Source organism: Rhodococcus sp. NPDC080181, from assembly GCF_040702225.1.
Taxonomy (GTDB): Bacteria; Actinomycetota; Actinomycetes; order Mycobacteriales; family Mycobacteriaceae; genus Rhodococcoides; species Rhodococcoides fascians.
Genome location: NZ_JBFBKN010000017.1, coordinates 1 through 56,086, shown reverse-complemented (window position 1 = coordinate 56,086; position 56,086 = coordinate 1). Strand labels below are relative to the sequence as shown.

The following is a 56,086-nucleotide window of genomic DNA, read 5'->3' as shown; positions in this document are numbered from 1 at the left end:
TCGTCGACGTACCGGGCTACTTGCCAGGCGTCAGCATGGAATGGGAAGGCGTCGTTCGCCGCGGAGCGAAGTTGCTGCACGCGTTCGCCGAGGCCACCGTTCCCCGCGTCACGCTGGTCACTCGCAAGATCTATGGCGGCGCGTACATCGCCATGAACGCCCGCGCGCTTGGTGCCACCGCGGTCTACGCCTGGCCCGGCTCCGAGGTCGCCGTGATGGGCGCGAAGGCGGCCGTCGGCATCCTGCACAAGAAGGCGCTCGCCGCCGCACCGGAAGAAGAGCGAGAGGCACTGCACGACCGCCTCACCGTCGAGCACGAAAGCATCGCAGGCGGTGTCGATCGCGCCGTGGCCATCGGCGTGGTCGACGAGGTCATCGAGCCCAGCAAGACCCGAAGCACGGTTGCCAAGGCTCTCGCCGCAGCACCTGCGGCTCGCGGAAATCACAAGAACATCCCGCTCTGACCGACCCGACCACTACCTACTGCGGTCCGTCAGCCCTGCCCCGAGACCCCACCCCGGTTGGGAAACCCACCCCGGTTGGGATCAATGCGCCTTTCAGGCACTCCATGTGCAAGAAAGCCACATTGATTCACACCGGGGACGGGCGAACGAGGTCGATCGAGGTCGGTCAGCCCTGGATCCATCGGTGATCGTGGGCCAGTCGAACTACGGCCGATCGCACGTCGAGTATCTGCGCAGCCGTGAGCGTGCCGTTCGACGTCAGTAGTTGTTCGGTCAGCTCTGTGGTGAAGTCCGCCTCGGACAGGACGTCCGCGCCTGCGTCGTCGTGGCGCTGGTGACCACTGACGGGTGCGGTGTTGTGAAATGGGACGTCGGGTTTGTGACGGGTAACCAGAGCGGTCGACGTCGGCCCGTCGATGATCTGGACCTCGGTGGCCTTCAGACCACGGTCACCGTCTACGGCAACGTATTCGACGCGTACTCCCGGTGCCAACAGTCGTTTGTCGAAGTCCAGATCGTTGACGTGGATGAACACGTCCTCGCCGCCCTCGTCCGGCGCTACGAATCCGTACCCCTTGAACTCGTCGAATCGAATCACTTTTCCGGTCGACAACATCGAACTCACCACTCCACGGTCGTTCCCACATGCCTACCCCAGGCACGAACGCGAAACTACCGCCGCGACGAATCCCCGGCAACCGCTGCTAGCCGACGTTGCGGCTGAGCCAGGTCACTTCTGCTCCTGCGCCTCCGGTGCGGAACGGCTCGAGTGCGGCATCCCAATCCGAGCCGAGCGCGTGCTCCACTGCGGCGGCGAGGTTGCCTTGGTTGTTCTCCATCAGGGCGCGCAGTCGCATCTCGCCGAGCACCACGTCCCCGTTGGCACTCGTCGATCCGCGCCAGAGACCCAATCCGGGTACGTGCGAGAACCGTTCGCCGTCGACGCCTTCGCTGGCGTCTTCGGTCACCTCGTAGCGCAGCATCTGCCAGGAGCGCAGGATGCCGGCGAGCTTCGCTCCGGTGCCTACGGGCCCGATCCAGTCCGTGGTGGCGCGCAGCTGTCCGTCGGATGCCGGCTGCGCGGACCACTTCAAATTGGCACGGCAATCGAGGGCGTCGGATAACGCCCATTCGACATGCGGGCACAGCGCAGCGGGCGACGAGTGGATGTACACAACACCCGACGTCGCATCTGCGAATTGGTTCGATCCACGCATTGCACTACCTCCAGCTTCGACGAGGGACGTCTTCCCCAACGACCTCGACATGCTCGAACTGGTTGCAGCGATTCAACGCGTGTGTGTACTAGTGTGCCCCGAGTTGCCCCTGTTGCGCCAGTGCAATCTGTGAACGGTGGTGTTTCACCCGGCCAGGACGGCGTCGGAGAGCTCGGGCCAGAGCGGTTTGGCCCAATCTCCGAAGTTTCGATCGGTCAGCACCACGCACGCGATCCTCACCGACGGGTCCACCCACAGGAACGTCCCGGCCTGTCCGAAGTGGCCGAACGTTGCCCTCGAGTTGTTACTCCCAGTCCAGTGCGGGGTCTTGTCATCGCGCAGCTCGAACCCCAGACCCCAGTCGCAGGGCTTGTGCGATCCGTACCCGGGCACGATTCCGTTCAGTCCGGGAAATTGCACGTCGACGGCCGAAGAGAATGTCTGCGGCGCGAGGAGACTCGGCTGCAACAGTTCCGCGGCAAACTTGGTCAGGTCTGCAACGGACGAACGGGCACCGTGACCGGCCGACCCGGGCAACGACGTGTCGACCATCCCGAGCGGTCCGCAGACTGCCTCATCCAGGTAGTCGGGAAAGGTGATTCCCGACTCTGCTTCGATGAGTTCGGCCAAGACCTCGAATCCCGCGCTCGAGTAGATCCTCTTGGTGCCGGCCGGAGCCTGCACCTTCCGCTCGCCGAACGCCAGTCCCGAGGCATGCGCCAGCAGATGCCGCACAGTCGACCCCTCCGGCCCTGCGGGCTGGTCGAGCTCGACGGCACCTTCCTCCACGGCAACAAGCACCGCGTAGGCGGTGAGCAATTTGGTGACCGACGCCAGCTCGAAGACGCGCGCGGTGTCCCCCACCTCCTCCCGCACTCCGGCGTCGGTGACGACGGCGGCACTGACATGGTCGACGGGCCACGAGGCAGTGAGATCGAGGGTAGTCACGACTCCAGAGCCTAATTGTCTGCCGATGCCCGTGGATCGGTCCCCTGCCGGGCTAGTCTCGGACGACGGGAATGGGAGAAATGCGATGTCGGTTGTGTATGGATCGTGCAATCTGTGCGAGGCGATCTGTGGTCTCGAATTCACGGTGGAGAACAAGACGGTGGTCTCGATCCGCGGCGACGAGAAGGACCCACTCTCCCGGGGCCACATCTGCCCCAAGGCTCTGTCGTTGATCGACCTTCATGCCGACACCGATCGGCTCACCACACCGGTCAAGCGGGTGGGTGAGAAGTGGGAGAAGATCGGCTGGGCGGAAGCGTACGACCTCGTCGTCGATGGCCTTGTCTCGACGCGGAAGAATTACGGATCCAATGCTGTCGGGCTGTATCAGGGCAATCCCAACGTGCACTCGATGGGTGCGATGACCCACGGCATTCCGTTCACGTCGCTGCTGCGCACCCGCAATCGGTACTCGGCGACGTCCTTGGATCAGTTGCCGCACCAGCTCGTCGACCATCTGCTCTACGGCCACCAGCTCCTGCTGCCCATTCCGGATATCGATCGAACCGATTTCTTCCTCGTCCTCGGCGGCAATCCGATGGCCTCCAACGGCAGCATGATGACGGTGCCCGACTTCGCCAAAAGAGCACGCGCACTCCGTAAGCGGGGTGGCCGACTGGTAGTGGTCGATCCACGTAAGACCGAAACGGCGGATATTGCCGACACCCACTTCTTCGTTCGTCCCGGTAGCGACGCGCTGCTGTTGCTGGCGATGATTCACACGATCGTCGCCGACGGCTCCGTCCGTGTCGCCGACTACGTCGATGGTGCCGATCGACTTGCCGATCTCGTCGCCGAATTCACGCCGACGGCGGTGGCACCGATCGTCGGCATGTCGGCAGACGACATCTCTTCTCTCGCACGGGACTTCGCTGCGGCGAAGTCTGCTGTGGCGTACGGCAGGATGGGAGTGTCGACGCAGCAGTTCGGCACGGTGTGCCAGTGGGCGATCCAGGTACTCAACATCATCACCGGCAACCTCGACCGCCCGGGCGGTGCGATGGTGACCGATCCGGCGATCGATCTGATCTCGCAGGGCATCGTCGGTCGTGGACATTTCGACAAGTGGCGCAGCCGCGTTCGCGATCTACCCGAGTTCGCCGGCGAGTATCCCTGTTCGACGCTCGTCGACGAGATCACCACCGAGGGCAAGGACCAGATTCGTGCCATGGCCGTCCTGTCCGGCAATCCGGTGCTGTCGATGCCCGGCGGTACTACCCTGAACGACGCGTTCGCGGGACTCGATTTCATGGTGTCGTTCGACTTCTACATCAACGAGACCTCGCGTCACGCTCACGTGATTCTGCCTCCGACGATGTCCCTCGAACGCGATCACTACGATCTGATCTTCAATTCTTTCGCGGTACACAACACTGCCAAGTACATGCCCGCAGTCCTACCCAAGCAGGCTGAGGCCAAGCATGATTGGGAGATCTTCCGAGACTTGTCACTGCGCTACAAGAACCGCATGGCAGGTTCCACCGTCGATCGACTTAAGGCACGATTGACGCCGAAGAGCGTCATCGGCGAGGCCCGTCTGCGCCTGTCTCCTGCTCGTACTCTGGATATCCTGCTCCGTAGCCGACGAAAAGGGTTGTCGCTGAGGAGGCTTCGAGCCAACCCGCACGGCATAGATCTGGGACCGCTGCGTCCGGGCTTTCCCCAGAAGCTGAAGACCAAGGACAAGCGCATTCAATTGATCCAGGACGTCGTGGTCGGTGAACTGCCTACCCTGGTGGACCTGATGCACTCGAGCGCGGCCCCCAAGGGCGACGAGCTCCTGCTGATCGGTCGACGGCATCTGCGCAGCAACAACTCGTGGATGCACAACACCGCTCGGCTCACCAAAGGCAAAGCGCGACATCAGCTTCTGGCCCACCCGAACGATCTCCTCCAGCGCGGGATCGAGGACGGTTCGATGGTGTCGGTCACTTCCGCGGCCGGTACCGTCGACATCGAGGTTGCGGCGTCCGAAAAGATGATGCCCGGGGTGGTGAGCATGCCGCACGGATTCGGTCATCAGCGCCCGGGCGTGCAGCTCTCGGTCGCCACCACTGTCACCGGACCGAGCGTCAACGACATCACCGACCCCGCCCGAGTCGACGCGGTCTCGGCGAACGCGATTCTCAACGGCGTTCCGGTGCAGGTGAGGGCCAAGTAGCGCCCCCGATGGAACCATGAGACGGCGTGATTCTGTACGATTCTGCTGGCTCGTACCTGGTACGGGATTGGGGCGGTAGCTCAGTCGGTTAGAGCCGTGGACTCATAATCCATTGGTCGCGGGTTCGAGCCCCGCCCGCCCCACCAAGACTTCTGACATTGTCTAGATGCCGGGTCGTCAGACGGCCCCTGGAGCTCAACTAGCGGCCGTCGCCAGGGCGAAGCCGGGTTTACTCAGCCGATCACCGACTCTGCAAACTTCTTTCCACCGCTTGCGCAATCTTAGATCTAGTGCCGCTCTCGGCAGCCGCTGCCAACTGCGCGGCGGTCAGGAGCAGCGCTAAACGCCGTGTTGACATTTGGGCTGCTGTCCCCTCACCCGAGGGACATCCGTCGACAACTGCTGTCACGGTTGCAAGCTCACTCGGCTCTATGAAGTCGCGATTATCGAAAGCAAACGACCGTAGAGCAGCGACCAGCGCCAGTACCGGCGCGAAGAATGGCAAGACCAGGACCAAAAGTGGCCCGTATACGAAGACTCGGAGAACGATATTCGGCAAGTACGAATATGTCGCGTTGTCGCGTTCACCGAAGCGCTGGTCGATTCCGCTTCTGATCAAAGCCATAAGCGTTAAAAATGCAGAAGTTAAGACAAAGCCCGCAAACGTGCTTTTCACCCCAAACCATTGACAAGATGCCACGAGCAGAACCAGTGCTGACAACCGATATCCTGGTGCGACTGAAGTACGGGCCCGAAGAGAACACGCGATAGCGACTCCCAAGACCGCAGCTTGTGGCCACCACATTCCCTCGGGGCTCCGCCAGTCCGAGAGGGATACGATCCAGGTCGGCATTTGCCAACCCATCGATTCTACAGGTCCTCGATACCAATCGATGGGCCTTGGGAACCCCGACTCGTTGAGGATCGCTGACACACCAGCACACCACACCCACGTGGAAACGAGAAGCAAGAACGACATATCGATGAGGCGTGCCCATGTAGTTTCGAAGAAGTCCTGGACCAACCCTTTGAGACTGGTTTGCGCGGATTCGACGTTCATCATTCTATTACTCCCCCGGGGCCGAGTTCACTTTCGTGGAGGCTAGCGCGAGTGTCCGACAAGAAGGAATCCGTCATTGCGGACGGTGCCAACACAGGGGCGGGTACAGCGTCGCAGAAAGGGTGTTCACTTCACGTTTCAACTTCCTGAGCAAATCGAGCGATCCTTCACTACGCAACCAAGGAACTATGAAGCGCGGTGGCATACTACCTTTATCGTCACAGCGGTTGCTCTCCGATACAAAGCCGACCAATACACCAGCAGTGCAGCAGCATTGGCCCCGAACCACAGCCACGTCAGGAATGCCGCCACCACGCCGGTGACGAAGAATCCCAGCACGAGTGCCACCACCCAGCCGAGTAGGTAGGCGAGGATCGTGATGACCGCCGCTGCGGTACAGCGCCACGGGGATTGCTTCACGGTGTGTAGTGCAGCGCGCAGAGGGTTTCGGCAACCGTCCACTGCCGCTGGAAGTATCAGCAGCGCAATGACTATGACAATAGCCGGGAGCAGGGGGAAGAGAATTGCGAACGCAACGGCCGCCACGGTCAGCACCACGCACCACGCCAGTACCCGCGGTCGTCGCCACGTCCGGCTCAGTGCACCCGACGCGTTGCCGTCCACCACATCGAGTGCCGTCGAGGCGGTGAACCACAGCGCACACATCACCGTTGCGGCGGAAACGACGACCAGCGCAGCGAATCCGAGGGAGGACGTCGGAGCCGGATCCCCCACCACGGTCAGCGCCTGAATCAGAGCCGAGACAGTCGCCACCGATGCGAGCAGCAGCACCCCTTTCACGGCGCACCGACCGTCGAATTGCGATCGAGCACGTCCTGCACCGAACCCGAGTAGAGAACGGTCAGGCCGACCTTCACTTCGACGGTACTGGCATCGTCGGACGTGGCCGTACCGGTGATCGTCTCGTTACCGGTTGTCGTCCCGGCACATTCGATGTCCGCCCCGGTGCCCGAGCACACGGGCGCAACGAGGATCTCGATTCCTTGCTCGAACAGCACGTCGTTCACCGCGTAGCGGAGGCTACCGAGTTCCGCTCCCCCGACCGTGGCGAGCGCAGCGGTCTGCGAGCACCCCGCGCAGGCCAGCACCATCACCACCGTGAAGAGCTGCCTACGAACACCGTTCATCGCCCCTGCCTCGTCTCGTACGCAATCAGTCTGGCGTGCTCGTCGAGATGTTGCTGTTCCAGAGCGGCGTCGGTGATGGCGCTCAGGTCGAACGGCGCGGGCAGCAGGAGTTCGGTGTTGCGGTCGAGGCGCGAACCTCGTCGCATCAGCGGATTCTCGGCCCAGTCGTTCGCAGCCAACTCACGACTACGCGAGGCGAGGTCCAGGTAGCTGCCACTGTTTCCGGGCGTGATCGGCGACGCGTGATCGAGCACCGTGGTGAACAGCGACAATGTCTCGTCTCTGTTGTCGACGATCTCCACCACCTGCTGTTGCTGCGGAAAGTCGATTTACGACGCGGTGGTGATCTCCCAGAACCCTCGTCCGTCTCGCGAATGCGCCACGATTTGATTCTGGTGGGTGTGACCATTGAGCCAACCGATCACCACAGGATATTTCAGAAGCAGATCGATGAATTCGTCTGCGCCGTACAGCTTCACCGACTGTCCCGGCCGCTGTGCACGGTTCTCCAGGGTCAGGCTGTTGTGGTGGGTGTAGATCAGGACGAGCTTGCGTTCGGCCTGTGCCTTCTCCAATTGCTGAGTGAGCCAGTCGAACTGGTCCTCGGGCACCGCCCCGTCGGGGCCGGCGACGGCGTTGCACGTGTCGAGTCCGAACGTGCGAACGTTCGGAGTCGGGTCCGCCGCCCACCAGGTTTCACCCGAGTCGAGGTTGTGCTGGGTGAAACCGTGCCCGATCGGCCCTGGGGTGGGAGTCGTCTCGAAGTGCTCTTGCATGAACTCACGCTGCTCGAAGAGATACCGAGCCGGATCCGCCGACACTGCCCGAAACCCGGGCCGGGCGCCGGATCCGACCCCGAGCGCATCGACCATCCTCTGCAGCGGACTACCCGTCGATGCGTACCCGGCCAATGCCGACGTGGCCGTCGCTTCGAGTGTGTACGCCTTCTGTCCCCCGACCGCGAGGGCATGCAGCTGAGAGGAGAGATCGAACGTGCCGAGCAACAACGTGTCGTGATTGCCGTAGACGGAATACCACGGGACGGGTAGCCCCACCGATTCGACGGTCCCCGACATCGCCTGCGTCAACAGATCGGGAAGCGTCGGAAATCCGTAGTCCCCGAACGACCCTCCCGACGGATCGCCCGGCCGATACGCCCACTGCGCCTCGGGCCACGCTTGCACGCCCTCGAAGACGTCGGATGCGCCACTCGTAGGCCGGACCGCGACGCCGTCGAGAACGTCTATGTACCAACGAAGTTCGAGATGAGAATGCATGTCGGCGCTGTCACCGGTGACAACCGCGGCTCCCATGGGAGCGCCGGTGACCGAACTGATTCGCGCATCCGCAAATGCCTTCACCATCGCGGCGGTGACGTGCACGGTCAGCGGGTCCTGCGGGTGGAAGGCCGAGCCCCATGCGGCATGGTCGGAGACGATCATGGGCTCGATCCGGCCGGGCGATTGCGCATCGATGACATGCATGTCCGACAGGTGCCCCAAGTAGAGCAACGAGCGTCTGGCCTGCACCCGAGACGCGCTGGGTGCCCGCCCGAGGATGTCGAGGCGAGGGACGTAGGGCTCCCCCGGCCCCGCAGCGAGCACCCGGTACCGACCGGGGCCGGTCGACGATCTCAGGATGGTCTGCGCCAGCGTTCCGCCGACATCGGTCTCTCCTGACGCCGGCTGCGCCCGAGCGACAAGGACGTGGCCCAGAACCTGCGGTGCGATTCCCCATGCCGCGGCGAGAGTGCCCACCCGAGTGACGAATTGACGACGCGACAGACCAGCCATGGAACTCCCCGAATCCGAGAACCGCACCACATGCGCCTCGCATCCGACGAGGTGACTGCCTATTTTTACAGGGAAAACCGCGGACTGGTTGGAATTCGAGCCTTCATGGCACCACTGTGACCGGCCAGCGGCCCGCCTTGACCAGTCGCACTGCCACAGATCCCGCCAATCGGTGCCCGGCGCGTTCGGAGGCCCCCACCACGACGGCGTCGGTGCGGAGTCCATCGGCAACCGCGACGAGTCCGTTGTAAGGATCACCCTGCGCAGTGCGGAATTCCCAGCGAACCTGCTCTCGCTCCCCGAAGCGGGCCACCGAGGTTCTGATGTAGTCGAGGAGTTCGTCGGCGATCTGTCGGCCCGTTTCCACCATCGAGATCCCCGCCTGGCCCCACGACGCGGTGGCGATGGGCTGCACGTAGACCAGCACCAGAAGCGATTGTTGCCTACGGGCCAGTCCTCCGGCGTATGCGGCGGCCCGCCAGGACGAATCCGAGCCGTCGACGCCCACCACGATGGACTTCGGGCCGTCGTGGCCGTACTCGAATCCCGTAGATTCCTGCGCATTGCTCACGACATGAGGCTACTGCCAGCCCGTTGGTGCAGGGACCCCGGCGCAGGGCGGTACGGTTGATGTGCTGCGCAACCGGTTTGCCCGGCATGCGCCACACGACGGGAGAAGCAATGACCGACGACGAACAGTTCGACGCTCCGTCGACCGACCCGGCAACTGTATTCGCCGCTCTGGCCGACATCGTGTATCGCGGCAGTAGCGCAGAAGAGGTCTACACCGCTATCTGCAACGCCGCGACGATGGTTGTCCCTCACTGCGATCACGCGAGTCTCATGTTGTTGCGCCACGGAAAGGCCGTCACCGTCGCGGCCTCGGATGACGTGGCACGCGTCGTCGACGACATCGAACGCGCCACAGGTCAGGGACCGTGCTTGGATGCGCTGACCACCGAGGCCGTCCAACTCGAGCCGGATTTCAGCAGCCCCACCCAGTGGCCCGCAATGGCTCGGGGTGTCCTGAACCGCACGCCGGTCCGGGGAGCGATGGGGTTCCGCCTCAAGGTCGACGAGCAGAAGGTGGGTGCTCTCAACCTGTTCACCGACACCGCGGGTGCCTTCGATGCCGACACCGCCGACAAAGCCGTCATCCTGACTGCGTTCACTTCTGTGACGGTCGGGGCGATGCTGAACGGCCAAGAGGCATCGACCTTGCGCGACGGCCTCGAGAGCAACCGTGAGATCGGCAAGGCGATCGGCCTCATCATGGCGTTGCACAAAGTATCCGACGAAGAAGCGTTCGCACTGCTCCGCAAATCGTCGCAGGATCTCAACGTCAAGATCGCCGATCTCGCATCGACGGTCGTCCAGCGGCACGGCAAGGGCCTGTCGAGCTGAACGAGCCGAGATCAGTGACCGCTCTGCACCTTCTTCGGTAGAGCGAACACCAACGCCAACGCAACGACGCTGAACGCGGCACTGACGGCCATGGCCATTGCGGCACCGTGCAGGAAGCCGGATCCCACGGTATCGGGGCCGGTGATGGTGAGTGAGCCGAACAGCACACTACCGATGACTGCGATACCGATTGCGGAGCCGACGCGCTGCATCGTCGAGATGACGCCGCTCGCGGCCCCTGCGTCGTCGCGGTCGACGGTTGCGACGATGAACTGCGCGTTGGGAGCGATGAACGCGCCGTTGCCCAAGCCCGCGATGAACAGCGGGACCAGCAGAGTCCAATGGGAGATGGTGTCGGCGGAACTGGTCGCCAAGATGATCCACAGCCAGATCAAGCCGATCGACACCAGCGATGCGCCGAGGATCAGTACGGTGCGGCCGAGTCGGATCGTGAGCTTGTTGCTCTGCGAGGACGCGATGATGCTGCCGATCGCGAACGGTATCGAGACCAACCCGGACGAGAGGGCCGTATTGCCGAGCCCGGTCTGCCACAACAACGAGATGGTGAAGAAGATGCTGGTGAACGCTGCGAAGTACACCAGCGCGAGAATCACACCGCCGGTGAATGCCGGTCGGGTGAACAGTCGCGGCGGCACGAGCGGATTGTGTCCACGACCGCTGTGGATCACCTCCCACCAGCCGAACGCTGCAATCAGGCCCACGCCTGCAGCAATGGTCACGTAGGTCCACAACGGCCACCCGAGCTCCTGGCCTTCGATCAGCGGTACGAGCAGCGCGATGAGGCCGGCGGAGATCAGCACCAACCCGAGCCAGTCGATGCCCGGCCTTGCAGTCGGCTCGGATTCATCCTTCTTCGGCAGCAGAACCGCCGCCGCGATCAGACCGACGATGCCGATCGGCAGGTTGACCCAGAAGACCAACCGCCAGCCGTTCTCCTCACCGAAAGCCTGGATGATCAACCCGCCGACGATCGGCCCCAACGCAGTCGACACTCCGATGACCGCACCCATGATCGCAAATGCCTTGCCGCGCACAGGGCCTGGAAACAGCAGTTGAATGAACGCTGTGACAGCGGGCACGAACATTCCGCCTGCCAGACCCTGAACCACTCGGGCAACCACCAACTGCAGATCGTCCTGAGCGAGTCCGCAGGCAAAGCTGGCCACCGTGAACAGAGCGAGACCGGTGAAGAACACCCACTTGTGCCCGATCCGATCCCCGACCTTGCCCGCTGGAATCAGGGCGAGACCGAACGCGAGCGCGTAGCCCGAGATGATCCACGACAGAACGGATTCCGATGCCTCCAGCGTCGTGCTGATCGTCGGCAATGCGACGTTGACGATGGTGGTGTCGAGCAGGGCCATGAACATGCCGAGCAACAGAACCACCAGGGCTTGCCAGGCGCGCTTGGGTACCTCGATCGCCGGTGGGGTCGCTGACGCAATACCGTCGGTCACTGCACTGCCCTTCGTAGTAGTCGCTGAGCAGTATCGACCGAACGGTCTGGTATTGCTAGCCGATCATTGCGGACGCGGCGAACATCCAGGACAGGCCGGTGGCCAGAGCCACGAACCCCGAGGCCACGATTCGACCTGCCCACTGACCTTCCAGCAGAGCCGTTTCCACGCGAGCCGTGTCGGCGTCGGTCGTCTCCATCGGTGTCATGTTCCACTTCCCACCCTGCATCCGCGGCCGTCGTTTCCGGCCGCCGGATACCCCCGGATTCGACGCCGAAACTAGCGCAACTCCACAAAGGCCTCCACCGCGTCGAGAAATGGGTGCTGCGCGGCCAGTAGCTTTGTCCTCGCCAGCGGCACCGAAAACCATTCGATGCGGTCTACCTCGGGAAACGATTGCATCTTTCCGGATTTCGGCGGCCATTCGATCTCGAATGTGTTGCTCATCGCAGTGGAGACATCGAGGTCGGACTCGATCCCGAACGCGGTGACGATCTTCCCGCCGCGCTGTGTGGCGGTGCCGAGCTCGATGGGGTTGCCCGCAGGCACCTCGATGCCGACTTCCTCTCGGAACTCGCGCTGAGCCGCGGTCCACGGGTCTTCGGCCTCGGTGAACTCCCCCTTCACTATCGACCACGCACCGTCGTCCTTCCGCGCCCAGAACGGGCCGCCGGGATGGGCGATCAGAACCTCCACCACGTCGGCGTTCACCCGAAACAGCAGAATGCCCGCGCTCTTGTTGACCATGTGATGAGCGTGCCATCAATTTGCACGCTCACCGTCATCCCCCATCACCATTCGAGCAGGCGCGCACGGTTCGCCCCTTGGGCATCGACACCGATTTTCGGTGAATTGCCGTCTTTTGACTGGGAGAGTGCCGCGAAAGCGGGTACCAGCTATTGTCTACCGATGCAAGAGCGCGCAGAATCGACCAGGCAGGCCGTACTCGTGGGAGCCGCATCGAGCTTCGACAAGTTCGGCTACGGCACAGCCAGTCTGAGCACCATCATCGCCAACGCCGGCGTCAGCAAGGGTGCGATGTACTTCCACTTCTCGTCGAAGGAAGATCTGGCGCAGGCCGTGATCGAGGCACAGATGGCTCTTGCCACCGCTGCCACCGTCACCATCATCGAAAGCACACCGAAGGCCATCGATGCCCTGATCCTGATCACCAAGGAGTTGGCGCGTCAGCTGCAGACCGACCCCATCGCACGTGGCGGCATGCGGTTGACGTTGGAATCGACGACGGCTCAGAATCCGAATGCGCAATCGTTCGACGACTGGATCGGAATGATCGCGAAGTTGACCGAGCGCGCCCGGACCGAAGGCGACATCGTCGACGACGTGGACACGGCCGCACTCGCCAGGATGATCGTTGCATCGTTCACGGGAGTTCAGACCGTCTCGGAGATGCTCACCGGACGCGCCGACCTCCAGCTTCGGATGACCGAGATGTGGCACCTGTTGCTACCGTCGATCGCCCCTCGCCGGCGACTGGCCCGGATACGAGCGGTAGCCGATGCACCGCTCATCGACTGGAACGATCGCTGAGCGGTAGCCACGGTTCGGGTGTCGCCGTGACGGACATCGCCGAGAGCACGACCCCGTCGTGCTCGAACTGAATGCGGTGAATGCCGTCGGTCGTGTCGCTGTCGACGATGACCGTGCACGGGTTGGCCCATTCGGCGAACCCCAAGAACCTGACCTCGAGGGACGTGAAGTCCAGTCCCACGCAACCGGTGGCCGAACGCAACGCCTGACGGGCGGCTTCGAGCATGGTGACGCCCGGTAGGTATTCCACCGAATGATCGAACATCGCCAGGTTCCGCGGATCCGGAGCCACCACGAGCGTCCCGTCCGAGGTATGACGAGCCAGTACGACATCTGAGGGGTCGAGACGGCCGACTCCGGCCGGTTCCACCACCTCGGTTCCGGCGGGAAGGTACCGAAAGTGTGGGTCGGCCATGGTCGGCTTGCGGACCTTGGAGTAGACGTCCGGTCCGATGGGACGCACGGACGCCGTTCCGGAGGCGACGACCTGACCGCGGTTGAGCAATCGAGCCGACAGCTTCAGGTTGTCCAGCGACTCGTCCTCGAATGTGCGGTCGGTCGTGATCGACTCGGCGACAAGCGAATCGTCGATGTTGTCGACCGACAGCAGGTCGAGAATGTCGAACCGGAAGTGCTCGATGTAGACCACGTGGTCGAGCGGGACGTCGTGTTCGACGTGACAGAACAGGCTCACTGCCTGCCGTAGCGCCTCGGCGATCATCAACGAATCGTGGGTGCGACGTACCGGCACGAACATGCGATGCGACGTCGGCAGCTGTACCGCCGCACGATGCGTACCGTCGACCGTCTCGTAGTCGGTCAACAGCACGTCCGCCGGAGAGCGCCGATGCACGAGCTGGCGTGGAACGGTGGATGCGTAACTCAAACTCACTTCAAAGCCCCTTAGAACCCGACCGATCCGTCTTTTTCCAGCACTTCCGAGCGTCCCGGATCGCACGAACAGTATGTCGCGAGACACCGACAAAACTGGCATCCGTCGACCTGATTCATTCGATCGATATACAGAAGATTCGGTCACGATCTGATAGCTGTCCGGGACTCTCGGTACCACATGTGCGGTACGTTCTCGCCGACCGACCCGGTCACGGGCGAGCGACCCCGGACAGCAAAAATCCCCGCCCGGACAAGCCGGACGGGGACTGCGCTCCCCCACCTGGACTCGAACCAGGAACCCTTCGATTAACAGTCGAATGCTCTGCCAATTGAGCTATGGGGGATTACCTTGCGGCGTCACACTCTCGTGCGAGCCGTTGGAAACAATAGCGCACACCCCCTTGTGAGTACCAAATCGGGCCCACGAGAGCGCCGGAACAGCTTCCGCTGTGTACCGAATCGCCCTGCTCGAGGTTCGTCGGGCAAGATGGAAGAACGGCCGCACGCTCTACGGAAGGACCCACTGATGATTCGTTTGGTACTGGCGGCTGGAGCTGCATATGTACTGGGAGCCAAGGCCGGACGGGGCCGCTACGAGCAGATTCGCAAGACGGCCAGCGCCGTCGCGTCGAGCCCGGCCACCAAGAAGGCCATCGAGGTCGGCCGTCAGAAGTTGTCCGACTCTCTGAACACGCAGCCGAGACTCGAGCCGATGAAGCCGGTCGACGACGAAGACCAGGTTTTCGTCCCGCGCGATCAGCTGCGGCGCTAACCGACCTCGGCGACGCTTCCCACGGCGAGTTCGAGCAGGCTGCGGCGGTACTGCTCGAGGGCGATGAGATCACCGAACAGGGCGTTGTAGTCGTCCGGCTTCTCCGCAGGCGACATGCGCTGCAGCTTGGACTTCAGTTCGGCGACCTGTTGGCCCACCCACACCTCTTGAAGCCGGGCGAGCACACCGGAGATGTAGCGCGTGAGAGCGTCGTCGGCCACGCGCATCGGATCGACGGCCAACTCCGTCACCAACGACACCACCACGGCGTCCTTGGCCTGCTTGGCCACCGCGTCGACCCACTCCCCACCGCCCAGGCCCGCGGCAGTGCCGCCGGCCGCGGCCACGGCATCACGCACCGCGGCGTACGCCGGATGGTGAAAGCTCTCGGGTGGCAACGAATCGAAGACGGTGCCGGCGACCGCGGGCATCTGCAGCACCGCCTTGAGGGCCTCTCGTTGCGGCCACAGCGTCGGATCGGTGGGGTTGGGACGAGGCGGCCCGGCCGGGGCTTCCGTCGGCGCTGCCTGACGCTTCTCGAAGGGCACGCGTTTACCGCTCGTGTCGCCTCGCGCACCCTTCTTCGCCTCGTCGCGCACGCGGGCGAGCACCATCGCAGTGTCGTCCCAGCCGGTCCACCCGGCGAGCTGCCTGGCGTACTCGTCCCGCAGTGAGGCGTCCTTGATTCGCGCGACCACCGGAACAGTGCGCTTGAGCGCTTCGACGCGCCCCTCGGGCGTGTCCAGATCATGCTCTCGGAGCAGCGATTTGACGACGAAGGCAAACATCGGAGTTCGCCGGGCCACGAGATCGCGAACAGCGTTGTCACCGGACTTCAGGCGCAGGTCGCACGGGTCCATTCCGTCGGGTGCGACGGCGACGAAGGTCTGCCCGGCGATCTTCTGATCCCCCTCGAACGCCTTCATGGCCGCGGCCTGGCCGGCGTCGTCACCGTCGAAGGTGTAGATCACCTCACCGCGAAAGTAGCTGTCGTCCATCATCAGTCGGCGCAGCATCGCAAGGTGGTCTTCGCCGAACGCGGTGCCACAGGACGCCACCGCGGTCTTGACGCCGGCGAGGTGCATCGCCATGACGTCGGTGTAGCCCTCGACGATGACGGCCTGATGCGACTTCGCGATCTCCTTGCGTGCCAGGTCGAGCCCGAACAACACTTGAGACTTCTTGTACAGCATCGTTTCCGGAGTGTTGATGTACTTTCCGGGCATCGTGTCGTCGTCGAACAGCTTGCGTGCGCCGAAGCCGATGACGTCGCCGCTCTGACTGCGAATCGGCCACACCAACCGGCGCCGGAATCGGTCGATGGGTGTGCCGCGCTTGCCCGGGGTCGCCAGGCCGGCGTCGACGATCTCCTTGGCTTCGAAGCCCTTGCCCAGCAAGTGTTTGGTGAGGGTGTCCCAGCCGTCGGGTGCGTATCCGCAGCCGTAGGCCAGTGCGGCGTGGCCGTCGAAGTTGCGTTCGGTCAGGTAGTCCCGGGCGGCCTGGGCATCGGGCCCGCTGAGCCGACCTGCGTAGAACTCCTGAGCCGCCGCGTTCGCGGCGATCAGGCGCGCTCGGGTCCCGCGGTCACGTTGGACCGATGGCCCTCCGCCCTCGTAGGAGATCGAGTAGTTCAGCCGATCGGCGAGTTGCTCGACGGCCTCGACGAACGAAATGTGCTCGATCTTCTGGAGGAACGAGTAGGCATCACCACCTTCGCCGCAGCCGAAGCAGTGGTAATGGCCGTGATTGGGCCGAACATGGAACGACGGAGACTTCTCGTCGTGGAAGGGACACAACCCCTTCATGGAGTCGCCGCCCGCGCGCTTGAGCGAGACGTAGTCGCCGACTATGTCTTCGATCCGTGTGCGTTCGCGAATGGCGGCAATGTCACGTTCAGGAATTCGGCCGGCCACGACTGGAGTCTAGCGTCGAACAAGACGCCCGACACCCGTCGATCAACCCCAGCTGGCCTGAGCCCCGAGCGACCGCTTGTCCACCAGTTCGAGTCGACTCTCGGTGTACGACGCGATCTGATCCACGACGACGCGAGTCCGTTCGGCGTCGCTGTTCGCGCGTTGCCACGCGGGCACCAGGATGGGATCGAGTTCGCCCGGCGCCGAGCGCATCAACCACTCGGCGACGCGATGGATCCGGTCACGTTGACGTTCCTGCCGAATCTTGTGCCCAGCGTCGGACATGACGTACCGCAGTGCCATGGTCTTGAGCAGAGCCACTTCGGACGCGACGATCGACGGCACTACGAGGTCGGCGTCGTACCTCGTCAACGCTGCCGTGCCGTACTTCTGGCGGGTTCCGTCGATGGCAGCCGTGGCGAATCGCCCGACCAGCTCGCTGGTCATGTGCTTGAGCGCCACGGATGCGGTGAGGGTGCCGTCGTATCTGCCGACCGCGACGACGACGTCCATCTTGGACAACCGGCTCGCCGCTTCGATCAACTCGTCGACGTCGAGTCCGCGGAACTCCGAGACACCGAGTTCGGCCAGTGCCCGCTGCTCGATCGGATCGGATAGTGCACGCAGGTCGATTCTGGCGTCGATGACGCCGTCCTCGACGTCGTGCACCGAGTAGGCGACGTCGTCGGACCAATCCATGGTCTGCGCTTCGAGGCACTTGTGCTTGTCCGGTGCACCGTCGCGTACCCAGCCGAGAATGGCCGAGTCGTCGTCGTAGGCACCGAATTTCGCGCCCGGCGCGGGCCTGGTCCACGGATACTTCATCGCGGCGTCGAGGGCGGCGCGGGTGAGGTTGAGCCCCGCGCTGTTGCCGTCGGAGTCGAGGATCTTGGGCTCGAGGCCGGTCAGGATGCGCAGGTTCTGCGCGTTGCCCTCGAATCCGCCGCAGTCCTGGGCCACCTCGTCGAGGGCTCGCTCGCCGTTGTGTCCGTAGGGAGGATGACCGATGTCGTGTGCCAAGCCCGCCAAATCGACCAGATCGGGGTCGCTGCCGAGCCCCTCCGCGATGCTGCGCCCGATCTGCGCAACCTCGAGCGAATGCGTCAACCGGGTGCGCGGGGTGTCGCCGTCGCGGGGCCCGGTCACCTGGGTCTTGTCCGCAAGACGACGCAGGGCAGCACAGTGCAAGACCCGCGCCCGATCTCGCGCGAACGCACTCCTATGCGAGGCGTTGTCCGCCCCGGATCGAAGCCCAGCGGTCTTGGGCGGTTCGGGGACGAATCGTTCGACGTCGTGCTCGGAGTATGTGCCGGTCATCTACTGGCCTGCCGTGTAGGAGAAATCAGCGGTGAAGTGCGTCAACTGGTACCACAGCAGAGCGCCTGTCTCCCTGGCTATTCCGTGCGCCTGCGACTCGCGGGTGTAGACGGCAGGGCCGGTGCGGGTGGGCGAGGTCCACGCATCGAGATCGGCGTCGCGCGCCATGGTTCGGGTGCGCAGCGAGTGCCACGGATCGCTGACCAGCACCACCGATGTCTTGCCCTGATCTCGTAGCGTGGCGCTGACGGCTTCGATGCTTTCGAGGGTGTCCGATCCGGTTTCGACGGCCACGATCGCGTCGGCAGGCACGCCCTGATCTATCAGGTAATTGCGACCCGACGCCGCCTCGGTGAACAGGTCACCTTCTTGCTTGCCGCCGACGGTGACGATCTCGGGAGCGATGCCCTGCTCGTACAACGAGGCCGCCTGCGCCAAGCGTGCCTCGAACACCGTCGAGGGCGTACCGCTGTACTGCGCAGCACCGAGTACGACGATGGCGTCCGCCGCAGTATGGTCGTCGATTCGAGCCACCTGCCACACGCGCACCGCGGTGCCTGCCACCAGAACGAGGGCCATCAGTATCACTCCCGCGACCAACCGACCCGTCCAGCGTCCGAGCGTTCCGAAGAAGCCCAGCCGCTCGGGACCGGGGTCCGGGGCATACCGGTCGTCGTACGGGTCGCCGTACGAATCTCGGTCGAGAGTTGGATTCACCCCTCGAGTTTGCCAGGCCCGCGCATCTTCGGCGGTCACGGCGCGCCTCGGAAGGTCAGAGCCACCCGCGGTCCTCGGCGACTCGGACCGCTTCGGCCCGGGTGCTGGTGCCAGTTTTTCCGATCGCCGAAGAGAGATGGTTGCGCACTGTCCCTTCCGACAGGTGCACCTGCGCCGCGATGGCACCGGCCGTTCCACCCTTCGACGCTGCGCGAAGAACTTCCTGCTCACGGGCGGTCAGCGGGGAGACGCCCTCGGTGAGCGTCTCGGTGGCGAGGGCGGGATCGACGACGCGCAGTCCCATGTGGACCCGTCGTACGGCGTCGGCCAACTGTTTGGCTGGAGTGTCCTTGACGACGAATCCGGAGGCTCCGGCATCGATCGCACGGCGTAGATATCCGGGCCGGCCGAACGTCGTGACGATCAGCACTCTCGACTCCGGTACCACCTGAGCCAGCTCGGCGGTGACGTCGATGCCGTTCTTGCCCGGCATTTCCACGTCGAGCAGCACGACGTCGGGTCGGTGTTCGAGAACCGCCGCCACCACTTCGTCGCCTCGTCCCACCTCGGCGACGATGTCGAGGTCGTGTTCGAGCCCCAACAATGCCGCGAGAGCACCACGCACCAGCGCTTGGTCGTCGGCCAGCAACAGTCTGATACTCATGGTGCCGAGACCTCCACCTTGAATCCGCCGGTCGGAACCCGGGCGACCGTCAGTGAACCACCGGCAGCGCTCACGCGTTCACCCAACCCGCGGAGCCCGTTTCCTCCACAGTGTTCCTCGACCGGCCCGCATCCGTCGTCGACGATGGAAATGCTCGACGACGACAGCGTCACTCGGCAGTGCCGTGCGTGGGAGTGTCGCACCACGTTGGTCACCGCTTCACGCAGGACCCAGCCGAACAGTTCGCGGTGTCTCAGTGGAACGACGTCGGCATCCGCAGGCAGCTCGACGTCGATGGCGGCGGCCACCAGAGCTGTTCGTGCGCTTGCCAGTTCGGTGCCGATGTCGATTTGCCGCATGCCGCCGACGGTGCTGCGAACGTCGGCCAGTGCTTGCCTTGCAAGGGTTTCCACCTCGGCGATCTCGACAGCTGCTCGGGCAGCATCGATCTCGAGCAATCTGCCGGCCAGTTCACTCTTGACAGTGATGACGGTCAGGGAATGCCCGAGAATGTCGTGCACGTCTCGGCTCATCCGCTCACGTTCGGCGACGATGGCCAGATCCGCCAATTGCTGCCGCGCCACGGCCAATTCGTGGTTGCGCTGGAAGACCTGGGTGATACCCCACGCGGCGGCCGAGCTGATCAGCAACTGAAACGCGAAAAAGTTGTCGGGCTCCCAGGACGGGATGACCCGCGGTGCCACTTCGATGGCCACTACCATCACCGCGACCAACGTCCACGCCTGCCGAACCGGCAGCGTCATCATCGCCAAGACCGCGATGTAGATCGTTGCGCCGAATCCGGTGGTTCCGATCTGCGCGCTCATCGCCGCGGTCAGGGCCAGCATTGCCGCGAGCGCGATCCAGGCCTGCCGTACCGGCAGCGGGTGTCCGCGGCGGTGACCGTTGCGAAAGCGCCAGAAGGTGGCTGTGAACACGACTCCGAACCCGACGATCGCGGCAATACCGAGGACCCGTGCCGCCACAGATTCCAAGGACAGAATCTCGTTCAACGGATAGATCAGGTAGATCAGCCAGATGGCTCCGAACATCCAGCCGTACCGCCAGACCCTGCCCTCGGGGAGGTCGGCGGTGAACGTGGTCATGTCGCCCACGGTATCTCCGTGGGCGACACGATCGGTGGTTTCCGCGTCAGGCACGCTTGGTGTCTTTCCGGAACAGCAGCGCCGCTCCTGTGATGAGCACCACCGCCCACACCACCAGGTTGACCATTGCGACGGCGAGGATGCCTGCGTCGGCCGAGGTGAACGGAGCCCGGGCCACAGTCGCCAGACCGTACAGCGGGGTGAATTTCGCCAGCATCGGGAACCAGCCGCTGTCACCGAGCGGGACGAACAATCCACCGGCCAGGGCGAGGAAGGCCAGTACCGGTCCGAGGATCTGCATGACGTTCTCCGAGGGCAGCAGGTACCCCATGAACAACCCGAATGCGGCGAACACCGCAGATCCGAGCCACGCGATCACTCCGCAGGCGAGCCACACCCAGATCGGCATGTCGGCTCCGAAGAATGCCGCGACGACGAACACCACGACGATCGCTGCAGCACCCATCGTCATGGCGACGAGCATCTTGGTGACGATGTAAGCGACAGGTTTGAGCGGAGTCAGTCGCAGCTGTCTGCTCCAGCCCTGAGCGCGTTCGACGGAGACCATCGCTCCCCCACTCGTGGTGGCCAGCATCGCTCCGTAGACGGCCATGCTGATGGCGATGTAGCCCGTGACGTTGCCGTGCGCGAAAGGGTAGTTGGTCCGGTAGTCCGACTGCGTCCCGAAAATGACGAAGAACACCGGCGGCATGACCAACGTGAAGACCAACGTGCGCTTGTTCCGGAACAGGCGACGGATTTCGAGTCCGAGGAACGTGGGCGAAAATCCGCCGTACGCAACGGCTCTGGCAGCGGTGGGGCGGGGCGAGGTCGTGGTCATCGGATACTCCCGGCGAGTTCGGTGTCGGCATCGGTGGTCAAGGCGAGAAAGGCGTCCTCGAGGTTGCGCGAGACGATTTCGAGATCGGTCGCATGCGCGTCGTTGAGCAGGTAGCGGGCAACGCAGTCGGAGTCGCGTCCGTGCACGATCACCCGGTCGCCGCGCGTCTCGACCCGGTCGACTCCGGGAAGAGCGAGCAACGTGGACCGGTCGACACCGGGCAGAGTGGCGGTGACCGTGCGTCCCGCCGCGAGGTTCTTGACCTCGGCGGCGCTGCCGTCGGCGACGATCTTGCCGTGCCGCACCAACACGATTCGGTCGGCGTAGGCATCGGCCTCGTCGAGGTAGTGCGTTGCGAACAGCACTGTTCGGCCGGTACTCGCGTCCTGGCGAATGGCGTTCCAGAAGTCACGACGACCCTCGACGTCCATGCCGGTGGTCGGCTCGTCCAGCACCAGCAGATCCGGGTCGGGCAACAGTGCAAGTGCGAATCGCAGTCGCTGTTGCTGGCCGCCGGAGCACTTGGCCACTCGCCTGTCGCCGATGTCGGCGATGCCGGCCCGAGTCAGCACTTCCTTCACCGACCGAGTTCGGGCGAACAGGGCCGCGGTCAGTTCGACGGTTTCGCGGACGGTCAGGTCGCGAAGAAGTCCGCCGGTCTGCATCACCGCCGAGATGCGCCCCTGGGCGATGGCGTCGGCCGGAGTTCCGCCGAACACCGATACCGTCCCGGTGGTGGGTGTGGCCAGGCCGAGCATCATGTCGATGGTCGTGGTCTTGCCGGCACCGTTCGGTCCGAGAAAAGCGACTACCTCGCCCGGCTCGATGGACAGGTCGATCCCGTCCACCGCACGGACCGATCCGTATGTCTTCGTGACGCCTCGCAGTTCGACTGCCTTCGTTGTGGTCATGACAGCTACTCTGCTGCGATCCGAGCCCGACCACCTCGACCGAGCGTCACGATTGCACGATGACAACTGTCATGGATCGACCTGCTCGTTTCGGACACCCTGGAGCCGGTAGATTTCAGCGCATGGCAGTCCAGCACCGGCGGCATTCCAGCCCCACAGTCCGTAGGTCGGTCCATCGATTCCGTCGCCTCGCCGCAACAGGTGCTCTGACCTTGTTCGCTGCGGTTCTCCTCGCCCCCGGCGTCGCCTCCGCCGAGGCACCCTCGCGCCTCGCCACCCAGATCACCGACAACGTGCAGGCACTCGATCCGGACTCGCTGGCCGAGGTACAGACGTCCATCGACGACCTGTACGGCGGCAGTCAGCTCAGGCTGTGGGTCACCTACGTTGCGGATTTCGACAACATGTCGGCGGCCGACTGGGCACGGCAGACGTACGAACGGAGCGATCTCGGTCAGCGAGACGTCCTGCTCGCAGTGGCGACCGTCGATCGGTCGTACTACCTCGGCGTCAACACCGGGCTCTCACAGATCACCACGGCGGAGCAGGACGACATTCGTGTCAACGACGTCGAACCTGCGCTGGGCGAAGAGGATTGGTCGGGAGCGGCCATAGCGGCGGCCGGCGCTCTCGGCGAGGCCTATGCGTCGAGCGGTGGAGGTGGGTCGTCGGCACCGCTGCTGATCGGTGTCGGGGTGTTGGCCGTCGCAGGCGGCGGAGCTGTTGTCTACTCCTCACGGCGCAAGAAGGCTCGAGTGGCCGCCGAGGTGGAAGCGGTGGCGAAGATCGACCCGAGCGACCCGGCAGCATTGGCCCAATTCCCGATCGACGTTCTCGACACCCGCGCCAAGGAAATTCTGATCGAGACCGACAACGCCGTGCGAGCCAGCGAGGAGGAATTGACCTTGGCCCGAGGCGAATTCGGCGATTCGGCAGCCGCTCCCTTCATCACGGCGTACGACAACGCAAAGAAAGCTCTGGCCTCTGCCTTCGAGATCCGTCAGCGGCTCGACGACGCCATTCCTGAAACCCCCGATCAGCGACGGGCGATGCTCGTCGAAATCATCTCCTCGTGCGGCCAGGCAGATCGCGAACTCGACTCTCGGGTCGAGGAATTCGACGGATTCCGCGACCTCGTCATGAACGCCGGTTCGCATCTCGACGAGCTCACCCAAGCCATCATCGGCTTGACGGTGCGCATTCCGCAGTCCGAAGCCGTACTCGCTCAACTGCATTCGGAATTCTCCGAGACCGCATTGAAATCGATTGCCGACAACGTCACGATGGCCAAGGATCGAGTTGCGCTGGCCGAGGAGAACATCGAAGCCGGCCGCAAGGCCGCAGCACTGCCGCCCGGTAAGCAGGGCCCGGCCGTCACAGCGATTCGGACCGCGGAACGAGCCGTCGATCAGGCGAAGTCACTGCTCGACGGAGTCGACCACGCCCGCGACGACATACGGCACGCAATAGCCACCCTGCCCGACGCCATCGCGGACGTCCGCCGGGACATCGAGCAGGCTCGCGGACTGGCCGAACACGGCGGCACCGAACTGCAGGCGGCGATGACTGCGGCACAGACGGCATTGAAGAAGGCCGAGGCGGCACAGTCGAGCGATCCGCTCGGTAGTTACACCGCCCTTGCCGCAGCAGATTCCGAACTCGAGAAGATCGTCGACGAAGCATCGGCCGAGAAGGCCGCCGAGGATCAGCTGCGTGCGCGTCTGGAACGCGATATCGCGGCTGCTCAGGCGCAGATCACTGCTGCTGCGGACTACATCTCGACGCGCCGCGGCGGCGTGGGTGCCGATGCTCGAACGCGTTTGTCCGAAGCCGAACGGCATCTCGGTGCAGCTCGTCAGCTCGAGCCGGACAATCCCGACGAGGCTCTCAAGCACGCGCATGCCGCCAGCCAATTGGCTTCGCGCGCATCGCAGATCGCCCAGTCCGACGTGCAGAACTGGGAAAATCGGCACGGCCCACGCGGCGGCAGTAGCGGCGGCAACGTAGCAGGCGCCGTGCTCGGCGGAATCCTGATCAACAGCGTGCTGCGCGGCGGCGGCGGATTCGGTGGTGGATTCGGCGGCGGGGGCTTCGGCGGCGGTGGAGGCGGAGGCGGCGGCTTCGGTGGCGGCGGCGGCCGCTTCTGATTCGACCCAGACATGCGACAGGGCCCGATCTCTCACCGAGAGATCGGGCCCTGTGTATTGCCTACAGCCCTACGCGCCGATCAGACGGGCGGCGATGTAGCCCTCGACCTGATCGAGAGCCACGCGCTCCTGTGCCATCGTGTCGCGCTCACGAATGGTGACGGCGTGGTCGTCGAGGGTGTCGAAGTCGACGGTGATGCAGAACGGGGTACCGATCTCGTCCTGGCGACGGTAGCGACGGCCGATGGCTCCGGCATCGTCGAATTCCACGTTCCAGTACTGACGCAGTTGCTGCGCAAGATCTTTCGCCTTCGGCGTCAGGTCGGCGTTACGCGAGAGCGGGAGCACCGCGACCTTCACCGGGGCAAGACGACGATCGAGCTTGAGCACGACACGCTTGTCGACGCCGCCCTTGGCGTTGGGGGCCTCGTCCTCTGTGTACGCGTCGACGAGGAACGCCATCAGCGACCGAGTCAAGCCGGCGGCCGGCTCGATGACGTACGGGGTGTACCGGGTGTCGGTGGCCTGCTCGTAGTAGCTCAGGTCCTGGCCCGACGCCTTCGAGTGCACCGTCAGGTCGTAATCGGTGCGGTTTGCGACGCCCTCGAGCTCACCCCAGGCGCTGCCCTGGAAGCCGAAGCGGTACTCGATGTCGACGGTGCGCTTGGAGTAGTGCGACAGCTTTTCCTTGGCGTGCTCGTACAGCCGCAGGTTCTCCGGATCGATGCCGAGATCGGTGTACCACTTCATGCGGTAGTCGATCCAGTACTGATGCCACTCGTCGTCCTCGCCGGGCTTGACGAAGAACTCCATCTCCATTTGCTCGAACTCGCGAGTGCGGAAGATGAAGTTTCCCGGTGTGATCTCGTTGCGGAAGCTCTTGCCGATCTGGCCGATGCCGAACGGCGGCTTCTTGCGTGAGGTCGTCAGCACGTTGGCGAAGTTGACGAAGATGCCCTGGGCGGTCTCGGGGCGAAGGTAATGCAGCCCCTCTTCGTTGTCGACCGGGCCGAGGAAGGTCTTGAGCAGGCCGGAGAATGCGCGCGGCTCGGTCCACGAACCGGGCTCACCGGTCTCCGGGTCGCGGATATCGGCGAGTCCGTTCTCGGGCGGGTGGCCGTGCTTCTCCTCGTAGGCCTCGATGAGGTGATCGGCACGGTAGCGCTTGTGGGTGTGCAGCGACTCGACGAGCGGATCGGAGAACGTCTCGACGTGGCCGGAGGCCTCCCACACCTGGCGCGGCAGAATCACCGACGAGTCGAGCCCGACGGTGTCGTCGCGGCTGGTGACCATGTTGCGCCACCACTGCTTCTTGATGTTCTCCTTGAGCTCGACGCCGAGCGGACCGTAGTCCCAGGCCGACTTCGTACCGCCGTAGATTTCGCCGCACGGGTAGACGAGACCTCTGCGCTTGGCGAGGTTGGCGACGGTTTCGACCTTGGACTTGGGTGCCACTGGCGGAGCTCTCCATCTTCGGTTACATCGTGTACGAGGTGACGTGGGCGGTTTTCGCCCTGATCAGACTATCTGGCTCGGTCGTCGATTCCGAACAGCGGTCGGGCACCGAAATTGACATGCGCACCTGTGCATATCACAATGAATATGATTTGCAATAACGATGACTGCACTAGCCTGAGTTCATGACGTCGACCGTGCAGGGAGAATTCGACAACCGACCGGTGACCGAAGGAGCCGCAGCCATGTCCACGGTGCACACCCACAGAACCGACTCGTCCATGGAGAGGGCGGCGCATCTGCAGGATCCGGAACGCCCGGTGCACGACGACCCGTTCGCCGCCACTCCCCCGGCGTTACTTCCGCCGAAGGAGACCTTGGCCGCGGCCGGCGACATCCTGCGTGCACTGGCCGCACCGGTTCGGATTGCGATCGTCCTGCAGCTCCGAGAATCCGAGCGCTGCGTTCACGAACTCGTCGTCGCCCTCGGTGTGACACAGCCGTTGATCAGCCAGCATCTGCGGGTTCTCAAGGCGGCCGGTGTGGTCCGCGGAGAACGTAACGGCCGCGAGGTCCTGTACCGACTGGTCGACGACCATCTCTCCCACATCGTCGTCGACGCCGTGGCTCACGCCGAGGAAGGCCGAAACCTGTGACCGAGAAGACGACCGATACCGCCACTCCGAGACGACCCGTCGTGGTCGGAGTGCGCGCCACCAAACAACGAAGTGCGATCTCGGACCTGCTCGACACCATCGAGGAGTTCAAGTCCGCGCAGGATCTGCACGACGAGCTGCGCAAGCGCGGCGAGGGTATCGGCCTGACCACCGTGTACCGCACACTGCAGACTCTCGCCGACGCAGGAACGGTCGACGTCCTGCGTACCGACAACGGCGAGTCGGTCTACCGGCGTTGCTCCTCGGGCCATCATCACCACCTGGTGTGCCGAGCATGCGGATTCACCGTCGAGGTCGAGGGTCCCACCGTCGAGAAGTGGTCGCAGAGTGTCGCCGAGTCCAACGGCTTCAGCGACGTGAGCCACACGATCGAGATATTCGGCACCTGCAGTCAGTGCAGCACGGCCGATCACTGACCAGCTCTCACCCCACCGCACCCGCCAGGCGAGGCACCACCGAATCGATGGCGAACGGAATGGACAGCACCGAGTTGTACGTGATCGCCCCACGCTGATCGGTGGACAACGGAACGATGGCGTCGTTGCGGGCGGCTGTCAGTGTTCCGAAGATTGGATTCTCCGCCACGACGTCGTTGTCGTCGCCGGTGCCGAGATAGAGCACCACATCGGCGTCGAGCTTCGAGATGTTCTCAGCCGAGACCGGAACGAAGAAGTTGGTTCCGTTGTCCTCGGCCAGGATCGGGTCCGGAATCCCGAAGCCCAATGACGTGACGAACGTCCCCCGCGCGTCCCCCGGCAGATATGCGCCGAACTGACCGTCGTACGGAAGTACCACGGCGGCAGTCTTACCCGCGAACTCCGGATGTGCGGCTCGAACCTGTTCGAGTGCAGCCGTGGTCTGGGCGTTCAGCTTCTTGCCACGATCGGATTCGCCCATCGCGCGGGCGATGGTGTCGGTTGCCACCTCGCGATCGACGGCGTATGCCGCCGATCCGGCCGGTCGAGCGACGGTCGGGGCGATGTCACTGAGTTGCGCGTAGGTGGCCTCGTCGAAGCCGGCGTTCAGCCCGGTGATCAGATCCGGTTGCAGAGAAGCGATCAGCTCGAAGTTCGGTTCGGACTCCGAGCCCAGCAGCGTCAGTGGTGCGTCGCCCACCAACTCGTCGGTCCACGGACCGAGTCCGGTCTCGTAGAAGGTGTATCCGGTGTTTCCGACCGGGACGGTTCCGAGCGCGATGACGGCATCGGCGTCGGACACCCCGAGCGTGACTATGCGGGTGGGCTTCTCCGGAACGGTCGTGCTGCCGTAGATGTGGTCGATGACCACCGGGAAAACACCGTCCGCAGACTGGGCCGCGCTGTCGTCGGGTTCTGCTGTGGAGCAGGCAGTTGCGGACGCGCCGATGGCCATCACCGCCACCACTGCCGTCAGCATTCTGGATACTCGAACCGCCATTGCAACCGCCTTCACGTGAGTAAGTAAAGGCTTACCTTAGACGACCGTTCAGGGCAGCAAACCCTCGCGGGCCTTCTCGACCCCGGCGAGCACCAGAATCAACATCGTCAACATCGCTTCGTCGTCCAACCCGTTGGCCGGAAAGGTGTAGCGCAACAACACATCTGCCAGCTTGTCGTGGGTGTTGACCGAAATCGCGCCGAACTGCGAATCGGCATTGCGGTCGGCTACCTTCTTGTGTAGTGCGGGCTTGAGCGGTCGATCCCACGCCAGCACCGCGGTGAGCGAAAGCACCTCGAGCTCCGGCGAGAGCTGCACCGCGCGTAGCGAGCACAGCGCACCTGCATAGTCGAACCCCAGAGAGCCTTCCTCCCCCACAGTGACAGTGGCGAACTGCGCCAACGCCAACTGAGCCCGCGTCTGCAAGGTGAGGCCAGATACATCGTCACTCATATTTCACTCCACCGAATCGTCGGTCCCGCGACGCGAATTCGATGCAGGCCTCCCACAGATCTCGACGATCGAAATCGGGGAACAGTTTCTTCTGGAACACGAACTCCGCGTAGGCCGACTGCCACAGCAGGAAATTGGAGGTTCTCTGCTCCCCCGAGGGACGCAGGAACAGGTCGACGTCGGGCATGTCCGCCTCGTCGAGGTACTTCGCGACGGTCGCCTCGGTGATCTTTTCCGGGTTGATCTTTCCGGCGGCAACCTGACGCGCGATTTCCCTTGTGGCGTCGGCAATTTCGGCTCGCCCGCCGTAATTGACACACATGGTCAGCGTCATCACCGTGTTGTGCTTCGTCAGCTCCTCGGCCACTTCGAGTTCTTTGATGACGCTGCCCCACAGTCGCGGTCGCCGACCTGCCCAGCGCACCCGCACACCCATCTCGTTCATCTCGTCTCGTCGACGCCGGATCACGTCGCGATTGAAACCCATCAAGAACTTGACCTCGTCGGGACTGCGCTTCCAGTTCTCCGTCGAGAAAGCGTACGCAGACAACCACTGCACACCGATTTCGATGCAGCCACAGACGGCATCCATCAGTACTGCTTCGCCCTGCTCGTGCCCTGCGGTTCGCGGCAATCCACGATCCTGAGCCCACCGGCCGTTACCGTCCATGACCAGAGCGACGTGACGAGGAATCAGCTCCGGCTGCAAGATCGGCGGCCGCGCACCCGAGGGGTGCGGGTCCGGCGGGCGAACCGCCGGCCGTTCGTCAGGCCGGTGTTGCGGCTCGCGTCGTCGAATCACGGTCCCCATCCTGCCCGACGGTGTCGGCGAACACGGAGTCAGGTTGGGCCAGCGGCACCTGGTGTGGATGCGAGCGCTCGATGAGCGGAAGTGTGCGGAGCTGGCGTTCGAGGTGCCACTGCAGATGAGCCGCCACCAGGCCACTGGCCTGCTTTCGGACCGCATCGGAGGTGGTGACGGTGTAGTCCCACTCCCCTCGTTCGAGGGCCACCATCAAATCCAGAACACCGGTCGATGGCGTCGCAGATCCCGGCGGTCGGCAATGCACGCACACAGCGCCACCCGCGGCGACGTGGAACGCACGATGCGGCCCCACCGCAGCGCATCGAGCGCAGTCCGTCAGTGCGGGAGCCCATCCGGCGAAACCCATCGCACGCAGCAGATACGCGTCGAGTACCAACTCGGGCGGCCGCATGTGCTGCGCAAGGGCACGCAGCGCGCCGACGGTCAGCTGATGCAGGCGCTGCGCGGGGGCGTGTTCTTCGCCGGCCAGACGCTCGGCGGTTTCGAGGACTGCGCAGCCGGTGGTGTACCGGCCGTAATCGGCAACGATGTCCCCGCCGAACGCGTCCACCGTGTGCACCTGAGTGACGATGTCGAGGTTGCGTCCGGGATAGAGCAGGACGTCGATGTGCGCAAACGGCTCCAGCCGTGCGCCGAACTTGGACTTGGTGCGGCGCACCCCCTTGGCCACCGCACGGACGATGCCGTTCTCCCTGGTCAGCAACGTGACGATGCGATCGGCCTCACCCAGCTTGTGCTGGCGCAGGACGACTGCGTTGTCACGGTATGGCCTCACGCTCTCCAGTGTCCCACGTGGGCGTCGACGAAGATCGTTCCCGCGCTGACGGTGAGTCGATACTGTGCACACGTGGATTTCCATCGGTCGACACTCGTTGCTCAGGCTGCCGAACTCGCGTCGAGACGCGTCACCTCGGTCGAGGTGGTCACCGCTGCACTGGATCGCATAGAACGCAGTCAACCCACCCTCAACGCGTTCCGGATCGTGCGACGCGATGCCGCCCTCACCGAAGCCGCCGAGGCCGATCGGCTGATTGCTGCGGGCTCGTCCGCTCCCCTGCTCGGCGTTCCGATCGCAGTCAAGGACGACGTCGACATCGTCGGCGAACCGACCGCATTCGGCTGCGCAGGCCGGTTTCCGCTGGCCACCGAGGACTCCGAGGTGGTCCGCCGACTGCGTGCTGCAGGGGCGATCATCGTGGGAAAGACCAACAGTCCCGAACTCGGGCAATGGCCGTTCACGGGCGGATCGTTCGGCCACACGAGGAATCCGTGGCACCGAGACCGGACTCCGGGCGGTTCCTCCGGTGGCAGTTCTGCCGCGGTCGCAGCCGAATTGGTTTCCGCCGCTCTGGGTTCCGACGGTGCCGGCTCGGTGCGCATCCCGGCGTCGTGGACCAACCTCGTCGGCATCAAGCCGCAGCGCGGCCGAATTTCCACCTGGCCCGATGCCGAGGCGTTCAACGGCATCACCGTCATCGGTCCGCTCGCCCGAACGGTGGCCGACGCAGCCCTGCTTCTCGACGTGGTCTCCGGTGGGCACGACGGCGATCTGCACCGGCCGACTCCGCTGACCGTCTCTGACGCCGTCGGCCGCGACCCCGGTTCGCTGCGCATCGCGTTGAGTCTGCGCAAGCCGTTCATTCCGACACCCGCGGCACTGGATCCCGAGATCACGGCTGCGGCGTACGAGATGGCTGCCGTGCTGCGGTTGCTCGGTCACCGTGTGGTCGTCGACGATCCTGCGTACGGAATGTTGTTGGGGCTCAACTTCTTACCGCGGTCGTTGGCCGGAGTCGCGGCCTGGCTCGACCGCCTGCCCGACCCGTCTCTGGCCGACCCCCGCACCCGAGCCAACGCCCGGAGCGGACGCGCCCTCGCCGGCGCACCGCTGCGGGCAGCCCGCGCGGCGGAGCCACGGATAGCCCGCCGCATCGGCCAGTTCTTCGACGACTACGACATCGTGCTCGCCCCGACGACGGCCACGCCGCCTCCGCGGGTCGACGCCATCGACGGCATCTCCAACGCCGACACCGACCGTGTGATCACCGAACACTGCCCGTACACGTGGCCGTGGAACGTCCTCGGTTGGCCCAGCGTCAACGTCCCCGCGGGACTGACGAAAGCCGGTCTACCGATCGGTCTGCAGCTGATGGGCCACGAATCCACAGAGCCTCTGCTGGTCTCGGTGGCCGCTCAACTCGAGAACGTACTGCAGTGGCATCGCCGACGCCCCGAGCCGTGGTGGAACCGGGTGAGCGACACCTCGTAGCCTGCTCGTCAGGGCACGTCAGAAGCCGAGCTTGCCCATCTGCTTGGGGTCGGTCTGCCAGTCCTTGGCGATCTTGACGTGCAGATCCAGGTAGATGCGGGTACCGAGCAATTTCTCGATCTGCAGTCGCGACGCGGTGCCGACCTCTTTGAGTCGCGAACCGCCCTTGCCGATGATGATGGCCTTCTGGCTGGACCGTTCGACGTACAGGATCGCGTGCACATCGAGCATGTTGTCGTGGCCCTCGCGCGGCACGACCTCCTCGATGACCACTGCCAGCGAGTGCGGGAGCTCGTCGCGGACACCTTCGAGCGCTGCCTCGCGGATCAGCTCGGCCATGAGGATTTCCTCCGGCTCGTCCGTCAGTTCCCCGTCGGGATAGAAGGCGGGACCCGGCGGCAATTCGGAGGCCAGGAGGTCGACGAGCTTCTCGATCTGCTCACCGGATTCGGCCGATACCGGGATCACGTGCGAATTCTCGCCCAGCAACTTCGACAACGACATCAACTGCTGTACGACGCGTTCCTTCTTGACCTTGTCGATCTTGGTCACGATGCCGATCAGGGTGGTCTTCGGCGCGATGTGCCGCACTTGTTCGAGGATCCATCGGTCGCCCGGTCCGATCTTCTCGTCGGCGGGGATGCACAGTCCGATGACGTCGACCTCGGAGTAGGTGTCCTGCACCAGGTCGTTGAGGCGTTGGCCCAGAAGCGTTCTCGGTCGGTGCAGCCCCGGGGTGTCGACAAGGATCAGTTGCGCGTGGTCGCGGTGCACGATGCCGCGGATCGTGTGGCGCGTGGTCTGGGGCCGCGAGGACGTGATGGCGATCTTCGACCCCACCAGTGCATTGGTCAGGGTCGACTTGCCGGTGTTGGGCCGGCCTACGAAACAGACGAATCCGGATCGGAACTCTTCGGTGTGTTGCTCGGACATCGAGCACCTCCAGATTTCAGTGTTGGTGAGTGACGTCCGACGAGTCGTCGTCCTCGGTGGATTCTTCGTCGGGTTCGAGCTTTTCGACCAGCACGGTGGTGATGCGGACGCGGCCCTTGGGGTCGGCTCCGCCCTCGCCGCGCAGCAACAATCCGTGAGTGGTCACTTCGGAACCGGGCAGCGGCACTCGGCCGAGCTCGTAGCCGAGGAGTCCGCCGACGGTATCGACCTCCTCGGATTCGATGTCGATACCGAAGATTTCGCCCAGATCCTCGAGCGGTACCCGCGAGGACACCCGGAACCGTCCGTCTTCGAGTTGCTCGATGGGTGCTACCTCGTCCGAGTCGTATTCGTCGGCGATTTCGCCGACGATCTCCTCGATGACGTCCTCGATGGTCACCAGGCCCGCGATGCCGCCGTACTCGTCGACCAACAACGCCATATGGTTTCGGTCTCGCTGCATCTCGGCGAGAAGACTGTCGAGCGGCTTGGAGTCCGGCACGAACACCGCCGGACGCATCAGTTCGGAGACCTGTACGCCTCGCCCACCGTCGGTGGAGTAATACGTCTGCTGCACAAGGTCTTTGAGGTACACCACGCCGACGATATCGTCCACGTTCTCGCCGATCACCGGGATGCGAGAGTGCCCACTGCGCACGGCCAGCGACGTCGCCTGCCCCGCCGACTTGTCGGATTCGATCCACACCATCTCGGGCCGCGGCACCATGACCTCGCGGGCCGAGGTATCGCCCAGCTCGAACACCGATTGAATCATTCGGCGTTCGTCGTCGGCCACGACTCCGCGCTCGCGAGCCATGTCGACGAGCTCACGTAGCTCGATCTCGGATGCGAACGGGCCGTTGCGAAATCCCTTGCCCGGGGTGATCGCGTTACCGATGAGGATGAGCAGCCTGCTGATCGGCCCGAGGAGCCAGCCGAGGGCGCGCAACGGCAACGCTGCGGCGAGCGCGATCGAGTACGCGTTCTGCCTACCCAGCGTTCTCGGACCGACGCCGATCACGACGTAACTGACCAAAACCATTGCCACAGCGGTGATCACGAGCGCGGTGGTCGAGTCGATCAATTGGGTCAGGCCGCCTGCGAGCAGCACCGTGCCGCCGATTTCGCACAGAATACGAAGCAGCACCATGAGATTGACGTACCGCGGGCGGTCGGCAACCACGACGACGAGGCCGGTGGCACCCGGTCGCTCGTCCTTGACCATGTCTTCGATTCGCGCCCGCGAGACGGTGTTCAGGGCCGAATCGACGGCGGCGAACAAGCCGCCGAGAGGAACCAGCAGAACGGCGAAGACGATGAGTGCGGCAGCACTGCTCACGCGCTAGGACCCCGCACTCCCGCTGGTCCGAACACGCACATCATCGGTCGAGACCGTCGACGAAGCCGGCCTTGCCGAGCAGCCGAGCGTCTCGAACGGCCTGTTCGGCTGCCTGCTCCGCCCGCCTGGCGTCTTCGTACCATTCGGCCAGCAGACGGTTCTGCAGCTCGAACATTTCCTTCTCTTCGTCCGGCTCGGCGTGGTCGTAGCCGAGCAGGTGCAGCACGCCGTGCACGGTGAGCAGCGCGAGCTCGTGTTCGAGCGAATGTCCTGCTGCCGCGGCCTGATCCGCCGCGAAGGACGGGCACAGCACGATGTCTCCGAGCATCGCCGGTCCGGGCTCGGGAGCATCGGGCCGACCGCCCGGTTCGAGCTCGTCCATCGGAAACGACATCACGTCGGTGGGGCCGGGCAGATCCATCCAGCGCATGTGCAGATCTGCCATGGTTGCCGAATCCACCAGCACCATGGACAGTTCCGCAGCGGGGTGCACGTCCATGCCTGCGATCGCGAACCGTGCGACCGAGACCAGTTCGGGCTCGGAGATGTCCATCCCCGACTCGTTGGACACTTCGATACTCATCTAGCCACTACCCACGCTCTCGTTGCCTGCATTGCCGTTTCCGTACGCCTGAATCATCTTCTCGCCGAACGCGGCCCACCGGCACGGCGTTGCGCGCGGTTCGCGATGACGCCTTCCGATGCGGACTCGAAGCGCTCGTAGGCGTCGACGATTTCCGAGACGAGCCGGTGACGCACCACGTCACTACTGGTCAGTTGCGCGAAGTGGATGTCGTCCACGTCGGTGAGAATCTCCGACGCCGCACGAAGGCCCGACCGGGCACCGCCGGGTAGGTCGACCTGCGTCACGTCTCCGGTGACGACGATCTTCGATCCGAAACCGAGACGCGTGAGGAACATCTTCATCTGTTCGGCCGTGGTGTTCTGCGCCTCGTCGAGAATGATGAACGCGTCGTTGAGCGTACGGCCACGCATGTAGGCGAGCGGCGCGACCTCGATGACTCCGGCCTGCATCAGCTTGGGGATGGCCTCGTCGTCCATCATGTCGTGCAAGGCGTCGTGCAGTGGACGCAGATACGGGTCGATCTTCTCGTGCAAGGTTCCGGGCAGAAAGCCCAGACGCTCACCTGCCTCCACCGCAGGCCGCGTCAGGATGATGCGGCTGACCTGCTTGGTCTGCAATGCCTGCACTGCCTTGGCCATGGCCAGGTAGGTCTTGCCCGTTCCGGCAGGACCGATTCCGAACACGATCGTGTTGGCATCGATCGCGTCGACGTAGCGCTTCTGGTTCAACGTCTTGGGCCGAATGGTCTTGCCTCGACGCGACAGAATGTCCAGGCTCAGCACCTCGGCGGGAGAATCCGACACCCCCTCGGTGAGCATGGCGATCGACCGGCGCACTGCGTCGGGAGTCAGTGGCTGAGCACGTTTGGCCAATGACGCCAATTCGGTGATCACCCGCTCGGCCAACGCCACATCGGGCACCTTCCCGGTGAGCGTCACGGCGTTTCCTCGTACGTGGATGTCGGCCGTCAGCATCTGCTCGAGCGCCCGGAGGTTCTCGTCGGACTGTCCCAGCAGCGGCATCACTGCTTCGGGGGCGAGCTCCAAGGTGGACCGAACGTCGCGCTCGGCGGGAAATTCGCTGTGTTCACTCACGTGGTGGCTATGGCCTGCTCTCTTGTTTCGACCGGTGACGCTGATGTTTCGAACGCGTCCGTCAGGTCGCGCTCGGACCAAGTTTAACGCCGCAGGATCGATGCGCATTCCTATTACCCACGGCGCTCGCCCAGGACGGCCTCGAGCGAGAGCGCCCAGCACCGCGAATCCGGGTTCAGGAAGGCGAAGTGGTCCTCGCCCGGCACGATCGCCGGCTCCGCGTCGTCGCCCGCGGCTCGTGCGGCCTCGACGTACCTCGAGCTCTGCGAAGCCGGGACCTGAAGGTCATCGGATCCGTGCAGACAGATCGTCGGGATGCCGATGGGTAGTCGGGCCAGAGGTGAGGCCGACCGGTACAGCTGGGGCTCGTCGTCGTAGCGGGCCTGCAGCAGGGCCTCGACCGCCGGATTGGTACGTCCCGACGCACCGCGCGGCTCCAGATCGAGGACACCCGCCTGCGAGACGATGCGCGACGGCCGGACCGTCGTGTCGGTTTCGCCGCCGAGCCACACTGCCAGGTGGCCGCCCGCCGAGTGCCCGATGACGCGGACATCGTCGACACCGACCGGGGCGTGGTGCTGTACCACCCCGACCACGGCGTCGAGTGCGGCGCGCACGTCGGCTTGCATCTCCGGCCAGTGCCCGCCCGCACCGACGCGTCTGTACTCGATGTTCCAGGCCACCGCACCGGCTCCGGCGACAGCTCGGGCGAACTGGGTGCCCAGATTCGACGCGTACTGCCCACTCCAGAATCCACCGTGCACGATCACGACCACCGGTGTCGCGGGCGTGACCGGCGCGGACGGCAGATAGAGGTGACCGAACTGTTCCGGATGCTCGCCGTACGCGATCTTGATGCGAACGCTCATGCGTTCGGGAAATCGGGCGGAAGTTGCGCCCACCGTGTCGTCAGAACGCCGAGAGCTCCCAACGCAACAGCTCCGGCCGTCGAGGTTCGCAGCACCGTCGGCCCCAGCACCACCGGGGTCGCGCCTGCCTCGGTCAGAGCCGCGATCTCTCTGTCGTCGAGGCCACCCTCGGGTCCGACGACGATCGCGACCTCGGGCACCGAATCGAACGGCAGGTCGCGGAATGCCGAGGTGGCCGCTTCGTGCAGGACGGCGACGATGCCGCCGCCCGCCACGATCCGGTTCACGAAGGCGTACACCGAGCGTGAATCGTGCAACTCGGAGACCTCGGGGATGTATGCGCGACGCGATTGCTTGGCCGCCTCGGCGGCGGTACTGCGCCAGCGCGCGACCCCCTTGGTCGCCTTGGGCCCTTCCCAGCGAGCGACGCATCGCGCCGACTGCCACGGCACCACGGCGTCGATCCCGGCCTCGGTGGCCAGCTCGATCGCCAGTTCGGAGCGGTCCGCCTTCGGCAACGCCTGAACCAGCGTCACCGTGGGCGTGGCTCGCGGCATGTCCGTGCGCGACTGCACCGTCAGTTCGAGTCGGTTCTTCTCGGCACCGACGACGACCGTGTCGGCCAGACCGCCGGCACCGTCACTGAGCAGCAGCCGCTCGCCGACTCGGATCCGCCGCACGGTCGCGGCGTGATGACCTTCTTTGCCGTCGAGCACGGCGAGCTCTCCCACGGCCGGCAGCGGCGTGAGATAGAAGACCGTGGGGGCCATGAATCAGCGCCCGCTGAAGGCTTCCCGCAACCGCGAGAACAGGCCGCCGCTGTGCGCCGAACCGGTGGTGACGACCTCCGCCGAATCGCGGTCGCGCATGGTCTTGAGCTGTTCGAGCAGGTGGGTCTGCTTGCTGTCCAGCTTGGTCGGCACGATGACCTCGAGGTGGGCGTGCAGGTCACCGCGGATACCGGAACGGAGCTTGGGCATCCCGTGCCCGCGCAGCACCGTCGTCGAGTTCGGTTGTGTCCCTTGCTCGATCGAGATCTCGGTCGGGCCGTCGATGATGGCGTCGACCGTCACCGACGTACCGAGTGCCGCGTCGACCATCGGGACGCGAACGGTGCAGTGCAGATCGTCGCCGTCACGGACGAACACCTCGTGCTGCTGCTCCACGATTTCCACGTAGAGATCGCCTGCGGGGCCGCCACCCGGCCCGACCTCGCCCTGCGAGGCCAACCTGATGCGCATGCCGTTGCTGACGCCGACCGGGACCTTCACCGAGATGTCCCGACGCGAACGCACCCGGCCGTCGCCGCCGCACTTTCGGCAGGGGTCCGGGATGGTCTCGCCTGCACCGCGGCAGGTGGGGCACGGACGGCTGGTCATGACCTGGCCGAGGAACGAGCGCTGCACCGACTGCACTTCGCCGGCACCGCCACAGGTCTCGCACCGAACGGGCTTGGAATCGCCGTTGGTGCCCGAGCCGGTGCACAGGTCGCACAGGATCGCCGTGTCGACGGTGATGTGCTTGGTGACGCCGGTGGCGCATTCGTCGAGGGTGAGTTTGGTTCGCAGCAGCGAATCGGCTCCGGGTTGTACGCGTCCCTTGGGTCCGCGCTGTCCACCGCCTGCGCCGCCGCCGAAGAACGCTTCGAAGACGTCGCCGAGGCCGCCCCCGAATCCGGCACCGCCGAATCCGCCGCCACCACCGCCGCCGCCCTGCTGCAGAGGATCGCCGCCGAGGTCGACGATTCGACGCTTCTCCGGATCGGAGAGCACCTCGTATGCGGTGGAAATGTCCTTGAACCGGGCCTGTGCGGCCTCGTCCGGGTTCACGTCCGGGTGCAACTCTCGCGCCAATTTGCGGTACGCGCGTTTGATCTCCTGGTCCGTAGCCTGCTGGCCGACGCCCAAAGTCCCGTAATAATCCCGTGCCACGTCGTCTCTTTCGTCCTAGAAGATGAATCTCGTTCGTTGATGCTGTGTCGCGGCCGCTGTGCCCCCGCGGCCGACGATGGATCGTCGGCTCGCGTCAGCGCTCGGCCAGGACCTCGCCGATGTACCTGGCAACCGCCGCGACCGACGCGATTGTTCCTGGATAGTCCATTCGGGTGGGGCCGAGAACGCCCATCCCTCCCAGGACCATGCCAGCAGAGCCGTATCCGGTGGAAATCACCGATGTTCCGCGCATCTCCTCGACCTGCGTCTCCTCGCCGATACGCACGGTGACGGTGCGGGTGTCCTGCGTCACGGCGAGCAGCTTGAGTACCACCACTTGCTCTTCCAGCGCTTCGAGTACCGCTCGGAGCGATCCCGGAAACCCTGCGTCTCCCGCGAAGTCCGCCGCATTGCGCGTCAGATTGGCCGTTCCGCCGAGAACCAGCCGCTCCTCGGGATGTTCGACGAGCGATTCCACCAGCACCGTGGCCGAACGAATCATCGCGTCACGCAGGGCGGGAGGTGCATTCTCGGCCAGCTCGGCCACGGCTGCGGACGCCGCCGCCAGCCGCTTGCCTTCCAGTGCGCCGCCGAGCAACCGCCGCAACTGGGCCAAGTTCTCGTCGTCGATGACGTCGCCGAGTTCGACGATGCGTTGATCGACCCGGCCGGAGTCGGTGATGAGCACCAACAGCAGCCGAGCCGGTGTGAGAGCGACGACCTCCAGATGTCGAACCGAGGACGCCGACAGCGTCGGGTACTGAACCACGGCTACCTGCCGGGTCAGCTGAGCGAGCAGTCGAACCCCACGGCGCAGCACATCGTCCAGGTCGACGCCGTTCTCGAGAAACTCCAGAATGGCGCGACGCTCGGCCGCTGACAACGGTTTGACGTCGGCGATCCGGTCCACGAACTGGCGGTAGCCCTTGTCGGTCGGCACCCGCCCGGAGCTGGTGTGCGGTTGGGCGATGTAGCCCTCTGCCTCGAGGACCGCCATGTCGTTGCGCACGGTCGCACTCGACACACCCAAGTTGTGACGCTCGACAAGAGCACGCGATCCCACGGGCTCCTGAGTGGACACGTAGTCCGCCACGATCGCTCGCAGAACCTCGAACCGCCTGTCGTCGGTGCTCGACATCGGTGCCCACCTCCGTTCTCGTTGTCAATCGTCGCTCGAGTCTAGTAGCCGAGGAACGCATGCTCGTGCAAGGCCTTACTGTGGTCCGAGTGGAAACTGTCTTTCGATTCGGTCCAGCGGTTCGAGGCTCGCGATGATCTTCAAGGGTGTACGAGACGGAAAGCCCTACCCGGAGCACGGCCTGTCCATCAGGGACTGGTCGAGAATTCCTCCACGCCAACTGCGTTTGGACGAGATCGTCACCACCACCAAGGTGCTCGAACTCGACCGGTTGTTGTCCGAGGACTCCACCTTCTACGGCGACCTGTTCCCCCATGCTGTGCAGTTCCGAGGCGTCATCTACCTCGAGGACGGCCTGCACCGCGCTGTCCGGGCGGCGCTGCGCAGTCGAACGGTGTTGCACGCCAGAGTGTTCGACTACGACGCCCTGGGAGCCTGAGGGTTCGAGGGCCTGAGAACACTGCAGCCTGAAACAGATCGTTCAGGCCGCGGCGATGGTGCGCACCACGGCGTCGGCGAGCAACCGGCCGCGGTCGGTCAGCACGAGGTGATCACCTCGCTGCACCATCAACCCGTCCGCCACGGTCTGCTCGGCGGCTGCGAGCTCGGTCGGCCCCAGCAGACTCATCGGCACCCCTGAGCGCAGACGCACGGTCAGCATCAGTTCTTCGAGATGACGGTCCTGCGCGGTGAGCAGCTCACTGCCCTGCACCGGCAGCTCGCCCGCGGCGAGCCGATCGGCGTAGGTGGCCGGGTGTTTGACGTTCCAGAATCGCGTGCCGCCGATGTGGCTGTGCGCTCCCGGCCCGGCACCCCACCAATCGCCGCCGTCCCAGTAGCCGATGTTGTGCCGGCAACGCGCATCGGCATCGGCGGCCCAGTTCGATACCTCGTACCAGGACAGGCCCGCCGCGTTCATGGCCGTGTCGATGCGCTCGTATCGGCTCGCCAACACGTCGTCGTCGGGTGCGGGCAACTCACCTCGACGCACCTTTCGCGCCATGGCGGTGCCGTCCTCGACGATCAGTGCGTACGCGGAGACATGGTCGACACCCGCGTCGAGCACCGCAGCGAGGGACTGATCGAGATCGCTGTCTCGCTCGCCCGGCGTTCCGTAGATGAGGTCGAGGTTCACGTGCTCGAAGCCGGCTGCGGACGCTTCCTTCGCCGCGGCCACCGCTCGTCCCGGAGTGTGGGTGCGATCCAGAACCGCCAGAACGTGCGGTGCCGCGGACTGCATGCCCAACGACACCCGCGTGAACCCGGCGTCGCGCAGCCGCTCGAAGAATGCAGGCGACGTCGATTCCGGGTTCGATTCCGTGGTCACTTCCGCACCGTCGGACAGCCCGAAGCTCGACCGGACCGCGCCCAATACGTCCGCGAGGCCGTCGCCCCCGAGCAACGACGGCGTCCCACCTCCGACGAAGACTGTGTCGGCCATCGGTACTCGACCCGCGCCCGTTCCGATCAGGTTCGCCGCAGCGTCGAGTTCTCTGCGCAGGCCCTCCAACCAGGACTGCGGCGACGCCGATGTGCCCAGCTCCCCGGCCGTATACGTATTGAAGTCGCAGTACCCGCATCGCGTGGCGCAGAAGGGCACATGCACGTAGATCCCGAACGCACGTTCCCCCACTCCGTCGAATGCGCCGGACGGCAGCTCGAAGACTGAGGAGGTATCGACGACGGTATTCACGGACTCCAGTGTCCCAGAGTTCACCGGCGGCCCGATCCACGCGCCGCCCAGGGCGCTGTGCACGCACGACTCGCACCCTGCCAGCCTATTTACCGGAATTTTGGGGTAAATAGGCCGCCGCGGTCGGCACCCGGTCGATGACGTGGCACAATGGCACCCGTGACCGACTCAGGAATTCGACTCGTGGCGCGCCGCCATGTCGATCTCGGCCGCGTCTGCAGCGCGTCGTGTCGACACACGACCGGCTGCTGACCCAGCCCTCCTTGGAGCAAGTCCATTCGAACCACCGGTTCCGCACCATCTCGTGAGCGCTCTTCTGCGCAACGATCGGAGCCGGCCCGCACCGAAGATGCAGGAGCATTGCATGTCGTCGACCAGCGACGCGACCACCGACGCTGCCTCCGCCACACCGCGAGAGCGAGCGCCGCGGCCGACCAAGCGTCGCGCCGAAGGCCAGTGGGCTCTGGGCTATCGAGAGCCGCTCAACGCCAACGAGCAGTCCAAGAAGGACGACAACCCGCTCAACGTGCGCGCCCGCATCGAGAACATCTACTCGAAACAGGGTTTCGACAGCATCGACAAGGGCGACCTGCGCGGCCGATTCCGCTGGTGGGGTCTCTACACCCAGCGTGAACAGGGCTACGACGGCACCTTCACCGGTGACGACAACATCGACCTGCTCGAGGCGAAGTACTTCATGATGCGCATCCGGTGCGATGCCGGTGCATTGAATCTGGAGCAGCTGCGCACTCTGGCTCAGATCTCGAAGGAGTTCGGCCGCGACACCGCGGACCTCTCCGATCGCGAGAACGTCCAGTTTCACTGGATCGAGGTCGAGAACGTCCCCGAGATCTGGCGTCGAATCGAGGCAGTCGGCCTGAAGACGACCGAGGCATGCGGAGACTGCCCCCGTGTGGTGCTCGGTTCCCCGCTGGCAGGTGAAGCGGTCGACGAGATTCTCGACCCGACGTCGGCCATCGACGAGATCGTCGAGCGGTACATCGGCAAGCCCGAGTACTCGAACCTGCCACGCAAGTTCAAGACCGCGATCTCGGGTCTGCAGGACGTAGTGCACGAGATCAACGACGTCGCCTTCATCGGTGTGAACCACCCCGAGCACGGACCAGGACTCGACCTGTGGGTCGGCGGCGGCCTGTCCACCAACCCGATGCTCGCGCAGCGCGTCGGTGTCTGGGTTCCGCTCGCGGACGTCCCCGACGTCTGGGAGGGCGTCGTCTCGATCTTCCGCGACTACGGCTACCGCCGGCTTCGCACCAAGGCGCGCCTGAAGTTCCTCATCAAGGACTGGGGCATCGAGAAGTTCCGCCAGGTCCTCGAGGACGAGTACTTGCACCGCAAGCTCATCGACGGCCCGGCTCCCGAGAAGCCCGCTCGGCCCCGTGATCATGTCGGGATCCAGAAGCTCAAGAACGGCCTCAACGCCGTCGGCGTTGCCCCCATCGCGGGCCGCGTCTCCGGCACCATCCTCGCCGCGGTGGCCGACGCCGCCGAGAAGGCCGGGTCGGATCGCGTCCGATTCACGCCGTACCAGAAGCTGATCGTCCTCGACGTTCCGGACGAGACGCTCGAGCAGCTGATCTCGGACCTCGACGCGCTGGGCCTACCTGCCCGCCCCTCGCACTGGCGCAAGAACCTGATGGCGTGCAGCGGCATCGAATTCTGCAAGCTCTCGTTCGCCGAAACCCGCAAGCGCTCACAGGTTCTCGTCCCCGAGCTCGAAGAGCGCTTGTCCGACATCAACAGTCGACTCGACGTTCCGATCACGATCAACATCAACGGCTGCCCCAACTCGTGCGCGCGATCGCAGATCGCCGACATCGGCTTCAAGGGTCAGTTGGTCGACGACGGGGACGGGAATCAGATCGAGGGTTTCCAGGTTCACCTCGGAGGCAGCCTCGGCCTGGACAGTGCGTTCGGCCGAAAGTTGCGTCAGCACAAGGTCAACAGCTCCGAGCTGGGAGATTACATCGACAGAGTGGTGCGCAATTTCGACAAGCACCGCGAAGACGGCGAACGGTTCGCTCAATGGGCCGTGCGAGCAGACGAGGCGGATTTGCGATGAGTACCAGACTGAATTTGACGGTCGACCAACTGAAGGACATCGCCGAGTGCGGTGCCCGCGAACTCGACGGCGCAAGCCCGCTCGAGTTGTTGCAATGGACCGAGGACACCTTCGGTAGCGATTTCATCGTCGCCTCCAACATGCAGGACGGGGTTCTCGTTCACCTCGCCGCACAGGTTCACCCCGGAGTGGACGTCCTGTTCCTCGACACCGGCTACCACTTTGCCGAGACCATCGGAACGCGCGATGCCGTCGAGGCCGTCTACGGCGTGCACGTCGTCAACGCCCGCGCCGAGAAGACCGTCGCAGAACAGGATGCGATCGACGGCAAGGACCTGTTCGCCCGCGAACCGAACCGCTGCTGCGCGATGCGCAAAGTGGCGCCGCTGAAGAAGGAACTGGCGAACTACAGCGCGTGGGTCACCGGCATCCGGCGAGTCGAGGCCCCGACACGCGCCAACGCTCCGTTGATCTCGTTCGACGACGCCTTCGGCCTCGTGAAGATCAACCCGATCGCACCGTGGTCGGACGAGGAGATGCAGGCCTACATCGACGAACATTCGATCCTGGTCAACCCTCTCGTCGACGAGGGATATCCGTCCATCGGGTGCGCACCGTGCACCGTCAAACCTGCCCCCGGAGCCGACCCGCGCAGCGGTCGTTGGGCCGGCAAGGCCAAGACCGAATGTGGGTTGCACGCCTCATGACACTCGACCTCACGACGGCGACCGTCGGACGCACCCATCTCGATGCAGATCGGTTCGACACCCTCGACGCACTCGAATCCGAAGCCATCCACATCTTCCGAGAGGTGGCCGGCGAATTCGAGCGCCCAGTCATCCTGTTCTCGGGTGGCAAGGACTCGACGGTTCTGCTGCATCTGGCCATCAAGGCGTTCTGGCCAGCTCCCCTGCCGTTCGCACTGCTGCACGTCGACACCGGGCACAACCTGCAGGAGGTGCTGGATTTCCGCGACCACGTGGTTGCGAAGTACAACCTGCGCCTGCACGTGGCCAGCGTCGAGGAGTACCTCGCCGACGGACGTCTCACCGAGCGCCCCGACGGCATCCGCAACCCTCTGCAGACCGTTCCTCTCCTCGACGCGATCTCCGAGAACCGGTTCGACGCCGTGTTCGGCGGTGCCCGACGCGACGAGGAACGCGCCCGCGCCAAGGAGCGAATCTTCTCGCTGCGCAATGCATTCGGACAGTGGGAGCCCAAGAAGCAGCGCCCGGAACTGTGGAACCTGTACAACGGCAAGCACTCCCCCGGCGAGCAGGTGCGCGTGTTCCCGCTCAGCAATTTCACCGAACTCGACATCTGGCGCTACATCGCTCGCGACGACGTGGAGTTGGCCAGCATCTACTACGCCCACCAGCGCCCGGTGTATCAGCGCGACGGCATGTGGATGACGCCGGGCGTCTGGGGCGGACCGGCCGAAGGTGAAGAGTTGCAGACACTGTCGGTGCGCTACCGCACCGTCGGCGACGGATCCACCACCGGTGCCGTCCTGTCCGATGCTGCCGACAATCAGGCAATCCTGGCCGAGGTCGCCGCGTCCAGGCTGACCGAACGCGGAGCCACTCGCGGCGACGACCGCGTCTCCGAGGCTGCCATGGAAGACCGCAAACGAGAAGGATACTTCTGATGAGCAGCACGGGCATATCCAATGGTCATTCCGCAGGCTCCACTCGCGGCACCCAGCTTCTTCGCCTCGCCACCGCGGGCAGCGTCGACGACGGCAAGTCCACTCTCGTCGGACGGCTGTTGTACGACACCAAATCCGTTCTGGCAGACCAGATCGACGCCGTCACTCGGGCCTCGGTGGACAAAGGATTGTCCACTCCCGATCTGTCGCTGCTCGTCGACGGCCTGCGTGCCGAGCGCGAACAGGGCATCACGATCGACGTTGCCTACCGGTACTTCGCGACGCCCAATCGCTCCTTCGTTTTGGCCGACACCCCCGGCCACGTGCAGTACACCCGCAACACCGTCTCGGGCGCGTCGACGGCGCAGTTGGTCATCCTGCTCGTCGACGCCCGCAAAGGCGTGATCACTCAGACCCGAAGGCATGCAGCGGTTCTGGCCCTCCTCGGCGTTCCGCGCCTGGTGCTCGCCGTCAACAAGATCGACCTGGTCGAAGACCCCGCGACGGTGTTCGCCGACATCTCGGCCGAATTCAATTCACTGACCTCCTCGCTCGGGTGGTCCACCGAGGACGTCATCGAAATCCCCGTCTCGGCGTTGCACGGCGACAACGTGGCAGTGAAGTCCGACAAGACCCCGTACTACGACGGGCCCACCCTCATCGAGCACCTCGAGTCGGTCCCGGTGGACGCCGAACCTCACCGGGTCGGTCTGCGATTCCCCGTGCAGTACGTGATCCGGCCGCGCACAGCGGAATTCCCGGACTACCGCGGATATGCCGGCCAGGTCGCAGCGGGCTCCGTCGACGTCGGCGACGAGGTCGTCATCCTGCCCTCGGGCACCCGAACGACAGTGGAGCGCATCGACACCGCGGACGGCGAGCTGCGTACCGCGCATGCCGGCCGTAGCGTCACCCTCGTCCTCGCCGACGATGTCGACGTCTCGCGCGGCGACACCATCGCCTCCCCGCAGGACGCACCGGAACCGATCGGCGACTTCGAGGCCACGGTGTGCTGGCTGGCCGAGAAACCGCTTCGCCCGGGCGCTCGTCTGCTGCTCAAGCACGGCACTCGTACCACCCAGGCCATCGTCGGGGCGCTCGTCGAGCGTTTCGACGAGCAGGACCTCACTGCGCACGAGGGCCCGGAATCGTTGGAGCTCAACGAAATCGGACGCATCTCTGTTCGCGTCGCCGAGCCGATCGTGGCCGACGACTACGCCGTCAACAGGCACACCGGCAGCTTCTTGCTGATCGATCCGGCCGGTGGCAACACACTGGCAGCCGGTCTGGTGGGCAACGCACTGGCCGCCGTCGAGCTGGGGTCGGCAGTTCCGGCGTGACGGCTCTGCTCGCGGTGGCGCACGGCAGCCGCGATCCCCGCTCGAGCGAGACGATCCACCGCGCCGTCGACGTCCTGCGTCGACGGCGTCCGGATCTCGATGTCCGCGTGGCGTTTCTCGACCTCAGTGAGCCCAGCGTCGAGCAGGTACTCGACGACTTGGCCGATGCAGGGCATGTTCGCATCGTCGCGGTTCCGCTGTTGTTGGGCAGTGCTTTTCACGCCCGAGTGGACCTGCCCGCGCTGTTGGGTGCAGCACGGGTCCGGCATCCGCGCGTGTCGATCGGTCAGTCCGAGGTGCTGGGCGACGACCCACTTCTCGTCGACGCCGTTCGCGATCGAGTTGTCGACGCCGGCGCGGTGCTCGGCGATTCGACCGTCGGAGTCGCCTTGGCTGCCGTCGGATCGAGCGATTCCTCGGCGAACGACCGCAGCCGTCGAGTGGCGAACGAAGTGGTGTCCGGCACCGGCTGGGCGGGAGTTGTCCCCTGTTTCGCCACGTCCGTCGATCCGTCTCCACTGGACGCGGTCGCGCAGTTGCACGCGCTGGGAGCCACCCGGATCGTGGTGGCTCCCTGGTTCCTGGCACCCGGGAGGCTCACCGATCGCATCTCACAGGTGCTGGACGGCGTCCCGAACGTGACGTACGCCGATGTTCTGGGCCCTCATCCGGCAGTGGCCGAGCTCGCCTCCCGGCGGTACGACGCAGCTCTCGCGCACGATCACTCGATCGCGTAGCACGAACAGCCCCGCTCGTCCGATCAGTGCAGCGGAGCCGATTCCGTCGTATCCGTGATCGTCGGAACCCGAGTCGCACGGACGTACACGGTTTCGCCCTCGTGCAGCCCCAGCGCCTCGCTGTCGCCGCGCGTGATCTGCGCCGCGAACAACTCGCCGGTGGCCGCGTTCTTCAGCTCGACCTTCACCTCGAAGCCGAGGCGTACGACCCGTTCGACGACGGCCCGCGTCACCCCGGCAGATTCTGCCGTGCCACTCGCCTGCGCCTGTGCCAACGACGGGTCGCGTCCGACACGAATGTCGTGCGGGCGCACCAGAAGTCCGTTCAGCCTGGCCACCTGACCGAGGAACGACATCACGAAGTTGTTTGCAGGGCGATCGTAGAGATCTTCCGGGGTGCCGACCTGTTCGATTCTGCCCTTGTTCAGCACCGCGATTCGGTCGGCGACGTCGAGCGCTTCTTCCTGGTCGTGGGTCACCAGCACAGTGGTGACGTGCACCTCGTCGTGCAATCGGCGCAGCCACGTCCGTAGATCTGCGCGCACCTTGGCATCGAGGGCACCGAAGGGCTCGTCGAGGAGGAGAACCTGCGGGTCGACGGCGAGTGCACGTGCCAGCGCCATGCGTTGCCGCTGTCCTCCGGAGAGCTGCGCCGGGTAGCGGCCTTGGAAACCGGCCAGACCGACGATCTCGAGCAGTTCGTCGACCTTCTTGGCAATTTCGGCCTTGGGCCGCTTGCGGATCTGTAAGCCGAATGCCACGTTGTCGCGCACCGTCAGGTGCTTGAACGCGGCGTAGTGCTGAAACACGAACCCGATCTCGCGACGCTGCGGGCTCACCCAGGTGACGTCCTGGCCGGCCAGCACCACTCGGCCCGTATCGAGCTGCTCGAGGCCTGCGATGGATCGAAGCAGCGTGGACTTGCCCGAGCCACTGGGTCCGAGCAGCGCCGTCAGCGAGCCCTTCGGGATGTCGATGCTGACGTCGTCGAGGGCGGCGAAATCGCCGTAGCGCTTGTTCGCGCCGACCACGGAGATCTCGATCTCGGAAGATGTCTCGGTCATTACTTCGTCCTCTTCTTGTCGAGAACCGTCATCAGCAGCAGCACGATGACGGCGATCGCCATGAGCAACGTGGACGCCGCATATGCGCCCTGCTGATTGAAGTCCTCGTACCGTGAATTGACCAGCAGTGTGAGCGTCTGGGAAATGCCGGGCAGGTTGGTGGAGACCATGATGACCGCGCCGAATTCTCCGAGCGAACGTGCGACGGTGAGCACCACGCCGTAGGTCAGTCCCCATCGGATGGCAGGCAACGTGATTCGCCAGAACGTCTGCCAGGTGCTCGCACCCAGGGTCGAGGCAGCCTCTTCCTGCTCCTCACCGATCTCGTACAGGACCGGTTCCACTTCGCGAACGACGAACGGCAAGGTGACGAATATCGTCGCGATGACCATGCCGGGTAGCGCGAAGATGACCTTGAAACCGAGGCTTTCGATGCCACCGAACCATCCGTTGGCACCCCACAGCAGGATGAGCGCGACGCCGGTGATGATCGGCGACACCGCGAACGGCAGGTCCACGATCGCTTCGAGTATCCCCTTGCCGCGGAACCGTCCGCGTACCAATGCCAACGCCGTGACGATTCCGAACACGACGTTGATGGGAACGACGATCGCCACGATCAACAGCGACAGTTGGAGAGCGGATTGCGCGGCGGGAGTGGTGATCTGCTCCCAGAACGCAACCACCCCGTCCTCGAACGTGCGAAACAGGATGGCACCGAGGGGGAACAGCACGAGCACAGCGAGATAGATCAGTGCGACGGCACGCAGGGACAGTTTGATCGGGAGACCGATTTTCACGAGATCTGCTCTTCTCGTCTGGCCAACCTGTTGCCGATGATGCGGAGCACGAACAGCACAGCGAAGGCGATTGCCAACAGCACCACGGAGATTGCGGCTGCGTCGATCGGCCGGTCGTACTCGATGAGTTCACGGATGTACTGCGAAGCGACCTGCGTGTCGTTGGGGATGTTGCCGCCGATCAACACCACCGACCCGAATTCGCCGATGGCACGGGCGAACGCGAGCCCACCGCCCGAGAGCACAGCCGGAAGCAGTACCGGCAACACGATGCGCCGAAAGATGGTCCAGTTGTTCGCACCCAGCGATGCGGCCGCCTCTTCGACATCCTTGTCGAGTTCTATCAGCACCGGCTGCACCGCACGCACCACGAACGGGAGCGTGACGAACAGCAGCGCCACGATGACCGCAGGCTTGGTGGCGTTGAAGACGATGCCGATCGGACTCGACGGTCCGTACAGCGACAGCAACACCAAGCTCGCCACGATGGTCGGTAGTGCGAACGGCAGGTCGATCAGGGCATTGACGAAACGCTTGCCGGGAAACTCGTCGCGTACCAGAACCCACGCGATCAGAGTGCCGAGAAAGAGGTTGATCACGGCGGCAGCCACGGACACCAGCAGAGTCACCTTGAACGTGGCGATGGCACGTGTCTCGGTGACCGCATCCCAGAAACCACCGAGGCCGCCGTCGAACGACTGAACCGTCAACGCCGCCAACGGCAGCAGCACGATGACACTGAGCCACAGAACGGCGACACCGAGGCCCAGCGGACCCACCGAACCGGGGCCCCGGAACTTGCGGCCTTCCCGCCCAGCACGAAACCGAGGTGTCGCACTGGGCGGGACGATCGAACCCGGGGCCGCGGGTTCACCGGTCGACGACGACATCTACCGAGTACTTTCCTGGTAGATCGTCGCAATTGCGCCGTTGTCTCCGAACAGGTCGGCGTCGACCTGAGTCCAGCCGCCGAGATCATCGATGGTGTAGAGCTTTTCGGGCGTGAAGAACTTGTCCGAGTACTCGGAGGCGATCTCCGGGTTGGTCGGCCGGAAACCCGCCTCGGCCCAGATCTTCTGGCCTTCGTCGGAGTAGACGAAATCGTTCAGAGCATTCGCACGCTCGAGGTTCGCACTGCTGTTGATCACTGCCACCGGGTTGTCGATGCGGAAGGTGACGGGGACGTCCACGTGCTCCACCTTCTGTCCCTGCTCTTCGATGAGCAGTGCCTCGTTCTCGTAGCTCAGTAGCGCGTCGCCCTGTCCCTGCAGGAACGCTTCGGTTGCGGCGCGGCCGGATTCGGGCTGCACAGGGAAGTGATCGGCGACGAGCGTACGAACGAAGTCGAGACCGGCCTGCTTGTCCTGGCCACCGTTGCTCTTGGCGGCGTACGGCGCGAGCAGGTTCCACTTCGCCGATCCGGAGCTGAGGGGGCTCGGGCTGATGACCTGAACGTCGGGCTTGATCAGGTCGTCCCACGTCTGGATGTTCTTCGGATTGCCCTCGCGGACGACGATGGTCACCACCGAGCCGAACGGCACCCCGCCGTACGCGTTCTGGTTCCAGTCCTCGTCGACCTTGCCCGCCTTGACAAGTCGAGTGACATCCGGCTCGACGGAGAAGTTGACGATGTCCGCAGGCGCGCCGTCGGCGACCTTGCGCGACTGGTTTCCCGATGCGCCGTAGTCGGCGTTGATCGCCGTACCCTCTCCATCCTCGGTGGCTGCGAACGCCGGACCGATTGCGTCCCAGCCGTTCTTCGGCACTGCGTAGCCGACGAGTGTCAGAGCCGGGCCACTGGCAGTGTCCGACCCGCCCCCGACGACATCGCTGGAACCGCCGCCGCAGGCGGTGACCAGAAGAGTTCCCACAGCTGCGAACGTGGTGAGCAGATAACGAGAACGATGCCTCATTGCGAAAGGCCTTTCATGGTGGTGTGACGATGAGGAAAGAACACAAGACACGCAAGGTGATTCGCGCTGAGCGCCGTAGCAGTCAGGACCCGGCCGGCGAAGCAGCGAACTGGCGGCACGGACTCCGGTCCGTCGTGCGGACACACTGCGCTACGCGGCGACAGTGGATCGACGAAACCGATTCGCGAAGGAAAGAATCAACAACAGTCGATATCGGCGACTGCCAGCATGCCGACAGCAATCAACGCCAACTGGTGGCGGACGCGGTACTCGGCGGCAGAAGACACGGTCAGGAATCTAGCAGAGGTTCCGGACCGACTCTAATCAGAGGAGTCGTGCATGTGCACGACGGGCGCGTGTCAGCGAGTGATCAACCACGCGATGACGACCAACGCCAGCAGCGCGATCAGAGCCCATGTCACCCGAGACCGCGGCATTACAGTCCATCCTTCGTCGTAGACGTCGAGGCCGAGAGCTCGGCCTCGCGTGCTGCGCTGGCGTCACGGCCCAACACGCGCAGGATCACTGCCAGCACGCGATCGAACACCCGAGCCGAGACGAACGCAACCGGAACGAGCACTGCGAGGACGACCACCGACTGCGGAACGAACGGAAGGCCCGTCACCCACAGCTCGACGCCGTCCCACCACCGCGCGAACGATTCCATCCTCGCAGCTTAAACCAGGGCTCCACCTGAGCCGCGCCACGCCGAGTACGGCCTCTCAGTGGACGGCTGCCACGGATCGGTCGATGATTACGCCATGACGGCATTCGATGAGGTTTCGCCCGTGCCCCCGGTCGCCGAGGAGCCGGCCATGGGCTCTGGACATCCAGGCCTGGGCGGAACGGAGGTCCAAGGTGCGTTGGGCAGCACCGATGCGCCGGTGTCCACGTTGGTCTCCTACCGCAGCGCGTTTCCGCCCATCGACGACTACGCATTTCTCTCGGACTGCGAGACGACGTGCCTCATCGCCCGAAACGGCTCCGTCGAATGGATGTGTGTACCGCGGCCGGACTCCCCCAGTATTTTCGGTGCCGTCCTCGATCGCAGCGCGGGCCACTTCCGCGTCGGGCCGTACGGACAGTCGGTACCCGCCGCTCGTCGATACCTGCCCGGCGGGCTCATCGTGGAGACGACCTGGCAGACCGAGACCGGGTGGCTCATCGTGCGTGACGCGTTGGTGATGGGTCCCTGGCACAACACCGACCAGCGTTCTCGAACTCACAAGCGCGCACCGAGCGACTGGGATGCCGAGCACATCTTGCTCCGAACCATCAAATGTGTCAGCGGCACAGTCGAATTGGAGATGAGCTGCGAGCCCGCCTTCGACTACCATCGGGCACCCGCGACATGGGAGTACACCGGCAAGGTGTACGAGGAGACCACCGCGACCTGCGAGGCGAGCGCCGACGGCGACCAGCCCACCCTGAAATTGACCACCAATCTTCGGATCGGCATCGAGGGCCGCGAAGCACGCGCGCGAACCCGAATGACGGAGGGCGACAACATCTTCGTCGCGCTGTCGTGGTCCGATCTTCCCGCACCGCAGACGTTCGAGGAAGCGGCCAGCAAGATGTGGCAGACCTCGGAATGCTGGCGGCAGTGGATCACGATCGGCCGATTCCCCGATCATCCGTGGCGCGGCTACCTCCAGCGCAGCGCTCTGACCCTCAAAGGACTGACCTACGCACCCACGGGAGCACTGCTCGCCGCGTCGACCACGTCGCTACCCGAAACACCTGGTGGGGAACGCAATTGGGACTATCGCTACACCTGGGTCCGCGACTCCACATTCGCTCTGTGGGGTCTGTACACGCTCGGGCTCGACCGTGAGGCCAACGACTTCTTCGCCTTCATGTCCGATGTAGCCACCAGTGCAGACGGGGAGGTCAACCCGCTTCAGGTGATGTACGGCATCGGCGGTGAGAAGACCCTCGACGAGGCCGAGCTGCCGCACTTGTCCGGGTACGACGGTGCCCGACCGGTACGTATCGGCAACGGTGCCTACGACCAAGAGCAGCACGACATCTGGGGCACCATGCTCGACTCGGTGTACTTGCACGTCAAGTCGCGTGAACACGTCCCGGAGTTCCTGTGGCCTCTGCTCAAGCGGCAGGTCGAGGAAGCGATCGCGAACTGGCGCAAACCCGACCGTGGCATCTGGGAGGTACGCGGTGAGCCCCAGCACTTCACGTCCTCGAAGCTGATGTGTTGGGTTGCGCTCGATCGCGGTGCGAAGCTCGCCGATATCCACGGCGAGAAGGACTACTCGACCAAGTGGAACGAAATCGCCGACGAGATCAGGGCCGACATCCTCGACAACGGCGTGGACTCGCGCGGCGTGCTGACGCAGCGGTACGGAGATCCCTCTCTGGACGCGTCGTTACTACTCGCACCGCTCCTGCGATTTCTGCCGGCCGACGACGAACGCATTCGTGCAACAGTGCTCGCCATCGCCGACGAGTTGACCGAGGACGGCTTGGTTCTGCGCTATCGAACCGACACCACCGACGACGGTTTGTCCGGCGAGGAGGGCACGTTCACGATCTGCTCGTTCTGGCTCGTGTCCGCTCTGGTGGAGATCGACGAACTCCCGCGCGCCAAGCACCTGTGCGAACGCCTGCTTGCCTACGCGAGCCCGCTCAAGCTCTACGCCGAAGAGATCGACCATCGCACCGGCCGTCACCTCGGCAACTTTCCGCAAGCATTCACGCACTTGGCGTTGATCAACGCCGTGGTGCACGTCATCCGAGCAGAGGAAGCGCAGGCATCGGGACACTTCCAGCCCGCCCACGCCAACCCCTGAGCTGTCCGGTTCAGCGGCCGAGTTGCCTCGCCCATTCGGCGACCAGCTCGGCCGCCGGTTTCGCCTGAGCGCGGCGATAGCCGGTCCCGGCCCACATCGACAGTCCCGACGGGTCACCCGCAGCTGCGGCCTTCGCGCGCATCGGCGCGGTCAGATAGTGCAGATCGGGATACGCCAGCGGGGCGGCGTCGGAGTTCTCGCGCATGAACTCGTTCACCAAGCCCCGCGCAGGACGGCCCGAAAACGCCTTCGTCACGGCGGTACCCGACGCACTGGCCAGCTGCTCGCGGTGCACGGGCTTCGTTCCTGCCTCGGGAGTGTTCAGAAACGCGGTACCCAGCTGGGCTGCATGCGCGGCACCCGAATCCAGCAGCGGCGCAATGTCGTTGCCGTCCATGAGCCCGCCGGCCGCGATTCGGGGCAAATCCGAAATTTCACGTACGGCGACCAGTAGCTCCGTCAACGGCTCTTCCGGGGCCGATCCGTCGAACGTGCCTCGGTGTCCGCCCGCCTCGGGACCCTGCACCACCAGCGCGTCCACACCGTTCGCGGTGGCGATGGACGCGTCGGAGGCGGTTGCTACCGTTGCCCACACTTCGGTTCCCACCGAATGCAGCTGGGCAACCTCGTCGGCATCGAAGGTGGCGAAAGTACTCGACACCACCGGCACCGGATGGGCAAGCAGCCAGGCGAATTTCTCCGGGTAGTAATCATCGCGGCGTTTCAGCACGCCGGGTTCGGCGTCGAATCGCTCGAACCACGATGCCAGATGCTGGGCGTAGGAGTCGACATCCGCGCCCGACGGCTCCTCGGGTAGGAAAAGATTGACCCCGAACACCAGACCCCGCATCGAATCCACCTGCGCGGCAAAGGCATCCGGCGTCAACAACGCGCCGGCGATCATTCCGAGTCCGCCGGCCTCGGACACAGCCCGGGCGAGCTCGGGAGTACTCGGACCGCCCGCCATGGGCGCACCGACAACGGGAACACGCAATTTCTTCAAGATCGGCGTCGTCACAGATTCGAAATGTACTCTCCGAGCGATATCACGGACCACCGACACCTTCCGATTCCCGAATCCTTGTGCACAGCAATAGTTTTCGATTGCATCATCATTGCGCATCAAACACACGTTCGATACACTTGGTCCATGACCACGGAGATCTGGCAACTGAGCGAGGCAGAACTCCTCGCCGACGCTGCTGATGTCTCCCACAAGATCCAACTGTTGGAGGCCCGGCGGATTGCTCTCGTCGCCGACATCGACACCCGCGTGAGCCGAGAGAAGCTCGGGTTCCCCGGACCCGCCGGCTGGCTGACCTCCACCACCCTTCTCTCACCATCCAAAGCCACCAAGATCGTCGCCCTCGCCCGCGGCATGAAGAACTTCCCCGACATCGCCGACGCCGTCAACACCGGCGTGATGACCATCGACCACGCCGCGTTGATCCTCACCTTCGCCGAAACACCCCCGAAGAACCTCCCCCAAGAGGGCCGCGATCTCGCTCGTACAGCCATGATCACCGCCGCCACCGGCCCCGAAGCCCGTACCGACCGCATCCGCGCAGCCATCACCAAGTTGCAGGACACCTTCGGCGGTAAGAAGCCGCCCGCCGAGGACACCGACCGCAACGAACTCTTCGCCTCGAAGACCTTGAACGGGCGGCTGATGTTGAAAGGCGATTTCGACGCGATCACCGGCGAAGAACTGCTCACCGCACTCTCACCGCTGACCGAACCCCGACCAGCCTCAGACGGCACCCCAGACGACCGCAGCCCCGCCAAGCGACGAGCCGACGCCTTCGGACACATCCTCGACCGCTACCTCGCCTCCAGCAACAGGCCCACCGAAGGCGGCGAAAAACCACACGTCAACCTGCACGTCCGGCTACAGGACCTCCAAAGCCAGAGCAGCCAGAACAACAGCGACATCACCGACGACGAAACGACCCGCGCCACAGCAGAATACGAGACAGATCCAGCCGATCCGGTTGACATCGACACCGGAAACCCGATCCACCCCGACACGGACGAGTCCGATCGCCGGGGCGAGGCGGATCCCCGGGGCGAGTCCGATAGCCCGACCGCGAACCGGAGCGCGTATCGGGATCTCTTCGGTGACGGCACGTCGGTCGGGTGGCTACCGTGGATGGGACCCCTCTCCCGCAACACTTCCCGACAACTGGCCTGCGATTGCCTCCTCACCGCCATCGTCATGGACGAGAACGGCAACCCACTCAACCTCGCCCGCACCGTCACCGCAAAACAGAAACGCGCATTGACTGCCCGCGATCACGGCTGCGCGTTCCCGGGATGCGGAAAACCCGCCGCCTGGACCGAAGGTCACCACATCTCAATGCCGTTAAGTTACGCCGATACGATAACGCGACACGCGGTGTAGATGTACTTTTAAAGTTGCGGTTTTCGTAGAATTAACTGGTGGACGAAA

57 protein-coding genes and 2 tRNA genes (1 of these 59 cut by a window edge) are annotated in these 56,086 nt (G+C 64.5%); 18 read left to right on the top strand and 41 right to left on the bottom strand.

Annotation, left to right across the window (positions count from 1 at the left end):
• Positions 1 to 464, top strand: the 3' end of a protein-coding gene (locus AB0O58_RS19095; RefSeq protein WP_032368156.1) for a carboxyl transferase domain-containing protein. It extends 970 nt beyond the left edge of the window; only the last 464 of its 1,434 coding nucleotides appear in the window; its start codon lies beyond the left edge, outside the window; it ends in the stop codon at positions 462 to 464.
• 166 nt (positions 465 to 630) lie between these two features.
• Here the strand turns inward: AB0O58_RS19095 and AB0O58_RS19090 are convergent, their stop codons facing one another.
• The 3 genes from AB0O58_RS19090 to AB0O58_RS19080 all read right to left on the bottom strand — a co-directional run bounded on the left by AB0O58_RS19090 (position 631) and on the right by AB0O58_RS19080 (position 2,629).
• On the bottom strand, positions 631 to 1,080 hold the full coding sequence (locus tag AB0O58_RS19090) for a cold-shock protein (protein ID WP_032368157.1): 450 nt from the start codon (positions 1,078 to 1,080) through the stop codon (positions 631 to 633).
• An 88-nt stretch (positions 1,081 to 1,168) separates the two neighbouring features.
• Positions 1,169 to 1,681 (bottom strand): DUF3145 domain-containing protein, encoded by a 513-nt coding sequence (locus AB0O58_RS19085; RefSeq protein WP_032368158.1) that lies wholly within the window; start codon positions 1,679 to 1,681, stop codon positions 1,169 to 1,171.
• Between the two features lie 144 nt (positions 1,682 to 1,825).
• Positions 1,826 to 2,629, bottom strand: a complete 804-nt coding sequence (locus AB0O58_RS19080; protein WP_032399941.1) for a serine hydrolase domain-containing protein — start codon at positions 2,627 to 2,629, stop codon at positions 1,826 to 1,828.
• Between the two features lie 85 nt (positions 2,630 to 2,714).
• Between AB0O58_RS19080 and AB0O58_RS19075 the strand changes: the two genes are divergently transcribed.
• Positions 2,715 to 4,850, top strand: a complete 2,136-nt coding sequence (locus AB0O58_RS19075; protein ID WP_032374410.1) for a molybdopterin-dependent oxidoreductase — start codon at positions 2,715 to 2,717, stop codon at positions 4,848 to 4,850.
• A 69-nt stretch (positions 4,851 to 4,919) separates the two neighbouring features.
• Positions 4,920 to 4,996, top strand: a tRNA-Ile gene (locus tag AB0O58_RS19070).
• 1,100 nt (positions 4,997 to 6,096) lie between these two features.
• Here the strand turns inward: AB0O58_RS19070 and AB0O58_RS19065 are convergent.
• From AB0O58_RS19065 to AB0O58_RS19045, 5 genes are all read right to left on the bottom strand, one after another.
• On the bottom strand, positions 6,097 to 6,711 hold the full coding sequence (locus AB0O58_RS19065) for an EI24 domain-containing protein (RefSeq protein ID WP_155288646.1): 615 nt from the start codon (positions 6,709 to 6,711) through the stop codon (positions 6,097 to 6,099).
• Entirely contained in the window at positions 6,708 to 7,058 is a 351-nt protein-coding gene (locus AB0O58_RS19060; protein WP_366238600.1) for a hypothetical protein, read from the bottom strand. Before AB0O58_RS19060 ends, AB0O58_RS19065 begins: the two co-directional genes overlap by 4 nt.
• Positions 7,055 to 7,363 carry a hypothetical protein gene (locus AB0O58_RS19055; protein ID WP_241258035.1) on the bottom strand — a complete coding sequence of 103 codons (309 nt, stop codon included), beginning with the start codon at positions 7,361 to 7,363 and terminating at the stop codon, positions 7,055 to 7,057. The genes AB0O58_RS19060 and AB0O58_RS19055 overlap by 4 nt, the downstream gene beginning before the upstream one ends.
• 24 nt (positions 7,364 to 7,387) lie before the next feature.
• Entirely contained in the window at positions 7,388 to 8,851 is a 1,464-nt protein-coding gene (locus tag AB0O58_RS19050; protein ID WP_230593417.1) for a metallophosphoesterase, read from the bottom strand.
• 103 nt (positions 8,852 to 8,954) lie between these two features.
• Positions 8,955 to 9,422: a universal stress protein gene (locus tag AB0O58_RS19045; RefSeq protein ID WP_027497473.1), complete on the bottom strand. Its 468-nt coding sequence runs from the start codon at positions 9,420 to 9,422 to the stop codon at positions 8,955 to 8,957.
• 110 nt (positions 9,423 to 9,532) lie between these two features.
• On the opposite strand from AB0O58_RS19045, the gene AB0O58_RS19040 reads away from it, so the two are divergent.
• Positions 9,533 to 10,255 carry a GAF and ANTAR domain-containing protein gene (locus AB0O58_RS19040; protein WP_027497474.1) on the top strand — a complete coding sequence of 241 codons (723 nt, stop codon included), beginning with the start codon at positions 9,533 to 9,535 and terminating at the stop codon, positions 10,253 to 10,255.
• A gap of 11 nt (positions 10,256 to 10,266) precedes the next feature.
• Here the strand turns inward: AB0O58_RS19040 and AB0O58_RS19035 are convergent, their stop codons facing one another.
• The 3 genes from AB0O58_RS19035 to AB0O58_RS19025 form a co-directional block, all read right to left on the bottom strand.
• Positions 10,267 to 11,733 (bottom strand): MFS transporter, encoded by a 1,467-nt coding sequence (locus AB0O58_RS19035; protein WP_032399939.1) that lies wholly within the window; start codon positions 11,731 to 11,733, stop codon positions 10,267 to 10,269.
• Positions 11,734 to 11,788: 55 nt separating this feature from the next.
• Positions 11,789 to 11,941, bottom strand: a complete 153-nt coding sequence (locus AB0O58_RS19030) for a hypothetical protein (RefSeq protein ID WP_155288446.1) — start codon at positions 11,939 to 11,941, stop codon at positions 11,789 to 11,791.
• 71 nt (positions 11,942 to 12,012) lie between these two features.
• Positions 12,013 to 12,480, bottom strand: coding sequence for an NUDIX domain-containing protein (locus AB0O58_RS19025; RefSeq protein ID WP_032399938.1), 468 nt, complete (start codon positions 12,478 to 12,480; stop codon positions 12,013 to 12,015).
• 162 nt (positions 12,481 to 12,642) lie between these two features.
• Here AB0O58_RS19025 and AB0O58_RS19020 point away from each other — a divergent pair, with 162 nt between their 5' ends.
• Complete coding sequence (locus AB0O58_RS19020) at positions 12,643 to 13,284, top strand: ScbR family autoregulator-binding transcription factor (protein WP_027497477.1); 642 nt, start codon at positions 12,643 to 12,645, stop codon at positions 13,282 to 13,284.
• Here AB0O58_RS19020 and AB0O58_RS19015 read toward each other — a convergent pair.
• Both AB0O58_RS19015 and AB0O58_RS19010 read right to left on the bottom strand, forming a co-directional pair.
• Positions 13,262 to 14,176 (bottom strand): AfsA-related hotdog domain-containing protein, encoded by a 915-nt coding sequence (locus AB0O58_RS19015; RefSeq protein WP_032382769.1) that lies wholly within the window; start codon positions 14,174 to 14,176, stop codon positions 13,262 to 13,264. The two genes, AB0O58_RS19020 and AB0O58_RS19015, sit on opposite strands and share 23 nt — an antisense overlap.
• Positions 14,177 to 14,449: 273 nt before the next feature.
• Positions 14,450 to 14,522, bottom strand: a tRNA-Asn gene (locus AB0O58_RS19010).
• A gap of 182 nt (positions 14,523 to 14,704) precedes the next feature.
• Here AB0O58_RS19010 and AB0O58_RS19005 point away from each other — a divergent pair.
• Positions 14,705 to 14,950 (top strand): hypothetical protein, encoded by a 246-nt coding sequence (locus AB0O58_RS19005; RefSeq protein WP_027497479.1) that lies wholly within the window; start codon positions 14,705 to 14,707, stop codon positions 14,948 to 14,950.
• Here AB0O58_RS19005 and dnaG read toward each other — a convergent pair.
• Genes dnaG through AB0O58_RS18970 form a run of 7 tightly spaced genes read right to left on the bottom strand, consistent with a single transcriptional unit; the run spans position 14,947 to position 22,419 of the window.
• Complete coding sequence (dnaG, locus tag AB0O58_RS19000; RefSeq protein WP_027497480.1) at positions 14,947 to 16,863, bottom strand: DNA primase; 1,917 nt, start codon at positions 16,861 to 16,863, stop codon at positions 14,947 to 14,949. The two genes, AB0O58_RS19005 and dnaG, sit on opposite strands and share 4 nt — an antisense overlap.
• A gap of 42 nt (positions 16,864 to 16,905) precedes the next feature.
• Positions 16,906 to 18,180, bottom strand: coding sequence for a deoxyguanosinetriphosphate triphosphohydrolase (locus AB0O58_RS18995; protein ID WP_027497481.1), 1,275 nt, complete (start codon positions 18,178 to 18,180; stop codon positions 16,906 to 16,908).
• Complete coding sequence (locus AB0O58_RS18990; RefSeq protein ID WP_027497482.1) at positions 18,181 to 18,897, bottom strand: YdcF family protein; 717 nt, start codon at positions 18,895 to 18,897, stop codon at positions 18,181 to 18,183.
• A 55-nt stretch (positions 18,898 to 18,952) separates the two neighbouring features.
• Positions 18,953 to 19,561, bottom strand: coding sequence for a response regulator transcription factor (locus AB0O58_RS18985; RefSeq protein WP_027497483.1), 609 nt, complete (start codon positions 19,559 to 19,561; stop codon positions 18,953 to 18,955).
• Positions 19,558 to 20,667 (bottom strand): sensor histidine kinase, encoded by a 1,110-nt coding sequence (locus AB0O58_RS18980; protein ID WP_366238599.1) that lies wholly within the window; start codon positions 20,665 to 20,667, stop codon positions 19,558 to 19,560. The genes AB0O58_RS18985 and AB0O58_RS18980 overlap by 4 nt, the downstream gene beginning before the upstream one ends.
• 46 nt (positions 20,668 to 20,713) lie before the next feature.
• Positions 20,714 to 21,508, bottom strand: coding sequence for an ABC transporter permease (locus AB0O58_RS18975; RefSeq protein WP_283348523.1), 795 nt, complete (start codon positions 21,506 to 21,508; stop codon positions 20,714 to 20,716).
• Complete coding sequence (locus AB0O58_RS18970) at positions 21,505 to 22,419, bottom strand: ABC transporter ATP-binding protein (RefSeq protein ID WP_027497486.1); 915 nt, start codon at positions 22,417 to 22,419, stop codon at positions 21,505 to 21,507. Before AB0O58_RS18970 ends, AB0O58_RS18975 begins: the two co-directional genes overlap by 4 nt.
• Before the next feature lie 122 nt (positions 22,420 to 22,541).
• Here AB0O58_RS18970 and AB0O58_RS18965 point away from each other — a divergent pair, with 122 nt between their 5' ends.
• Positions 22,542 to 24,566 carry a TPM domain-containing protein gene (locus AB0O58_RS18965; protein WP_366238598.1) on the top strand — a complete coding sequence of 675 codons (2,025 nt, stop codon included), beginning with the start codon at positions 22,542 to 22,544 and terminating at the stop codon, positions 24,564 to 24,566.
• Positions 24,567 to 24,635: 69 nt separating this feature from the next.
• Here the strand turns inward: AB0O58_RS18965 and AB0O58_RS18960 are convergent, their stop codons facing one another.
• Positions 24,636 to 26,021, bottom strand: a complete 1,386-nt coding sequence (locus AB0O58_RS18960; protein ID WP_032368169.1) for a glycine--tRNA ligase — start codon at positions 26,019 to 26,021, stop codon at positions 24,636 to 24,638.
• 281 nt (positions 26,022 to 26,302) lie between these two features.
• Here AB0O58_RS18960 and AB0O58_RS18955 point away from each other — a divergent pair, with 281 nt between their 5' ends.
• Entirely contained in the window at positions 26,303 to 26,677 is a 375-nt protein-coding gene (locus AB0O58_RS18955) for a metalloregulator ArsR/SmtB family transcription factor (protein WP_080733342.1), read from the top strand.
• Positions 26,674 to 27,114, top strand: a complete 441-nt coding sequence (locus tag AB0O58_RS18950; protein WP_032368170.1) for a Fur family transcriptional regulator — start codon at positions 26,674 to 26,676, stop codon at positions 27,112 to 27,114. Before AB0O58_RS18955 ends, AB0O58_RS18950 begins: the two co-directional genes overlap by 4 nt.
• Before the next feature lie 7 nt (positions 27,115 to 27,121).
• On the opposite strand, the gene AB0O58_RS18945 is transcribed toward AB0O58_RS18950, so the two are convergent.
• The 4 genes from AB0O58_RS18945 to recO are packed head-to-tail and all read right to left on the bottom strand — an operon-like array spanning position 27,122 to position 30,168.
• Positions 27,122 to 28,114: an iron-siderophore ABC transporter substrate-binding protein gene (locus AB0O58_RS18945; RefSeq protein WP_032374559.1), complete on the bottom strand. Its 993-nt coding sequence runs from the start codon at positions 28,112 to 28,114 to the stop codon at positions 27,122 to 27,124.
• A 48-nt stretch (positions 28,115 to 28,162) separates the two neighbouring features.
• Positions 28,163 to 28,567 carry a hypothetical protein gene (locus tag AB0O58_RS18940; RefSeq protein ID WP_027497492.1) on the bottom strand — a complete coding sequence of 135 codons (405 nt, stop codon included), beginning with the start codon at positions 28,565 to 28,567 and terminating at the stop codon, positions 28,163 to 28,165.
• Positions 28,560 to 29,378 (bottom strand): isoprenyl transferase, encoded by an 819-nt coding sequence (locus tag AB0O58_RS18935; protein WP_045841262.1) that lies wholly within the window; start codon positions 29,376 to 29,378, stop codon positions 28,560 to 28,562. Before AB0O58_RS18935 ends, AB0O58_RS18940 begins: the two co-directional genes overlap by 8 nt.
• Positions 29,335 to 30,168, bottom strand: a complete 834-nt coding sequence (gene recO / locus AB0O58_RS18930) for a DNA repair protein RecO (protein ID WP_032374422.1) — start codon at positions 30,166 to 30,168, stop codon at positions 29,335 to 29,337. Before recO ends, AB0O58_RS18935 begins: the two co-directional genes overlap by 44 nt.
• Positions 30,169 to 30,240: 72 nt before the next feature.
• Between recO and AB0O58_RS18925 the strand changes: the two genes are divergently transcribed.
• Positions 30,241 to 31,662, top strand: coding sequence for an amidase (locus AB0O58_RS18925; protein ID WP_032368172.1), 1,422 nt, complete (start codon positions 30,241 to 30,243; stop codon positions 31,660 to 31,662).
• A gap of 18 nt (positions 31,663 to 31,680) precedes the next feature.
• Here the strand turns inward: AB0O58_RS18925 and era are convergent, their stop codons facing one another.
• The 8 genes from era to hrcA all read right to left on the bottom strand — a co-directional run bounded on the left by era (position 31,681) and on the right by hrcA (position 39,552).
• Positions 31,681 to 32,595, bottom strand: a complete 915-nt coding sequence (era, locus tag AB0O58_RS18920) for a GTPase Era (protein WP_027497495.1) — start codon at positions 32,593 to 32,595, stop codon at positions 31,681 to 31,683.
• 16 nt (positions 32,596 to 32,611) lie between these two features.
• Positions 32,612 to 33,934 carry a hemolysin family protein gene (locus AB0O58_RS18915; protein WP_027497496.1) on the bottom strand — a complete coding sequence of 441 codons (1,323 nt, stop codon included), beginning with the start codon at positions 33,932 to 33,934 and terminating at the stop codon, positions 32,612 to 32,614.
• A gap of 40 nt (positions 33,935 to 33,974) precedes the next feature.
• Complete coding sequence (gene ybeY / locus AB0O58_RS18910) at positions 33,975 to 34,517, bottom strand: rRNA maturation RNase YbeY (RefSeq protein ID WP_032368173.1); 543 nt, start codon at positions 34,515 to 34,517, stop codon at positions 33,975 to 33,977.
• A gap of 53 nt (positions 34,518 to 34,570) precedes the next feature.
• On the bottom strand, positions 34,571 to 35,614 hold the full coding sequence (locus AB0O58_RS18905) for a PhoH family protein (RefSeq protein ID WP_366238597.1): 1,044 nt from the start codon (positions 35,612 to 35,614) through the stop codon (positions 34,571 to 34,573).
• Positions 35,615 to 35,727: 113 nt separating this feature from the next.
• Positions 35,728 to 36,483 carry an alpha/beta hydrolase gene (locus AB0O58_RS18900; RefSeq protein WP_032374424.1) on the bottom strand — a complete coding sequence of 252 codons (756 nt, stop codon included), beginning with the start codon at positions 36,481 to 36,483 and terminating at the stop codon, positions 35,728 to 35,730.
• Positions 36,480 to 37,253, bottom strand: coding sequence for a 16S rRNA (uracil(1498)-N(3))-methyltransferase (locus tag AB0O58_RS18895; RefSeq protein WP_032374425.1), 774 nt, complete (start codon positions 37,251 to 37,253; stop codon positions 36,480 to 36,482). Before AB0O58_RS18895 ends, AB0O58_RS18900 begins: the two co-directional genes overlap by 4 nt.
• A 3-nt stretch (positions 37,254 to 37,256) precedes the next feature.
• A complete protein-coding gene (gene dnaJ / locus AB0O58_RS18890; protein WP_027497501.1) occupies positions 37,257 to 38,414 on the bottom strand; it encodes a molecular chaperone DnaJ in 1,158 nt (385 codons plus the stop codon).
• A 94-nt stretch (positions 38,415 to 38,508) separates the two neighbouring features.
• Positions 38,509 to 39,552 (bottom strand): heat-inducible transcriptional repressor HrcA, encoded by a 1,044-nt coding sequence (gene hrcA, locus AB0O58_RS18885; RefSeq protein WP_027497502.1) that lies wholly within the window; start codon positions 39,550 to 39,552, stop codon positions 38,509 to 38,511.
• A gap of 133 nt (positions 39,553 to 39,685) precedes the next feature.
• Here hrcA and AB0O58_RS18880 point away from each other — a divergent pair, with 133 nt between their 5' ends.
• Positions 39,686 to 39,991, top strand: coding sequence for a type II toxin-antitoxin system VapB family antitoxin (locus tag AB0O58_RS18880; protein WP_027497503.1), 306 nt, complete (start codon positions 39,686 to 39,688; stop codon positions 39,989 to 39,991).
• A gap of 42 nt (positions 39,992 to 40,033) precedes the next feature.
• Here the strand turns inward: AB0O58_RS18880 and hemW are convergent, their stop codons facing one another.
• Positions 40,034 to 41,245 carry a radical SAM family heme chaperone HemW gene (gene hemW, locus AB0O58_RS18875; RefSeq protein WP_032374426.1) on the bottom strand — a complete coding sequence of 404 codons (1,212 nt, stop codon included), beginning with the start codon at positions 41,243 to 41,245 and terminating at the stop codon, positions 40,034 to 40,036.
• Between the two features lie 364 nt (positions 41,246 to 41,609).
• Between hemW and AB0O58_RS18870 the strand changes: the two genes are divergently transcribed.
• The 5 genes from AB0O58_RS18870 to AB0O58_RS18850 are packed head-to-tail and all read left to right on the top strand — an operon-like array spanning position 41,610 to position 47,053.
• A complete protein-coding gene (locus tag AB0O58_RS18870; protein ID WP_032374560.1) occupies positions 41,610 to 43,328 on the top strand; it encodes a nitrite/sulfite reductase in 1,719 nt (572 codons plus the stop codon).
• Positions 43,325 to 44,035 (top strand): phosphoadenylyl-sulfate reductase, encoded by a 711-nt coding sequence (locus AB0O58_RS18865; RefSeq protein ID WP_032374561.1) that lies wholly within the window; start codon positions 43,325 to 43,327, stop codon positions 44,033 to 44,035. The genes AB0O58_RS18870 and AB0O58_RS18865 overlap by 4 nt, the downstream gene beginning before the upstream one ends.
• Positions 44,032 to 44,976 carry a sulfate adenylyltransferase subunit CysD gene (gene cysD / locus AB0O58_RS18860; protein WP_032374427.1) on the top strand — a complete coding sequence of 315 codons (945 nt, stop codon included), beginning with the start codon at positions 44,032 to 44,034 and terminating at the stop codon, positions 44,974 to 44,976. The genes AB0O58_RS18865 and cysD overlap by 4 nt, the downstream gene beginning before the upstream one ends.
• Positions 44,976 to 46,316: a GTP-binding protein gene (locus tag AB0O58_RS18855; protein WP_206498204.1), complete on the top strand. Its 1,341-nt coding sequence runs from the start codon at positions 44,976 to 44,978 to the stop codon at positions 46,314 to 46,316. The genes cysD and AB0O58_RS18855 overlap by 1 nt, the downstream gene beginning before the upstream one ends.
• Positions 46,313 to 47,053: a sirohydrochlorin chelatase gene (locus AB0O58_RS18850; RefSeq protein WP_283541633.1), complete on the top strand. Its 741-nt coding sequence runs from the start codon at positions 46,313 to 46,315 to the stop codon at positions 47,051 to 47,053. Before AB0O58_RS18855 ends, AB0O58_RS18850 begins: the two co-directional genes overlap by 4 nt.
• Before the next feature lie 23 nt (positions 47,054 to 47,076).
• Here the strand turns inward: AB0O58_RS18850 and AB0O58_RS18845 are convergent, their stop codons facing one another.
• From AB0O58_RS18845 to AB0O58_RS18820, 6 genes are all read right to left on the bottom strand, one after another.
• Positions 47,077 to 48,117: a sulfate/molybdate ABC transporter ATP-binding protein gene (locus tag AB0O58_RS18845; RefSeq protein WP_283541632.1), complete on the bottom strand. Its 1,041-nt coding sequence runs from the start codon at positions 48,115 to 48,117 to the stop codon at positions 47,077 to 47,079.
• Positions 48,117 to 48,917 (bottom strand): sulfate ABC transporter permease subunit CysW, encoded by an 801-nt coding sequence (gene cysW / locus AB0O58_RS18840; protein ID WP_027497511.1) that lies wholly within the window; start codon positions 48,915 to 48,917, stop codon positions 48,117 to 48,119. Before cysW ends, AB0O58_RS18845 begins: the two co-directional genes overlap by 1 nt.
• Entirely contained in the window at positions 48,914 to 49,807 is an 894-nt protein-coding gene (cysT, locus tag AB0O58_RS18835) for a sulfate ABC transporter permease subunit CysT (protein WP_027497512.1), read from the bottom strand. Before cysT ends, cysW begins: the two co-directional genes overlap by 4 nt.
• Positions 49,808 to 50,830, bottom strand: coding sequence for a sulfate ABC transporter substrate-binding protein (locus AB0O58_RS18830; RefSeq protein WP_032368180.1), 1,023 nt, complete (start codon positions 50,828 to 50,830; stop codon positions 49,808 to 49,810).
• A 197-nt stretch (positions 50,831 to 51,027) separates the two neighbouring features.
• Positions 51,028 to 51,117: an Ms4533A family Cys-rich leader peptide gene (locus AB0O58_RS18825; protein ID WP_310180897.1), complete on the bottom strand. Its 90-nt coding sequence runs from the start codon at positions 51,115 to 51,117 to the stop codon at positions 51,028 to 51,030.
• A 149-nt stretch (positions 51,118 to 51,266) separates the two neighbouring features.
• Positions 51,267 to 51,497, bottom strand: coding sequence for a hypothetical protein (locus AB0O58_RS18820; protein ID WP_027497514.1), 231 nt, complete (start codon positions 51,495 to 51,497; stop codon positions 51,267 to 51,269).
• Positions 51,498 to 51,591: 94 nt separating this feature from the next.
• Here AB0O58_RS18820 and AB0O58_RS18815 point away from each other — a divergent pair, with 94 nt between their 5' ends.
• Entirely contained in the window at positions 51,592 to 53,637 is a 2,046-nt protein-coding gene (locus AB0O58_RS18815) for a glycoside hydrolase family 15 protein (RefSeq protein WP_257886160.1), read from the top strand.
• Between the two features lie 10 nt (positions 53,638 to 53,647).
• Here the strand turns inward: AB0O58_RS18815 and AB0O58_RS18810 are convergent, their stop codons facing one another.
• The gene (locus tag AB0O58_RS18810; RefSeq protein ID WP_048318615.1) at positions 53,648 to 54,655 is read right to left on the bottom strand and encodes a nitronate monooxygenase; all 1,008 of its coding nucleotides are present in this window, start codon (positions 54,653 to 54,655) and stop codon (positions 53,648 to 53,650) included.
• Between the two features lie 132 nt (positions 54,656 to 54,787).
• Here AB0O58_RS18810 and AB0O58_RS18805 point away from each other — a divergent pair, with 132 nt between their 5' ends.
• Positions 54,788 to 56,038: a DUF222 domain-containing protein gene (locus AB0O58_RS18805; RefSeq protein WP_366238596.1), complete on the top strand. Its 1,251-nt coding sequence runs from the start codon at positions 54,788 to 54,790 to the stop codon at positions 56,036 to 56,038.
• Positions 56,039 to 56,086 lie beyond the last annotated feature (48 nt).

What these genes read in the sequence shown, in the direction of transcription:
- AB0O58_RS19050 (WP_230593417.1), bottom strand. Translation starts at nt 8,851, where the DNA reads ATGGCTGGTCTGTCGCGTCGTCAATTCGTCACTCGGGTGGGCACTCTC.
- cysD (WP_032374427.1), top strand. Translation starts at nt 44,032, where the DNA reads ATGACACTCGACCTCACGACGGCGACCGTCGGACGCACCCATCTCGAT.
- AB0O58_RS18805 (WP_366238596.1), top strand. Translation starts at nt 54,788, where the DNA reads ATGACCACGGAGATCTGGCAACTGAGCGAGGCAGAACTCCTCGCCGAC.
- AB0O58_RS18945 (WP_032374559.1), bottom strand. Translation starts at nt 28,114, where the DNA reads ATGGCGGTTCGAGTATCCAGAATGCTGACGGCAGTGGTGGCGGTGATG.
- AB0O58_RS18820 (WP_027497514.1), bottom strand. Translation starts at nt 51,497, where the DNA reads ATGGAATCGTTCGCGCGGTGGTGGGACGGCGTCGAGCTGTGGGTGACG.
- AB0O58_RS19075 (WP_032374410.1), top strand. Translation starts at nt 2,715, where the DNA reads ATGTCGGTTGTGTATGGATCGTGCAATCTGTGCGAGGCGATCTGTGGT.
- AB0O58_RS18865 (WP_032374561.1), top strand. Translation starts at nt 43,325, where the DNA reads ATGAGTACCAGACTGAATTTGACGGTCGACCAACTGAAGGACATCGCC.
- AB0O58_RS19085 (WP_032368158.1), bottom strand. Translation starts at nt 1,681, where the DNA reads ATGCGTGGATCGAACCAATTCGCAGATGCGACGTCGGGTGTTGTGTAC.
- AB0O58_RS18985 (WP_027497483.1), bottom strand. Translation starts at nt 19,561, where the DNA reads ATGAGTATCAGACTGTTGCTGGCCGACGACCAAGCGCTGGTGCGTGGT.
- AB0O58_RS19030 (WP_155288446.1), bottom strand. Translation starts at nt 11,941, where the DNA reads ATGACACCGATGGAGACGACCGACGCCGACACGGCTCGCGTGGAAACG.
- AB0O58_RS18880 (WP_027497503.1), top strand. Translation starts at nt 39,686, where the DNA reads ATGATCTTCAAGGGTGTACGAGACGGAAAGCCCTACCCGGAGCACGGC.
- AB0O58_RS18955 (WP_080733342.1), top strand. Translation starts at nt 26,303, where the DNA reads ATGGAGAGGGCGGCGCATCTGCAGGATCCGGAACGCCCGGTGCACGAC.
- AB0O58_RS19060 (WP_366238600.1), bottom strand. Translation starts at nt 7,058, where the DNA reads ATGAACGGTGTTCGTAGGCAGCTCTTCACGGTGGTGATGGTGCTGGCC.
- AB0O58_RS19005 (WP_027497479.1), top strand. Translation starts at nt 14,705, where the DNA reads ATGATTCGTTTGGTACTGGCGGCTGGAGCTGCATATGTACTGGGAGCC.
- AB0O58_RS19090 (WP_032368157.1), bottom strand. Translation starts at nt 1,080, where the DNA reads ATGTTGTCGACCGGAAAAGTGATTCGATTCGACGAGTTCAAGGGGTAC.
- AB0O58_RS18980 (WP_366238599.1), bottom strand. Translation starts at nt 20,667, where the DNA reads ATGACCACGTTCACCGCCGACCTCCCCGAGGGCAGGGTCTGGCGGTAC.
- AB0O58_RS18935 (WP_045841262.1), bottom strand. Translation starts at nt 29,378, where the DNA reads ATGGGGACCGTGATTCGACGACGCGAGCCGCAACACCGGCCTGACGAA.
- AB0O58_RS18815 (WP_257886160.1), top strand. Translation starts at nt 51,592, where the DNA reads ATGACGGCATTCGATGAGGTTTCGCCCGTGCCCCCGGTCGCCGAGGAG.
- AB0O58_RS19020 (WP_027497477.1), top strand. Translation starts at nt 12,643, where the DNA reads ATGCAAGAGCGCGCAGAATCGACCAGGCAGGCCGTACTCGTGGGAGCC.
- ybeY (WP_032368173.1), bottom strand. Translation starts at nt 34,517, where the DNA reads ATGAGTATCGAAGTGTCCAACGAGTCGGGGATGGACATCTCCGAGCCC.
- AB0O58_RS19040 (WP_027497474.1), top strand. Translation starts at nt 9,533, where the DNA reads ATGACCGACGACGAACAGTTCGACGCTCCGTCGACCGACCCGGCAACT.
- AB0O58_RS18965 (WP_366238598.1), top strand. Translation starts at nt 22,542, where the DNA reads ATGGCAGTCCAGCACCGGCGGCATTCCAGCCCCACAGTCCGTAGGTCG.
- AB0O58_RS18870 (WP_032374560.1), top strand. Translation starts at nt 41,610, where the DNA reads ATGTCGTCGACCAGCGACGCGACCACCGACGCTGCCTCCGCCACACCG.
- cysT (WP_027497512.1), bottom strand. Translation starts at nt 49,807, where the DNA reads ATGTCGTCGTCGACCGGTGAACCCGCGGCCCCGGGTTCGATCGTCCCG.
- hrcA (WP_027497502.1), bottom strand. Translation starts at nt 39,552, where the DNA reads ATGTCGAGCACCGACGACAGGCGGTTCGAGGTTCTGCGAGCGATCGTG.
- AB0O58_RS18975 (WP_283348523.1), bottom strand. Translation starts at nt 21,508, where the DNA reads ATGACCACGACCTCGCCCCGCCCCACCGCTGCCAGAGCCGTTGCGTAC.
- era (WP_027497495.1), bottom strand. Translation starts at nt 32,595, where the DNA reads ATGTCCGAGCAACACACCGAAGAGTTCCGATCCGGATTCGTCTGTTTC.
- AB0O58_RS18940 (WP_027497492.1), bottom strand. Translation starts at nt 28,567, where the DNA reads ATGAGTGACGATGTATCTGGCCTCACCTTGCAGACGCGGGCTCAGTTG.
- AB0O58_RS18970 (WP_027497486.1), bottom strand. Translation starts at nt 22,419, where the DNA reads ATGACCACAACGAAGGCAGTCGAACTGCGAGGCGTCACGAAGACATAC.
- AB0O58_RS19025 (WP_032399938.1), bottom strand. Translation starts at nt 12,480, where the DNA reads ATGGTCAACAAGAGCGCGGGCATTCTGCTGTTTCGGGTGAACGCCGAC.
- AB0O58_RS18995 (WP_027497481.1), bottom strand. Translation starts at nt 18,180, where the DNA reads ATGACCGGCACATACTCCGAGCACGACGTCGAACGATTCGTCCCCGAA.
- AB0O58_RS18855 (WP_206498204.1), top strand. Translation starts at nt 44,976, where the DNA reads ATGAGCAGCACGGGCATATCCAATGGTCATTCCGCAGGCTCCACTCGC.
- AB0O58_RS18830 (WP_032368180.1), bottom strand. Translation starts at nt 50,830, where the DNA reads ATGAGGCATCGTTCTCGTTATCTGCTCACCACGTTCGCAGCTGTGGGA.
- AB0O58_RS18895 (WP_032374425.1), bottom strand. Translation starts at nt 37,253, where the DNA reads ATGGCCCCCACGGTCTTCTATCTCACGCCGCTGCCGGCCGTGGGAGAG.
- AB0O58_RS18900 (WP_032374424.1), bottom strand. Translation starts at nt 36,483, where the DNA reads ATGAGCGTTCGCATCAAGATCGCGTACGGCGAGCATCCGGAACAGTTC.
- AB0O58_RS18845 (WP_283541632.1), bottom strand. Translation starts at nt 48,117, where the DNA reads ATGACCGAGACATCTTCCGAGATCGAGATCTCCGTGGTCGGCGCGAAC.